Origin of the sequence: Streptomyces sp. 1331.2 (genome assembly GCF_900199205.1) — a bacterium.
GTDB lineage: Bacteria > Actinomycetota > Actinomycetes > Streptomycetales > Streptomycetaceae > Kitasatospora.
The window spans coordinates 3893764-3948614 of the sequence record NZ_OBMJ01000001.1 but is presented as its reverse complement, the minus strand read 5'-3'; the positions used below and the strand labels follow the sequence as shown (position 1 = coordinate 3948614).

Annotated in this window: 60 protein-coding genes, 2 tRNA genes, 1 other RNA gene and 2 pseudogenes (2 of these 65 only partly in view); 39 read left to right on the top strand and 26 right to left on the bottom strand. The window is 71.8% G+C overall.

Annotated features, from left to right (window positions below; genetic code table 11):
- On the top strand, positions 1-65 hold the 3' portion of the coding sequence (locus CRP52_RS16820; RefSeq protein WP_030060009.1) for a Crp/Fnr family transcriptional regulator. It extends 610 nt beyond the left edge of the window; the window shows 65 of its 675 coding nt (coding positions 611-675); its start codon lies off the left edge, out of view; the stop codon is at positions 63-65.
- A gap of 154 nt (positions 66-219) precedes the next feature.
- On the opposite strand, the gene CRP52_RS16815 is transcribed toward CRP52_RS16820, so the two are convergent.
- The 5 genes from CRP52_RS16815 to CRP52_RS16800 form a co-directional block, all read right to left on the bottom strand.
- Positions 220-1053, bottom strand: a complete 834-nt coding sequence (locus tag CRP52_RS16815) for an MBL fold metallo-hydrolase (RefSeq protein ID WP_097237143.1) — start codon at positions 1051-1053, stop codon at positions 220-222.
- A 170-nt stretch (positions 1054-1223) separates the two neighbouring features.
- Positions 1224-1397, bottom strand: a complete 174-nt coding sequence (locus tag CRP52_RS38295; RefSeq protein WP_179852821.1) for a hypothetical protein — start codon at positions 1395-1397, stop codon at positions 1224-1226.
- An 88-nt stretch (positions 1398-1485) separates the two neighbouring features.
- Positions 1486-2352, bottom strand: a complete 867-nt coding sequence (locus CRP52_RS16810; protein ID WP_097237142.1) for an NUDIX hydrolase — start codon at positions 2350-2352, stop codon at positions 1486-1488.
- A 63-nt stretch (positions 2353-2415) separates the two neighbouring features.
- Positions 2416-2883 carry a RidA family protein gene (locus tag CRP52_RS16805; RefSeq protein ID WP_097237141.1) on the bottom strand — a complete coding sequence of 156 codons (468 nt, stop codon included), beginning with the start codon at positions 2881-2883 and terminating at the stop codon, positions 2416-2418.
- Positions 2880-3038, bottom strand: coding sequence for a DUF4177 domain-containing protein (locus CRP52_RS16800; RefSeq protein WP_094743074.1), 159 nt, complete (start codon positions 3036-3038; stop codon positions 2880-2882). The genes CRP52_RS16805 and CRP52_RS16800 overlap by 4 nt, the downstream gene beginning before the upstream one ends.
- Before the next feature lie 212 nt (positions 3039-3250).
- Between CRP52_RS16800 and CRP52_RS16795 the strand changes: the two genes are divergently transcribed.
- The gene (locus CRP52_RS16795; protein ID WP_097237140.1) at positions 3251-4324 is read left to right on the top strand and encodes an ArsA-related P-loop ATPase; all 1074 of its coding nucleotides are present in this window, start codon (positions 3251-3253) and stop codon (positions 4322-4324) included.
- Positions 4321-5505, top strand: coding sequence for an ArsA family ATPase (locus CRP52_RS16790; protein WP_097237139.1), 1185 nt, complete (start codon positions 4321-4323; stop codon positions 5503-5505). Before CRP52_RS16795 ends, CRP52_RS16790 begins: the two co-directional genes overlap by 4 nt.
- 97 nt (positions 5506-5602) lie before the next feature.
- Here CRP52_RS16790 and CRP52_RS16785 read toward each other — a convergent pair whose 3' ends face one another.
- Positions 5603-5926 carry a WhiB family transcriptional regulator gene (locus CRP52_RS16785; protein ID WP_033333275.1) on the bottom strand — a complete coding sequence of 108 codons (324 nt, stop codon included), beginning with the start codon at positions 5924-5926 and terminating at the stop codon, positions 5603-5605.
- 424 nt (positions 5927-6350) lie between these two features.
- On the opposite strand from CRP52_RS16785, the gene CRP52_RS16780 reads away from it, so the two are divergent.
- Entirely contained in the window at positions 6351-8684 is a 2334-nt protein-coding gene (locus CRP52_RS16780) for a transglycosylase domain-containing protein (RefSeq protein ID WP_097237138.1), read from the top strand.
- A 202-nt stretch (positions 8685-8886) separates the two neighbouring features.
- Here the strand turns inward: CRP52_RS16780 and CRP52_RS16775 are convergent, their stop codons facing one another.
- Positions 8887-9339 carry a GatB/YqeY domain-containing protein gene (locus CRP52_RS16775; RefSeq protein ID WP_097237137.1) on the bottom strand — a complete coding sequence of 151 codons (453 nt, stop codon included), beginning with the start codon at positions 9337-9339 and terminating at the stop codon, positions 8887-8889.
- Between the two features lie 196 nt (positions 9340-9535).
- Here CRP52_RS16775 and CRP52_RS16770 point away from each other — a divergent pair, with 196 nt between their 5' ends.
- The 3 genes and pseudogenes from CRP52_RS16770 to CRP52_RS16755 all read left to right on the top strand — a co-directional run bounded on the left by CRP52_RS16770 (position 9536) and on the right by CRP52_RS16755 (position 11351).
- The gene (locus tag CRP52_RS16770; RefSeq protein WP_097237136.1) at positions 9536-10234 is read left to right on the top strand and encodes a CGNR zinc finger domain-containing protein; all 699 of its coding nucleotides are present in this window, start codon (positions 9536-9538) and stop codon (positions 10232-10234) included.
- Positions 10234-10956: pseudogene (locus CRP52_RS40810) on the top strand (metallophosphoesterase); the annotation flags it as partial. The gene CRP52_RS16770 and the pseudogene CRP52_RS40810, both read left to right, overlap by 1 nt.
- A gap of 321 nt (positions 10957-11277) precedes the next feature.
- Positions 11278-11351 (top strand) — tRNA-Pro (locus CRP52_RS16755).
- 408 nt (positions 11352-11759) lie between these two features.
- On the opposite strand, the gene CRP52_RS16750 is transcribed toward CRP52_RS16755, so the two are convergent.
- Together CRP52_RS16750 and CRP52_RS16745 are read right to left on the bottom strand one after the other, a co-directional pair.
- A complete protein-coding gene (locus CRP52_RS16750) occupies positions 11760-12986 on the bottom strand; it encodes a hypothetical protein (protein WP_097237133.1) in 1227 nt (408 codons plus the stop codon).
- Positions 12983-13894, bottom strand: a complete 912-nt coding sequence (locus tag CRP52_RS16745) for a hypothetical protein (RefSeq protein WP_097237132.1) — start codon at positions 13892-13894, stop codon at positions 12983-12985. Before CRP52_RS16745 ends, CRP52_RS16750 begins: the two co-directional genes overlap by 4 nt.
- 513 nt (positions 13895-14407) lie before the next feature.
- Between CRP52_RS16745 and CRP52_RS16740 the strand changes: the two genes are divergently transcribed.
- Positions 14408-15406 (top strand): YDG/SRA domain-containing protein, encoded by a 999-nt coding sequence (locus CRP52_RS16740; RefSeq protein ID WP_218893095.1) that lies wholly within the window; start codon positions 14408-14410, stop codon positions 15404-15406.
- Between the two features lie 66 nt (positions 15407-15472).
- Here the strand turns inward: CRP52_RS16740 and CRP52_RS16735 are convergent, their stop codons facing one another.
- Positions 15473-18250: an AAA family ATPase gene (locus CRP52_RS16735; RefSeq protein ID WP_097237130.1), complete on the bottom strand. Its 2778-nt coding sequence runs from the start codon at positions 18248-18250 to the stop codon at positions 15473-15475.
- 159 nt (positions 18251-18409) lie between these two features.
- Between CRP52_RS16735 and CRP52_RS16730 the strand changes: the two genes are divergently transcribed.
- From CRP52_RS16730 to CRP52_RS16715, 4 genes are all read left to right on the top strand, one after another.
- Positions 18410-18787, top strand: a complete 378-nt coding sequence (locus CRP52_RS16730) for a nuclear transport factor 2 family protein (RefSeq protein WP_097237129.1) — start codon at positions 18410-18412, stop codon at positions 18785-18787.
- Between the two features lie 141 nt (positions 18788-18928).
- Positions 18929-20386 carry an MFS transporter gene (locus tag CRP52_RS16725; RefSeq protein ID WP_097237128.1) on the top strand — a complete coding sequence of 486 codons (1458 nt, stop codon included), beginning with the start codon at positions 18929-18931 and terminating at the stop codon, positions 20384-20386.
- Between the two features lie 203 nt (positions 20387-20589).
- Positions 20590-22515 (top strand): S9 family peptidase, encoded by a 1926-nt coding sequence (locus tag CRP52_RS16720; protein WP_097237127.1) that lies wholly within the window; start codon positions 20590-20592, stop codon positions 22513-22515.
- On the top strand, positions 22512-23240 hold the full coding sequence (locus CRP52_RS16715) for a hypothetical protein (RefSeq protein ID WP_143685765.1): 729 nt from the start codon (positions 22512-22514) through the stop codon (positions 23238-23240). Before CRP52_RS16720 ends, CRP52_RS16715 begins: the two co-directional genes overlap by 4 nt.
- Positions 23241-23286: 46 nt before the next feature.
- On the opposite strand, the gene CRP52_RS16710 is transcribed toward CRP52_RS16715, so the two are convergent.
- From CRP52_RS16710 to ffs, 10 genes are all read right to left on the bottom strand, one after another.
- On the bottom strand, positions 23287-24075 hold the full coding sequence (locus CRP52_RS16710) for an SURF1 family protein (RefSeq protein WP_097237125.1): 789 nt from the start codon (positions 24073-24075) through the stop codon (positions 23287-23289).
- A gap of 106 nt (positions 24076-24181) precedes the next feature.
- The gene (locus CRP52_RS16705; RefSeq protein WP_097237124.1) at positions 24182-25330 is read right to left on the bottom strand and encodes a hypothetical protein; all 1149 of its coding nucleotides are present in this window, start codon (positions 25328-25330) and stop codon (positions 24182-24184) included.
- Positions 25331-25412: 82 nt separating this feature from the next.
- Positions 25413-25958 carry a SigE family RNA polymerase sigma factor gene (locus CRP52_RS16700; RefSeq protein WP_257032533.1) on the bottom strand — a complete coding sequence of 182 codons (546 nt, stop codon included), beginning with the start codon at positions 25956-25958 and terminating at the stop codon, positions 25413-25415.
- A 305-nt stretch (positions 25959-26263) separates the two neighbouring features.
- Entirely contained in the window at positions 26264-27322 is a 1059-nt protein-coding gene (locus CRP52_RS16695) for an aspartate-semialdehyde dehydrogenase (RefSeq protein ID WP_097237123.1), read from the bottom strand.
- 76 nt (positions 27323-27398) lie between these two features.
- On the bottom strand, positions 27399-28679 hold the full coding sequence (locus CRP52_RS16690; RefSeq protein ID WP_097237122.1) for an aspartate kinase: 1281 nt from the start codon (positions 28677-28679) through the stop codon (positions 27399-27401).
- Positions 28680-28990: 311 nt separating this feature from the next.
- Positions 28991-29653 (bottom strand): DUF5063 domain-containing protein, encoded by a 663-nt coding sequence (locus CRP52_RS16685; RefSeq protein WP_097237121.1) that lies wholly within the window; start codon positions 29651-29653, stop codon positions 28991-28993.
- Positions 29646-30245, bottom strand: a complete 600-nt coding sequence (recR, locus tag CRP52_RS16680) for a recombination mediator RecR (protein WP_097237120.1) — start codon at positions 30243-30245, stop codon at positions 29646-29648. Before recR ends, CRP52_RS16685 begins: the two co-directional genes overlap by 8 nt.
- Before the next feature lie 183 nt (positions 30246-30428).
- Entirely contained in the window at positions 30429-30770 is a 342-nt protein-coding gene (locus tag CRP52_RS16675; protein WP_097237119.1) for a YbaB/EbfC family nucleoid-associated protein, read from the bottom strand.
- 85 nt (positions 30771-30855) lie between these two features.
- Positions 30856-33009: a DNA polymerase III subunit gamma and tau gene (locus CRP52_RS16670; protein ID WP_097237118.1), complete on the bottom strand. Its 2154-nt coding sequence runs from the start codon at positions 33007-33009 to the stop codon at positions 30856-30858.
- A 78-nt stretch (positions 33010-33087) separates the two neighbouring features.
- An RNA gene (gene ffs, locus CRP52_RS16665) (signal recognition particle sRNA small type) lies at positions 33088-33184 on the bottom strand.
- Positions 33185-33292: 108 nt separating this feature from the next.
- Between ffs and CRP52_RS16660 the strand changes: the two genes are divergently transcribed.
- Both CRP52_RS16660 and CRP52_RS16655 read left to right on the top strand, forming a co-directional pair.
- Positions 33293-33380: transfer RNA gene (locus CRP52_RS16660), tRNA-Ser, on the top strand.
- A gap of 101 nt (positions 33381-33481) precedes the next feature.
- Positions 33482-34753, top strand: a complete 1272-nt coding sequence (locus tag CRP52_RS16655; RefSeq protein ID WP_097237117.1) for a tyrosine-type recombinase/integrase — start codon at positions 33482-33484, stop codon at positions 34751-34753.
- 59 nt (positions 34754-34812) lie between these two features.
- On the opposite strand, the gene CRP52_RS16650 is transcribed toward CRP52_RS16655, so the two are convergent.
- Together CRP52_RS16650 and CRP52_RS16645 are read right to left on the bottom strand one after the other, a co-directional pair.
- Positions 34813-35064 (bottom strand): hypothetical protein, encoded by a 252-nt coding sequence (locus CRP52_RS16650; protein WP_097237116.1) that lies wholly within the window; start codon positions 35062-35064, stop codon positions 34813-34815.
- A 138-nt stretch (positions 35065-35202) separates the two neighbouring features.
- A complete protein-coding gene (locus CRP52_RS16645; protein WP_097237115.1) occupies positions 35203-35619 on the bottom strand; it encodes a hypothetical protein in 417 nt (138 codons plus the stop codon).
- A 286-nt stretch (positions 35620-35905) separates the two neighbouring features.
- Here CRP52_RS16645 and CRP52_RS16640 point away from each other — a divergent pair, with 286 nt between their 5' ends.
- From CRP52_RS16640 to CRP52_RS16605, 10 genes are all read left to right on the top strand, one after another.
- Positions 35906-36124 carry a DNA-binding protein gene (locus CRP52_RS16640; RefSeq protein WP_097237114.1) on the top strand — a complete coding sequence of 73 codons (219 nt, stop codon included), beginning with the start codon at positions 35906-35908 and terminating at the stop codon, positions 36122-36124.
- Positions 36121-36285, top strand: a complete 165-nt coding sequence (locus CRP52_RS38290; RefSeq protein WP_179852820.1) for a hypothetical protein — start codon at positions 36121-36123, stop codon at positions 36283-36285. Before CRP52_RS16640 ends, CRP52_RS38290 begins: the two co-directional genes overlap by 4 nt.
- Positions 36282-36752 (top strand): hypothetical protein, encoded by a 471-nt coding sequence (locus CRP52_RS16635; RefSeq protein ID WP_097237113.1) that lies wholly within the window; start codon positions 36282-36284, stop codon positions 36750-36752. The genes CRP52_RS38290 and CRP52_RS16635 overlap by 4 nt, the downstream gene beginning before the upstream one ends.
- Positions 36749-36943 carry a hypothetical protein gene (locus CRP52_RS16630; protein ID WP_097237112.1) on the top strand — a complete coding sequence of 65 codons (195 nt, stop codon included), beginning with the start codon at positions 36749-36751 and terminating at the stop codon, positions 36941-36943. The genes CRP52_RS16635 and CRP52_RS16630 overlap by 4 nt, the downstream gene beginning before the upstream one ends.
- A complete protein-coding gene (locus tag CRP52_RS16625; RefSeq protein ID WP_097237111.1) occupies positions 36940-37131 on the top strand; it encodes a hypothetical protein in 192 nt (63 codons plus the stop codon). Before CRP52_RS16630 ends, CRP52_RS16625 begins: the two co-directional genes overlap by 4 nt.
- Before the next feature lie 148 nt (positions 37132-37279).
- The gene (locus tag CRP52_RS16620) at positions 37280-38104 is read left to right on the top strand and encodes a helix-turn-helix domain-containing protein (RefSeq protein WP_143685764.1); all 825 of its coding nucleotides are present in this window, start codon (positions 37280-37282) and stop codon (positions 38102-38104) included.
- A complete protein-coding gene (locus tag CRP52_RS16615) occupies positions 38101-38781 on the top strand; it encodes a zinc finger domain-containing protein (protein WP_097237109.1) in 681 nt (226 codons plus the stop codon). The genes CRP52_RS16620 and CRP52_RS16615 overlap by 4 nt, the downstream gene beginning before the upstream one ends.
- 166 nt (positions 38782-38947) lie before the next feature.
- Positions 38948-39124, top strand: coding sequence for a hypothetical protein (locus CRP52_RS38285; RefSeq protein WP_179852819.1), 177 nt, complete (start codon positions 38948-38950; stop codon positions 39122-39124).
- 3 nt (positions 39125-39127) lie between these two features.
- Complete coding sequence (locus CRP52_RS16610; RefSeq protein ID WP_097237108.1) at positions 39128-39457, top strand: hypothetical protein; 330 nt, start codon at positions 39128-39130, stop codon at positions 39455-39457.
- 87 nt (positions 39458-39544) lie between these two features.
- Positions 39545-40399 carry a hypothetical protein gene (locus tag CRP52_RS16605; RefSeq protein ID WP_179852818.1) on the top strand — a complete coding sequence of 285 codons (855 nt, stop codon included), beginning with the start codon at positions 39545-39547 and terminating at the stop codon, positions 40397-40399.
- Here CRP52_RS16605 and CRP52_RS37400 read toward each other — a convergent pair.
- A complete protein-coding gene (locus CRP52_RS37400; protein WP_107474900.1) occupies positions 40388-41413 on the bottom strand; it encodes a TIR domain-containing protein in 1026 nt (341 codons plus the stop codon). The genes CRP52_RS16605 and CRP52_RS37400 overlap by 12 nt on opposite strands.
- A gap of 406 nt (positions 41414-41819) precedes the next feature.
- Positions 41820-42032 carry a hypothetical protein gene (locus CRP52_RS16595; RefSeq protein ID WP_097237106.1) on the bottom strand — a complete coding sequence of 71 codons (213 nt, stop codon included), beginning with the start codon at positions 42030-42032 and terminating at the stop codon, positions 41820-41822.
- Positions 42033-42476: 444 nt separating this feature from the next.
- Between CRP52_RS16595 and CRP52_RS39595 the strand changes: the two are divergent.
- From CRP52_RS39595 to CRP52_RS16575, 6 genes and pseudogenes are all read left to right on the top strand, one after another.
- Positions 42477-42572, top strand: a pseudogene (locus CRP52_RS39595) (helix-turn-helix domain-containing protein); the annotation flags it as partial.
- Positions 42573-42621: 49 nt separating this feature from the next.
- A complete protein-coding gene (locus CRP52_RS39590) occupies positions 42622-42795 on the top strand; it encodes a hypothetical protein (RefSeq protein ID WP_257033171.1) in 174 nt (57 codons plus the stop codon).
- A 164-nt stretch (positions 42796-42959) separates the two neighbouring features.
- Positions 42960-43529: a hypothetical protein gene (locus CRP52_RS16590; protein ID WP_097237105.1), complete on the top strand. Its 570-nt coding sequence runs from the start codon at positions 42960-42962 to the stop codon at positions 43527-43529.
- A 683-nt stretch (positions 43530-44212) separates the two neighbouring features.
- The gene (locus tag CRP52_RS16585; protein WP_097237104.1) at positions 44213-44731 is read left to right on the top strand and encodes a helix-turn-helix domain-containing protein; all 519 of its coding nucleotides are present in this window, start codon (positions 44213-44215) and stop codon (positions 44729-44731) included.
- 3 nt (positions 44732-44734) lie between these two features.
- Complete coding sequence (locus tag CRP52_RS16580; RefSeq protein ID WP_097237103.1) at positions 44735-45988, top strand: PBSX family phage terminase large subunit; 1254 nt, start codon at positions 44735-44737, stop codon at positions 45986-45988.
- A gap of 202 nt (positions 45989-46190) precedes the next feature.
- A complete protein-coding gene (locus CRP52_RS16575) occupies positions 46191-47441 on the top strand; it encodes a phage capsid protein (protein WP_257032532.1) in 1251 nt (416 codons plus the stop codon).
- On the opposite strand, the gene CRP52_RS16570 is transcribed toward CRP52_RS16575, so the two are convergent.
- Positions 47434-48438: a hypothetical protein gene (locus CRP52_RS16570; RefSeq protein WP_143685763.1), complete on the bottom strand. Its 1005-nt coding sequence runs from the start codon at positions 48436-48438 to the stop codon at positions 47434-47436. The two genes, CRP52_RS16575 and CRP52_RS16570, sit on opposite strands and share 8 nt — an antisense overlap.
- A gap of 75 nt (positions 48439-48513) precedes the next feature.
- Here CRP52_RS16570 and CRP52_RS16565 point away from each other — a divergent pair, with 75 nt between their 5' ends.
- Positions 48514-50727: a phage minor capsid protein gene (locus tag CRP52_RS16565; protein WP_097237100.1), complete on the top strand. Its 2214-nt coding sequence runs from the start codon at positions 48514-48516 to the stop codon at positions 50725-50727.
- Positions 50728-50764: 37 nt separating this feature from the next.
- Entirely contained in the window at positions 50765-50923 is a 159-nt protein-coding gene (locus CRP52_RS16560) for an Rmf/CrpP fold protein (RefSeq protein WP_257032531.1), read from the top strand.
- A gap of 41 nt (positions 50924-50964) precedes the next feature.
- Here the strand turns inward: CRP52_RS16560 and CRP52_RS37650 are convergent, their stop codons facing one another.
- Complete coding sequence (locus CRP52_RS37650; protein ID WP_143685762.1) at positions 50965-51408, bottom strand: hypothetical protein; 444 nt, start codon at positions 51406-51408, stop codon at positions 50965-50967.
- 137 nt (positions 51409-51545) lie between these two features.
- Between CRP52_RS37650 and CRP52_RS16555 the strand changes: the two genes are divergently transcribed.
- The 7 genes in view from CRP52_RS16555 to CRP52_RS16525 are tightly spaced (at most 15 nt apart) and all read left to right on the top strand, a layout consistent with a single transcriptional unit that may run on beyond the window.
- A complete protein-coding gene (locus tag CRP52_RS16555; RefSeq protein WP_097237098.1) occupies positions 51546-52256 on the top strand; it encodes a hypothetical protein in 711 nt (236 codons plus the stop codon).
- Between the two features lie 15 nt (positions 52257-52271).
- A complete protein-coding gene (locus CRP52_RS16550; RefSeq protein ID WP_097237097.1) occupies positions 52272-53282 on the top strand; it encodes a major capsid protein in 1011 nt (336 codons plus the stop codon).
- Positions 53282-53533, top strand: coding sequence for a hypothetical protein (locus CRP52_RS16545; RefSeq protein ID WP_097237096.1), 252 nt, complete (start codon positions 53282-53284; stop codon positions 53531-53533). Before CRP52_RS16550 ends, CRP52_RS16545 begins: the two co-directional genes overlap by 1 nt.
- 5 nt (positions 53534-53538) lie before the next feature.
- On the top strand, positions 53539-53934 hold the full coding sequence (locus CRP52_RS16540; RefSeq protein WP_257032530.1) for a hypothetical protein: 396 nt from the start codon (positions 53539-53541) through the stop codon (positions 53932-53934).
- Positions 53928-54251 carry a hypothetical protein gene (locus CRP52_RS16535; protein ID WP_257032529.1) on the top strand — a complete coding sequence of 108 codons (324 nt, stop codon included), beginning with the start codon at positions 53928-53930 and terminating at the stop codon, positions 54249-54251. Before CRP52_RS16540 ends, CRP52_RS16535 begins: the two co-directional genes overlap by 7 nt.
- Positions 54248-54604: a minor capsid protein gene (locus CRP52_RS16530; RefSeq protein WP_097237095.1), complete on the top strand. Its 357-nt coding sequence runs from the start codon at positions 54248-54250 to the stop codon at positions 54602-54604. Before CRP52_RS16535 ends, CRP52_RS16530 begins: the two co-directional genes overlap by 4 nt.
- Positions 54597-54851: the 5' portion of a minor capsid protein gene (locus CRP52_RS16525; protein WP_097237094.1), read on the top strand. The gene runs 162 nt beyond the window's last position; only the first 255 of its 417 coding nucleotides appear in the window; its start codon is at positions 54597-54599; its stop codon lies off the right edge, out of view. The genes CRP52_RS16530 and CRP52_RS16525 overlap by 8 nt, the downstream gene beginning before the upstream one ends.

The following is a 54851-nucleotide window of genomic DNA, read 5'->3' as shown; positions in this document are numbered from 1 at the left end:
TGAAGCTGGAGGCGCGCGCGGTGGTCCTGCTGGACGTCGAGCGGCTGTCGCGCCGCTCGCGCTGACGCTGCGAGTGCACCGAGCGCACCAAGCGCTCCGAGCACCGCGAAGGGCCCGTCCGGACGGACGGGCCCTTCGGCGTTCGCGAGCCGTTCGCGGGTGGTGCGCAGGGAAGGCAGGCGTGGGCGGGCCGCCGGGCCCCGGCAGGCACGGGCCGGGTCAGTCGAGGCCCGGAATCAGCCCGTGCTCCTCCAGGTAGTCCAGCTGGGCCCGCACGGACAACTCGGCGGCCGGCCAGAGCGCCCGGTCCACGTCGGCGTAGACCCGCGCGACCACCTCGGGGGCCGTCCGGCAGCCCGTCTCGACCGCGGTCTCCACCTGGGCGAGCCGGTTGGCCCGGTGGGCCAGGTAGTAGTCGACGGCGCCGAGCGCGTCCGCCAGCACCGGGCCGTGGCCGGGCAGCACGGTCCGCACGCCGTGCTGGGCGGCCATCGTGTGCAGCCGGCGCAGCGAGTCCAGGTAGTCGCCCAGCCGGCCGTCGGGGTGCGCGACCATCGTGGTGCCGCGGCCGAGCACGGTGTCGCCGGTGAGGATCGCGCCGTCCTCCGGCAGGTGGAAGGTCAGCGAGTCCGAGGTGTGGCCGGGGGTGGCCACCACCCGCAGGTCCAGGCCGCCGACGTCCAGCCGCTGGCCGCCCACCAGGCCCTCGGAGCCCAGCCGGTGCGCCGGGTCCAGGGCCCGCACCTCGGTGCGGGTCAGCTCGGCGAACCGGGCCGCGCCCTCGGAGTGGTCGGCGTGGCCGTGGGTGAGCAGGGTCAGCGCGATCCGCTTGCCCCGCTCCTCCGCGAAGTCGATCACCCGGCGCAGGTGGCCCTCGTGCAGCGGGCCCGGATCGATCACCACGGCGAGGTCCGAGCCGGGCTCGGAGAGCAGCCAGGTGTTGGTGCCGTCCAGCGTCATGGGCGACGGATTCGGCGCCAGCACGCACAGCGCCCGAGGAGTGGCCTCGCCGCCGACGACGACGGCGGGGTCACCCGGCAGAAGGCCGCTCATGCGCCCACCTCGCTGCGCTCGGCAGCCGCTTCGCGCAACGCGCACCTCTCGATGATTCGCTCGCTCCGCTCGCTCATGCACCCACCTCGCTGCGCTCGGCAGCCGCTTCGCGCAACGCGCACCTCACGATGATTCGCTCGCTCATGTGCAGACCTCGGTGGTTCGCTCGATCACCGGCTGCTCTCTCCATCTCGGTGCAGGGCCCGCAGCGGCAGCGCCCGGACGAGGGCGCGCTGTGCCACCTCGACGAACGGGACCGGGCTGTCGCAGGCCGGGGTACGGGGGATCAGGCGTCGGGCGGGCATCTCGGGTGCCGTCCGGCGAGCCACGTCGTTGTGGGTCATCGGGCGTCGGTCCTTTCTCTGCGCGATGTGCGGTGATCCGCGGTGATCTACGGCGATCTGCGGTTCTGCGGTGGTGCGGGCGGACGGTTCAGGAGTCCTCGGGGAACTCCCCGTCGATGGTCAGCTCGTCGTACCCGGGCCAGCGGACCGTCATGCGGTCCCCCCGGACCTCGGCCCGGCCCAGGACCGGCGTCAGCGGGCGGTCGGCGGCCGCGGCCAGCGCCTCGGCGGCGGTCCGGACCTGCGACAGCTCGCGTAGCACCGTGACGGTCGGCGGCAGCATGCCGAACCGGCCCTCCTGGTACCCGCGGACCGCCTCGGCCGGGCTCAGCCAGGCGACCCGGTCGGCCTCGCCGACCTCCAGGGCGGCGCGCTGGCCGGAGGGCAGGGCGGCCACGAAGAACCAGGTGTCGTACCGGCGCTCCTCGAACTCCGGGGTCACCCAGCGGGCCCAGCCGCCCAGCAGGTCGCTGCGCAGCACCAGGCCGTGGTCGCGCAGGAACTCGGCGAAGGACAACTCGTGCGCCTCCAGCGCGGCCCGCTCGGCGGACCAGTCGCGGGGCGCGGCGACGCTGTCCGCGTCCGGGCCGGCGAGCAGCACGCCGGCCTCCTCGAAGGTCTCGCGGACGGCCGCGCAGACCACCGCCCGGGCCGTCCGGGCGTCCACCCCGAGCCGGCGCGCCCACTCCTCGGGCGACGGCCCGGCCCAGCCCGGCTCGAGCTCGGCGTCCCGCGGGTCCACGCCGCCGCCCGGGTAGGCGTACATGCCGGCCGCGAAGGCCATCGAGGTGCGTCGGCGCAGCAGGTAGGCCTCCGGCCCGGCGGCGGCGTCGCGCAGCAGCACGACGGTCGCGGCGGGCCTGGGCACCGGCGGGGTCAGCACGCCGGAGTCGACCGCCCGGATCCGGGCGGGCCAACCGGGCGGCATCGGGAGCGTCGTGGCTCGATGGTCCATGCCCGGATGCTAAGCGCACGGAGGCGGGGTTGGACAGGCCCAACCCCGCCTCGACGATCACACTCAGCCGGTCGTGACCCGCACCTGCAGCTCGACCTCGACCGGGGCGTCCAGCGGCAGCACCGCGACGCCGACGGCGCTGCGGGCGTGCACGCCCGCGACACCCAGCACCTTGCCCAGCAGCTCGCTGGCGCCGTTGACGACGGCCGGCTGACCGGTGAAGTCGGGGGCGGAGGCGACGAAGCCGACGACCTTGACGACCCGCTCGATCCGGTCCAGGTCGCCGATCACCGACTTCACGGCGGCCAGGGCGTTCAGCGCGCAGATCTGCGCGAGCTCCTTGGCCTCCTCCGGGGACACCTCGGCGCCGACCTTGCCGGTGCTGACCAGCTTGCCCTCGACCACCGGGAGCTGGCCGGAGGTGAACACGAACTCACCGGACCGCACGGCCGGCACGTACGCGGCGACCGGGGCGGCCACCTCGGGCAGGGTCAGGCCCAGCTCGGCGAGCTTCGCCTCCACGGCGCTCATGCGTTCTTCTCCCGCTTGAAGTAGGCCACCAGCTGCTCCGGGTTCGGGCCGGGCACGACCTGGACGAGCTCCCAGCCGTCCTCGCCGAAGTTGTCCAGGATCTGCTTGGTGGCGTGCACCAGCAGGGGCGCCGTCATGTATTCCCACTTGGTCATGGCCAGACTCTAGACGAGCCGCCGAGGCGATCGGCTCCCCCGGGCGGGCGGCGTGTGAGGTGGGGCACAAAGAGGGCATGATCAGGCCTGGCAACCCAGGTGCTCCGGGCATCCGGTGCGGTCCCTGGTTACCCTCGCGAGAGGGCACCCTGGTGAGGGGCACCCTCGGCAGGAGGGGACGCCCGTAGGACGGAGACGGACGGAGACGGAGCGTGGCACGCACCCCCGGCCAGGCGGACCGGCGCGACCCCGACTGGGAGGGCGTCCGGCTGCACGTGGTCAGCGGCAAGGGCGGCACCGGGAAGACCACGCTGGCCGCGGCGCTGGCCCTGGCGCTCGCCGCGGACGGCGGGCGGGTGCTGCTGATCGAGGTCGAGGGGCGGCAGGGCATCGCCGAGCTCTTCGGGATCGCCGCCCTCCCGTACGAGGAACGCCGGATCGCCTCGGCCTCCCGCGCCCAGCTGGGGCTGCCCGCCGGGGAGGCCGGCGCCGGCGAGGTGTTCGCGCTGGCGATCGACACCGAGCAGGCGCTGCTGGAGTACCTGGAGATGTTCTACAAGCTCGGCCGGGCCGGCAAGGCGCTGCAGAAGGTCGGCTTCGTGGACTTCGCCACCACCGTCGCGCCCGGCGTCCGGGACGTCCTGCTCACCGGCAAGGCCTGCGAGGCGACCCGGCGCAAGGACCCGGACGGCCGGCGGCGCTACGACGCGGTGGTGATGGACGCACCGCCGACCGGACGGCTGACCCGGTTCCTGAACGTCAACGCCGAAGTCGCCGGGCTGGCCAGGATCGGCCCGATACACACCCAGGCGCAGGCCGTGATGCGGGTGCTGAAGTCCCCGGAGACCGCGGTGCACCTGGTCACCCTGCTGGAGGAGATGCCGGTGCAGGAGACGGTCGACGGCATCGGGGAGCTGCGCGAGGCCAGGCTCCCGGTGGGCGGGGTGATCGTCAACATGGTCCGGCCCCCGCTGCTGGACGCGGCGGCGGTGGCCGCGGTGGACGGCGACCACCGCGAGGACGTCGCCCTGGCGCTCGGGGAGGCCGGGCTCGGCGGCCGCTCGCGCAAGCCGGAGACGGTCCGGGCGGCGGTGGAGCCGCTGCTCGACCCGCTGCTGGAACAGGCCAGGGAACACGCCGAGCGGGTCGAGCTGGAGCGCGCGCAGCGCACCGACCTGCAGCAGCTGCGCATCCCGACGTACGAACTTCCGCTGCTGGGTGAGGGCGTGGACCTCGGCGCGCTGTACCGGCTGGCGGGCGAACTGAAGCGGCAGGGGGCGGCATGAGCACCGGCGGCACGGGCACCGGCGGGGTGCGGAGCACCGGGAAGCGGCTCGCGGTGGACGAGCTGATCGACGACCCGAAGACCAGGATCGTCGTCTGCTGCGGCTCGGGCGGCGTCGGCAAGACGACCACCGCCGCGGCGATCGGCCTGCGGGCCGCCGAACGCGGCCGCAAGGTCGTCGTGCTGACCATCGATCCGGCCCGCCGGCTCGCCCAGTCGATGGGCCTGACCGAGCTGGACAACACCCCCCGGGTGGTCAAGGGGGTGACCGGCGAGGGGGAGCTCCAGGCCATGATGCTGGACATGAAGCGGACCTTCGACGAGGTCGTGCTGGCCCACGCCGAGCCCGAACGGGCCAGGGCGATCATGGAGAACCCCTTCTACCAGTCCCTGTCGGCCGGCTTCGCGGGCACGCAGGAGTACATGGCGATGGAGAAGCTGGGGCAGCTGCGCGCCGCCGAGGAGTGGGACCTGATCGTCGTGGACACCCCGCCGTCCCGCTCGGCACTGGACTTCCTGGACGCCCCCAACCGGCTCGGGTCCTTCCTGGACGGCCGGGTGATCCGGATCCTGACCGCCCCGGCCAAGGTCGGCGGGCGCAGCGCGATGCGGTTCCTGAACGCCGGGATGGGCCTGCTCACCGGCACCCTGGGCAAGATCTTCGGCGCCCAGCTGCTCACCGACGTGCAGACCTTCGTCAGCGCGATGGACTCGATGTTCGGCGGCTTCCGCGAGCGCGCCGACCGCACGTACCAGCTGCTCAAGGCGCCGGGCACGGCGTTCCTGGTGGTGGCCGCGCCGGAGCGGGACGCGCTGCGCGAGGCGGCGTACTTCGTCGACCGGCTGGCCGCGGACCGGATGCCGCTGGCCGGGCTGGTGCTCAACCGGGTGCACGGCACGGGCGCCCCGCAGCTCACCGCGGAGCGGGCGCTGGCGGCGGCCGAGGCCCTGGAGGAGAACGGCTCGGAGCACTCCTCGCCGGAGGCGGAGCTGCTCGCGGCCGGGCTGCTGAGGCTGCACGCCGAGCGGATGCAGATCATGGGGCGGGAGCGCCGCACCCGCGACCGCTTCGTCTCGGTCTACCCGGACGTGCCGATCGTGGAGGTCCCGGCGCTGCCGGGCGACGTGCACGACCTGGAGGGGCTGCGGGCCATCGGGGACCGGCTCAGCGGGGCGTCGTAGCGCGGTGCTGCACCGGGCGGCGCCGCTCCTGGCCGACCAGGGCTCGGCCTGCGGCGCTGCGGCCGGGGCTCGGCGCGGTGGCGGTGCCGGGCCGGGCTCAGCCCGCCTGGGCGTAGTCCGTCAGTATCACGCCGGTCGCGAGGGACTCCTCGTACTCGGTGCGGGCCGTCTCCAGCAGCCTCCGCCACGACATGACCGTCGGGCGGCGGCGCAGCAGCGCCCGGCGCTCGCGCTCCGTCATCCCGCCCCAGACCCCGAACTCCACCCGGTTGTCCAGGGCGTCCGCGAGGCACTCCGTCCGCACGGGGCAGCCGCTGCAGACCGCCTTCGCGCGGTTCTGTGCCGCCCCCTGGACGAACAGTTCGTCCGGATCACTCGTGCGGCAGGCGGCCTGCGCACTCCAGTCGTCAACCCAGCCCATCCCGGCGCCGTCCTCTCCCGTATTCGAGGCTCCCCCACGGCGGCAACGGCATATTCACCGTTGCCAGTTGAGGACGTTACGGAAGAACGACAGCTTGCAACAGCCCCTTCAGGCTCAATCTCGAATGACCCAATCGGACTATGGGTATCGGTCAGCTCACTCGTTGGAGTGATCGCAGGTCGCACGACTTGCCGACTGTGGCGGCCGTACTCTCGCCACAGGTGTCATCACTCAGCGCAACGGTTCACACGGGTACAGCAGGCCACAGCTGCCTCAAAACCCGGCCATGCCTGGGCGATTCGGGCAAGTCTCTCCACCCACAAGAGTGAATGATGTTGACGCAGCGAAGCTGTCGCAAGCTTGTGACAAGCCTAGGCGAACACCTGCCCCGATGTGCGGGATTCCGGGACGTAGGGTTCTCCTCATGGCACCGAAGCGCCCCCAGGCACCCCAGCCCCCAGGCAACACCGGAGCTCCGCGCGGCAGGACCGGCGGATCACCGTTGGACCACGTCGGCAACGGCGTGAAGTTCCTGGGCGTCAGCGTGCTCTCCGGAGTCCTGCTGGCCGGCCTCGCCCTGCCCGCCGTGGGCGCCATCGGGCTGACCGCCAAGGACACGGCGGAGAGCTTCGACAACATCCCCGACGACTTCAAGACGCCGCCGCTCACCCAGGCCACCCAGATCTTCGACGCCAAGGGCGGCCTGATCGCCAAGGTCTACGAGCGCGACCGCACCGTTCTCACCGCCGACCAGATGTCGCCGTTCATGCGGCAGGCCCAGGTGGACATCGAGGACGCCCGCTTCTACGAGCACGGCGCCGTCGACCTCAAGGGCATCCTCCGCGCGGTCAGCAAGAACGCCGAGAGCGGCACCACCTCGCAGGGCGCCTCGACGCTGACCCAGCAGTACGTGAAGAACGTCAACGTGGAGAAGGCCGGCGACGACCAGGCGGCCGTCCTGGAGGCCCAGCGCAAGACCCTGGGCCGCAAGATCCAGGAGCTCAAGGTCGCCATCAAGCTGGAGGAGGACCTGAGCAAGGACCAGATCCTCACCAACTACCTCAACATCACCTTCTACGGCCACCAGGCCTACGGGGTCGAGGCCGCCTCCCAGCGCTACTTCAGCAAGAGCAACAAGGACCTGACCATCGCCGAGTCAGCCACCCTGGCCGGCCTGGTGCAGAACCCGTCGCAGTACGACCCGGTGCGCTACCCCGAGAACACGGTCAAGCGCCGCAACGTCGTGATCGACAAGATGCTCGAAAACAAGCACATCACCGCCGACCAGGCCAAGGAGGCCAAGGCCGCCCCGCTGGGCCTGAAGTACAAGGACCCGCAGAACGGCTGCATCACCGCCCAGGCCGGCATGGGCTTCTTCTGCGACTACGTCCGCCACGTGATCAAGCAGGACCCGGCCTTCGGCAAGAGCGCCGAGGAGCGCAAGAAGCTCTGGGACACCGGCGGCCTGAACATCTACACCACCCTGGACCCGGACAAGCAGGCCGCGGCCCAGAACGCGGTGACCAAGCTGGTGTACGTCACCGACCCGGTGTCGGCCGCCGCGACCATGATGGAGCCGGGCACCGGCAAGATCCTCGCGATGGCCCAGACCCGCCCGTACGGCCTGGACACCAACAAGAACCAGACCGTCGTCAACCTCAACGTCGACGCGGCGATGGGCGGCGGCAACGGCTTCCAGCCCGGATCGACCTTCAAGCCGATCGTGGCCGCCGCCGCCCTGGAGTCCGGGATCCCGCCGACCCAGCAGTACAAGTCGGAGAACCGCATCGAGTGGCCGACGGTGAAGACCTGCGAGGGCACCTGGAAGAACATGGAGAAGGGCAAGGCCCGGACCGTGCCCAACGAGTCCGAGAACGAGAAGGGCCCGTACGACCTCAAGACGGCGATGGCCATGTCGGTCAACACCTACTTCGTCGAGATGGAGGCCGACATGGGCCTCTGCCCGGTGAAGCAGATGGCCAACAAGCTCGGCATCACCGCCAAGGCGAGCGGCAAGCCGCTCGAAGAGGTCCCCTCGATGGGTCTCGGCGTGCAGGAGATGTCCCCGCTGACCATGGCGAACGTCTACGCGACCTTCGCCGCGCGCGGCAAGTACTGCACCCCGATCGCCATCAACAAGATCACCACGGTGGACGGCAAGGACGTGCCGGTCCCGCAGTCGGCGTGCAGCCAGGCCTTCTCCGAGCAGACCGCCGACGCACTGAACACCGTGCTGAGCGGTGTGACCGAGAAGGGCACCGGTAAGGACCTCGGTCTGGAGGACGGCCGCCCGATCGCCGGCAAGACCGGTACCTCGGACGAGAAGCGCGCCGCCTGGTTCAGCGGCTACACCCCGCAGCTGGCCACCTCGGTCTGGCTCGGCGGCCCGGCCGGCGGTGTGCCGATGAAGAACATCAAGATCGGCCCGACGCCCTTCACCGAGGTCTTCGGCGCCACCGGCCCCGGCCCGATCTGGCGCATGGCGATGAACCAGGCCCTGAAGGGCGCCCCGGTGCAGCAGCTGCCCACGGCGAGCATCCCGGACATGCCCAAGCCCGACCCCAACCCGGCCACCCCGCCGGCCGACCCGAACGCCCAGCCCCAGCAGCCGGCCGGCAACCCGCCGCCGCCGGTCGCGAACCCCGGCGGTGGCAACAATGCCGGCGGGATGATCGGCGGCGGGTTCACCTTCCCGCCGGGCGTCATCGGCGGCGGCAACGGGAACAACGGCGGGAAGCACGGCGGCGGCAACGGCTGACCGCCCGCCCGGGCCCTCGGGTCTACCGAGCCCTCGGGTCCACCGGGCCCTCGGAACAGAGCGAAGGGGCGTCCTCCGGTTCGGAGGACGCCCCTTCGGCGTCTTGCTGCGTGACGGCCAGTCAGCCATGGGTGGCCCCCGCCCCCGCAGGGCCTCCGGGGGGCGCCCGGGACCGCCCGGGGACGCCCGGGGCCGCCCGGGGTCAGGACAGCGCGGCCTTCACGGCGGCGGCGACCCGACCGCCCTCGGCCAGCCCCTCCACCTGGGGCTTCACCAGCTTCATCACGGCGCCCATCGCCTGCGGACCGGTCGCCCCGGTCTCCGCCACGGCGGCGGCCACGATTCCGGCCAGCTCCTCGTCGGACAGCTGCTTGGGGAGGTAGGCCGCGAGCAGCTCGCCCTCCGCCCGCTCCCGGGCCGCCTGGTCGGTGCGGCCGGCACCGTCGAAGGCCTCGGCGGCCTCCCGGCGCTTCTTCGCCTCGCGGCCGATCACCTTCAGCACCTCGGCGTCGGACAGCTCGCGCTTCTGCTTGCCCGCCACCTCCTCGCTGGTGACGGCGGCCAGCGTGAGCCGCACGGTGGACGCGCGCAGCTCGTCCCGGTCCCTGATCGCAGCCGTGAGGTCTTCCTGCAGCTGCTCCTTGAGCGTTGTCATTTCCTCTTCTTATCCTTCGGCTGTAGGAGTCTCAACCAGGTTTCCACCGGGCATCCACTGCGGTTTGCACAGGTGACCGAGTATGCCCCGTCAGGGGCGGCCGACCGGCGCGTGACGACGCGCCCGCCAACGGGCGCTGCCCGCGGGCGACCCGGTCACCGTAACCCGTATACCCGGTTACACCTATCCTGCTCCCATGACCGACGGAGACCATCGGAACGCCACCCCGCCAGGGCTGCTCCTCACCACCCCCACGGGCACCGGCTTCCACTTCGACCCCGGCGCCCTCTGCCTCGAACTGCTCACCACCGGCGGCCCCGGCCCGTACGCCCGCTACGAGGTCCTGCACCGGCCCGCCGACCTCACCGCCTGGCTCCCGCAGTCCCGGCTGCGACTGCCCGCCGACACCATCCGGGTGACCGCCGAAGAACTGGCCGCCGCCCGCACCCTGCGCGACGCGCTCTGGCGCCTCGCCGCCGCCCGCGCCCACGGCGAAACCGGCGCCGCCGAGGACTACGCCACCCTCAACCAGGCCGCCGAGCACCCCCCGCTCGTCCCCCGGATCGCCCCGGACGGCACCGCCGCCGCCCCGGCGCCCGCCGACGGCTCCCAGCTGGTCTCCACCCTCGCCCGGGACGCCATCGCCCTGCTCACCGGCCCGTACGCGGACCGGATCCGCGAGTGCGGCGCGCACAACTGCCAACTGGTCTTCGTCGACACCTCCCGGCCCGGCCGGCGGCGCTGGTGCTCGATGGAACGCTGCGGCAACCGCCACAAGGTCCGCGCCCTGCGCGCCCGCCGCGAAACCGAGGAACCCCCGCACCCCCTCCAGCCCTCCCCCGCCCCCTCCTCCGGGCGTTCACCGGCTGATCCACCGTCTGAGAGCATGGGCTGATGCGACCGCTGTACTCCGTTCCCCTCGGCATCGCCGCCGCCGGCGCCGCCTGCCTCGCCTACTCCGCCGGGTACGAGGTCCGGGCCTTCCGCCTCCGCCGGGTCGAGGTCCCCGTCCTCCCGCACGGCGCCCGGCCCCTCCGGATCCTGCAGGTGTCCGACATCCACATGGTGAGCGGGCAGGGCAAGAAGCAGCGCTGGCTGAAGAGCCTGGCCGGCCTGCGCCCCGACCTCGTGGTCAACACCGGCGACAACCTCTCCGACCCGCTCGGCGTCCCGGCCGCCCTCGACGCGCTCGGACCGCTCATGGAGTTCCCGGGCGTCTACGTCTTCGGCTCCAACGACTACTACGGCCCGGCCCGCAAGAACCCGGCCCGCTACCTCCAGGCCATGCGCAGCGGCGTCCACGGCATGAACAACCCGGACGGCTCCGCCCGCCGCGGCATCACCGGCGCCGTCCACAACCCCTGGGAGAAGCTCCGCGACGGCTTCGACGCGGCCGGCTGGCTCAACCTCACCAACACCCGCGGCCGCCTCACCCTGAACGGCCTCGACCTGGAGCTCACCGGCCTCGACGACCCGCACATCCGCCGCGACCGCTACAGCGAGGTCGCCGGCGGCCCCTCCCCCGACGCCGACCTCTCCCTCGCCGTCGTCCACGCGCCCTACCTGCGCGTCCTCGACGCCTTCACCGCCGACCGCTACCCGCTGATCCTCGCCGGCCACACCCACGGCGGCCAGCTCTGCATCCCCTTCTACGGCGCCCTGGTCACCAACTGCGACATCGACACCCGCCGGGTCAAGGGCCTCTCCACCCACACCGCCGGCGGCCACCGCTCCCACCTCCACGTCTCCGCCGGCTGCGGCACCAACCGCTACACCCCCGTCCGCTTCGCCTGCCCCCCGAAGCCACCCTCCTCACCCTCACCCCGGCCCCCCGCTGACCCCCACCGGACGCCCGCCCGAAACCGGATTTCGTGTCTCGGCGAGCGTCCGGTAGAGTTCTACTCGTTGCGACGGAGACAGAGCAACAAACCGCAGGACCGGGGTGTGGCGCAGCTTGGTAGCGCGCTTCGTTCGGGACGAAGAGGCCGTGGGTTCAAATCCCGCCACCCCGACCCAGTGCAGAGGGCCCATCGGAGAGATCCGATGGGCCCTCTGACGTTGTGTGCCCCGCCGCCCCGGCGCCTCATCACCCGGCCGTCGTGCCGTCAGCCCCGCGGGCCCGCTGCCCGGGCCTCATCGACCGCGGGTCCGCCACCCCACCACCCGGTGCCCCGCCGCCCCGGCGCCTCATCACCCGGCCGTCGTGCCGTCAGCCCCGCGGGCCCGCTGCCCGGGCCTCATCGACCGCGGGTCCGCCACCCCACCACCCGGTGCCCCGCCGGGTGCGTCTCGCGACGGCACGGGGGTTCAGGGGATTCGATCGGGCAGGAGGCCGGGTCCTCGGATCGGCTGTACGCGGCAAGGCGTCGGCCAGCAGGTGCCGGCCGACGCCTTGATCAGAATGCTGTGCTCTACGCCGCCTAGTACGAGTCGTCCTCGTCGCTGTCGGGGTCGTCGCTGTCGATGAAGCCGGCCTGGGTGTCCGGCTCGTTCTTCACCAGCGTGATGTACGCCTCGTGCGCGGCGTCCTTCGCCTTCTTCCACTCGTCGTGGCTGCCGAAGGGGTGGGGTGGCGGTGAGACCGTGGAGGCCTGGAGCTCGGCGGCGGCTTCCCTCGCGATCTCCAGCGCGAAGGCGAGGCGCTCGCGGTTCGCGCGGTCCCGGTCCTCCGGGCGTTCGGGGCGGTTCCGGGCGTGGCGGGTCTCCTGCTGCTTGAGGAAGCCTGCCATCGCCTTACCGGGGTTGGCGATCTCGAAGAGTCGGCCCTCGTTGAGCCGCTGGGGCTTGAGCGTCTCGACGGTCTCCCCCGTGATGATGACCGTCCCGTCCTCCTTGATGTCCGGGATGTTGTACTCATGCGTGGGCAGCTCGGGGTTCCAACAGGCCCAGGCCATGGCGAGCGTCCGCAGACCGTGCTGGTGGCCCGCCAGGTCGCTGAGGATCACCGGCGGGACGCCGCGGTAGGGGGTGGTGCCCTCGTAGAACTTGGACTCTCGGTCCCGGGTGAGGTACCCGTCCATGATCAGGGCGTAGCCGCCGCCGATCATCAGCGTGGTCTTGGCCGCAACGTTGCCGGCCAGCGCCATCTCCAAGAGCTCGGCGGGCGCCTTGTAGACCGGCGTCCAGTGGGCGCCGGCCACGGCGTCGGTGAGGTAGCCGCCGTCCCCGAAGGCATTGCGGGCGGTCTGCAGGGAAGAGGGCTTGTGACTGCCCTTCTCCCTGCGGCTCTTGGCCTGGCGAACGTCGCGGTCGACGACGACACCGAGCATGAAGCTGAACTGCTTGGTGGTGACGGCGCGGCGGGCCATGATGTTGCGGATCTCGGCCTTTGCCGCGCGGAACGCAGCACCGCTGGTGAGGCAGTGCGTGGTGTAGATCGCACGCCAGACCGGGGAGGCGTCGGGGCTACCGATCAGCCCGGGGAGGGCGGTGAGCGGGGTGGCCCCCGTGATGATGTCGGACTGCACCCGGGTCAGCACGCCGCGGGCGACGAGGGCATCGATGACCTGGTTGGCGATGTTGTGCCACATCGCGTCCTGGGTCCAGGGATTCTTCTCCAGGTGCTCGCCGGCGACGAGGTTCTCCACCATCGTCACGAAGGAGAAGGTGGACGCCGGGGCGCTCCCGGTCAGGGGCTGGGTGATCACTGGCCGACCTCCAGGGTGTTGCCGTTGTGGGCGCCGACGACCAGGCGGATAGGCACGGTCGCTGCCTGGCCGACCCGGACGACCTGGTCGGTCAGCCCGCGCTGGTGGGCGGTGTTGTAGGTGACGACCTCGTCGCGGACGGTCCGGCGAAGGCTGTTCGGGTCGCGGAGGAGGTCCTCCACCACGGCGTCCGCCGTGCCTTCGTTGGACCGGCCGGTGCGGGTTTTCGCGGCGGACGAGAGCCGCGAGATGCCGTCCACGACGACCGGCAGAACCCGGGAGGGCGAACCGTCGGTGAAGGTGACCCGGACCAGGATGACCAGGAGCGGCTCGGACACGCCGCGCTGCATGATCGAGTCGGAGTAGTCGGACTTCGGCGTGTTCAGGGTGCTGACGACGGTTTCGCGGACCAGCTCGGCGAGCTCCTTCGGGGTGGAGAACTCGCAGCGGGCCTGGGCGAGGGGGTGGCCGTCCTCGTTGTGGGCGTCGAGCAGCCGGGGGGCGGGCACCGACAGGGACATGGCCGCGATCCGCGGCTGGTAGAGCGGGAAGAGCATCCGGGTCCAGGCCCGGCACTCGATGACGTCCAGCGTGCCGCCCGGGACCGCCACCTGGCTGAGGAGGGAGACACCGTTCGACTGCTCGGTGACCAGCAGGGCGGCCCGCTCGGGTTCGACCTGCAGTGCCGCAGCGGCCTTGCGTGCGTCCTCGTCGAGGTTCGTGCGGGCGTTCTTCTCCAGCCGAATCGCGACCTTGCGCAGTGCCGCGGTGGCCGGCACCTCCGGCAGCGGATGGGGCCGACGGGTGATGCTCAGCGCCTCCAGGTCGTGCTCCACCTGGGCAGGGAGCTCGATGGGGGGCTGGGAGTCCTGCGGCTCACGGAAGAGCAGGTTGTGGTGCTCGGTCACTGGGATTGCCCATCGTGACACCGCCGTGCAGCCGAGTTGCTGCGACGGCTTCAGCGACGCGACGCCGAAAAGGAGAAGCAGAGTCGTCCGCCCACGGAGGGATCCGTCGCCGACGGCGTGCTCCGTGGCGCCTGCCACGTCTCTCGACAGCAGAACCTTCACCGTTGGTTGACGCGGGCCCCTTGCCCGTCTCGACCGTTCGGATCGCAGTGCCCTGCGGGGCCACCCGGATTCGGAGGTCCAGGTGTCGTGCTGTCGCGCCGACGCGGATCGACGCAGGAAGAGGTCTACTCGCACATGTGTTTGTGTGTCAACTGCCGCCAGCGCCATGGCGACGTACCGTCAGTTTCTCGTCAGCCAGCATCTGGAGGCCCGGGCCGCCGGTCCGCTCGGGCGGTCGCGAGGCGTAGACGTGACCCCCGATCACCTGATTCCCTCGGGTCCTCATGGCGGAACCGAACCGACCCTGTGCCCGTTGCGCGGTACGGAGGTCGCCCCCTGGACAACGGTTCCTTGACGCTGAGAGGCCCGGATTTGCTCGAAGTCACCCCTTCCACCGCACTCACCGCCTTCGACGGCTTCGACGGCTTCGACGGCTTCGGAGCCGTGCCGGGAATAGAGGTCGGGCGCATCTTCATCAATCGACAGGCCCTCGCCCAGGCCAAAGTCCACCGACAGACACAAGCAGGAATCTGCGGTACGGCAGAACTCGGCGCCGAGTCCATCGTCATCTCAGGGGGTTATGAGGACGACGAGGACCACGGCGACGTCATCGTCTACACCGGCCAGGGTGGACGGGATCCGAACACGCAGCGACAGGTGCGAAACCAAGAACTCACGCGCGGTAACGCAGCCCTCGTAACCAGCCAGACGACGGGGACGCCGGTACGGGTGGTCCGTGCGGTGAAGCAAATCCCAAAGCGATCCGCCAATCCGAACTACCGCTACGACGGGCTCTTCCATGTCGTGGACTCCTGGCACGACATCGGCCGGTCTGGCTTCCGAATTTGGCGCTATCGGCTGGTGCAGCTCGATTCCACCAAGGCGGTCATTCCCGAGCCGACCCTCGTGGAACCCGTTGGCCGGCCACGCCCTACGCGTACCGAAGCAATGGTCCAGCGGATCGTCCGAAGCACCAAGGTGGCGAACTACGTGAAGCAGGCACATGACTTCACCTGCCAGGTGTGCGGCGAGAGACTTCGCACACCGACTGGTGGATATGCCGAAGCAGCTCACATCCGCGGATTGGGCCAGCCGCACAATGGTCCCGATGTCGCTGGCAACGTGCTGTGCCTCTGCCCCAATCACCACACCCTGTTCGACTTCGGCATGTTGACCATCACGGACGATCTGACCATTACGGACCACGCTGCGGGTACAGAACTCGGAAAACTGCGCGAGGCCCCCAACCACCAGGTGGATCTGACTCATCTGGCCTACCACCGGGAGCACTATTCCGAAGGATGGAAGCACTCCACGGACCGATCACCTGACGTCGACTCCCAGACGTGAACTGACTGGGCCCTGCCGAACTCCATTCGGCAGGGCCCCGTTCGAGAGTGGGATGTCTGAGGGATTTCAGAGGACGGTGGTGAGTTCGGTGCGGGAGGTGATGTTGAGCTTCGGGTAGGCCTTGTAGAGGTGGTGGGCGACGGTTCGGGGGCTGAGGAAGAGCTGGGCGGCGATGTCTCGGTTGGTGAGGCCCTGGGCGGCGAGGCGGGCGATCTGGAGTTCCTGGGGGGTGAGGGGGGACTGCGGGGCGGTGCCGGTGGGGGTGGGGGCCGGGGTGCCGGTGGCGGAGAGCTCGGTGCGGGCGCGGGCGGCCCAGGGGTGGGCGGCGAGGCGGTCGAAGGTTTCCAGGGCGGCGCGCAGGTGGGGGCGGGCGTCGGTGCGGCGGCGGGTGCGGCGCAGCCATTCGCCGTAGAGGAGGGCGGTGCGGGCCTGTTCGAAGGGGCGGTGGGCCGTTTCGTGCAGGTCGAGGGCGGCGCGGTAGGCGGGTTCGGCGAGTTCGTCGGGGCCGAGCAGGGCCTGGCAGCGCAGCCGGAGGGCTTCGGCCCACGGGCGGTCGGCGGCGGCCGTCCAGCGGGCGAAGCGCTCGTACGGTTCGGCGGCGCGGTCGGGGGTGCCGAGGCGGACGGCGGCCTCGACCAGGTCGGGGACGGCCCGGGTGGCGCTGACGTGGTGCCGGTGCGGGCCGGTGGTGAGGGTGTGGAGGCGGTCGGCGGCGTCGCCGGCGCGACCGTGGCCGAGGTCGAGCAGGGCGAGCGACCACTGGACCCAGGGGAGGCCGGCCGCGGGGGCGGCGGTCTGCGGGCCGGTGGTGGCGAGGGCGGTGGCGGCGAGTTCGGTGCACTGCTCGCTGCGGCCGTCGAGCGCGGCGAGGTGGGCGAGCAGCGCGGCGAGTTGGCTGACCCACTGGTGCTGGCCGGTGTCCCGGGCGAGGGTGAGGGCTTCGGTGGCGGTGACTTCGGCGTCGCGGTGGCGGCCGTGGAAGAGTTCGGCTTCGGCGAGGAAGAACTGCAGCGTCGGCATCACCCCGAGGGTGCCCTTGGCGCGGGCTTCGGCGACCAGTTCGGCTCCGAGTTCGGCGGTCTCCTCGTCGCGGCCGAGGATCAGGGCGGCTCCGCACAGTTGGACCAGGTCGACGGGGCTCTCGGCGCCGGCCCGGCGGGCGGCTTCGGCGGTCTCCCGGGCGGTGGGCAGCGGCTCCGCGGGCCGGCCGAGGGCCGGGAGGACGGCGGCGGGCAGGTGGCGGGCGAGCGGGGCGAGCGGGTGGCCGTCGGCGAGCGGGAGGGCGGCGAGGCGGTCGAGGACGGCGACGACCGGTTCCTCGCCCGCGTACCAGGCGGTGTGGAAGGCCTGGAACAGCATCCGGGCGGCGTACACCGGGTCGATGCCGGTGCCGGCCGCGTCGAGCAGCAGCCGGTAGGCGGTCGGGTGGGAGCCGCGCCAGAAGTGCGCGGTGGCCCGGACCTGGTCGAGCAGGGCGTGCGCCAGGGTGTCCTCGGTACGGGCGGCGGCCTCGTCGGCGAGCGCTTCGGCCCGTACCAACTCGCCTTCCTCGGTGGCCGCTTCGGCGGCCAGGACGAGCCGGCGGGTGGCGGTGTCGCGGTCCGGGGTGAGCCGGGCGGCGCGCTCGTACGCGGCGGCGCCACCGCGGCCGCCCCGGCGTTCGGCCCGGACGGCGGCGCGCTCCAGCGCGTCGGCGAGGTCGGCGTCGGGGGCGGTGGCGGCCAGGGCGAGGTGCCAGGTGCGGCGGTCGCCGTCGGGCAGGGCGTCGGCGACGGCCCGGTGGACGGCCGACTTCTGGTGGTGCGGCGCGCGTTGGACGATCGCCGAGCGCAGCAGCGGGTGCCGGAAGGCGATCCGGCGATCGCCGGTGACCGTCACCAGCCCCGACTCCTCGGCGGGAGCGAGGTGTTCGGCGGTGACGCCGAGCGCGGCCGCGGCGGGCAGGACGACGTCGAGTTCGCCGCTCTCCTCGGCGGCGGCGACGAGGAGCAGGGTCTGGGTCGCCGCGGGCAGGCCGGTGACCTGGCCGTGGAAGGCGATCAGCAGTCGGCTGGTGAGCGGGAGGCCGCCCGGCGCGGGGGCCTGCGGCCCTGCGGCGACCGGGAGTTCGGTGAGCGCCAGCGGGTTGCCGGCGGCCTCGGCGAGCAGCCGGTCGCGGACGGCGGCGGGCAGCTCGGAGCCGGCCCGCCGGGTCAGCAGCCGGGTGGCGTCGGCCTGGTCCAGGGCGGTCACTTCCAGCTCGGGGAGGCCGAGCCGGCGCTCCACCGACACGCCGACGCCCCCGGCGCCGGCACCGGCACCAGCATGGCTGCGGGCAGCGAGCAGCAGCGCCACCCCCTCGGCCTGGAGCCGACGGGCGGCGAGCAGCAGCGCGTCCAGTGAGGCCCGGTCCAGCCACTGCACATCGTCCAGGACGCACAACAGCGGCTGCTCGGTGGCGAGTTCGGCGAGCAGACCGAGCGTGGCGAGCCCGACCAGCAGCCGGTCGGCCGGCCCGCTGCTCCCGGCCCCGCCGTCGGCCGACCCGCCACCGACGCCACCCTCGGCCAGCCCGAACGCCGCCTCCAGGGCCCGCCGTTGCGGACCCGGCAGGGCGTCCAGCCGGTCCAGGCCGGGCGCGAGCAGCAGGCTCAGCCCGGCGTACGGCAGCTCGGCCTCGTACTCGACGCCCGCCGCCCGGACCACCCGGAACGCCTCCCCCGCCCGCGCGACCGCGTCGTCCAGCAACGCGGTCTTGCCGATCCCGGCCTCGCCGCGGAGCAGCAGGACACCGCTGCGCCCCGCCCGCGCCGCGTCCAACAGCCCGTCCACGGCGGCCTGTTCGCCTTCCCTCCCGTACAGCATGGCCCCGACCCTACCGAGCCGAGCCTCCGGCAGCTCCGCCGGGACCTACGTACTCCCATGCCCATACGTGACGGATTCGCCGCCGCCCGCCCGTCCCTACCTTGGTGAGCACCGGACCGAACGACCGGCCGACCACCCACCGGACCACGGGAGATGACGATGACCGAGATCACCACCGCCGCCCTCCAGCAGCTCGCCGAGCGCTACCTCGCGGTGTGGAACGAGACCGACCTGGCGGCCCGCCGCAAGCTGATCGACGAGGTGTGGTCCGAGGACGGCCGCTACACCGACCCGCTGGCGGCGGTCGCCGGCCGGGACGCGATCGACGCGTTGATCGGTGCGGCCCAGGCGCAGTTCCCGGGGCTGGAGTTCACCCTCGGGCCGGTGGACGCGCACCACGACATCGCCCGCTTCACCTGGAACCTCGGCCCGGCCGGCGCGGAGCCGGTGGTGATCGGCTTCGACGTGCTGACGGCCACCCCGGACGGCCGGATCGGCGCGGTGTACGGCTTCCTCGACCGCGTGCCGGGCGCCTGAGGCCCACGGCCGCAGGAAACCAGCGCCCAACCCGAGGGGCGAGCCCTCCCCGGCCCGCCCCTCCCCGGCAGGCCCGCCCCTCCCCGGCAGGCCCGTCCATCCCCGACAGGCATGCCCCGACCCCCGTGAGGAGAGCCCGAGATGACCACCTCCCTGCGTACTCGGCGACCCGCCCCCAGCCCACCCCCACCCGCCGCGCCGCAGGCCCCCAAAGGGCTGCTGCCGGTCGTTCTGACCGCCACCTTCATGACGACCCTCGACATCTTCGTCGTCAACGTCGCCCTCCCCTCCCTCCAGGCCGACCTCGGCGCCGGCCCCGCCGTCGTCCAGTGGGTGATGGCCGGGTTCAGCCTGGCCCTCGCGGCCGGCCTGGTGACCGCCGGCCGCCTCGGCGACCGGTACGGCCGCCGGCGGATGTTCGGGCTCGGCCTGGCCCTCTTCACCCTCGCCTCGGCCGGCTGCGGCCTCGCCCCGACCGCCGCCACGCTGGTCGGTGCCCGGGTGCTGCAGGGCCTGGCGGCGGCGCTGATGGGCCCGCAGGTGCTGACGATCCTGCGGACCGCGTTCGCCGGCGCGGAGCAGACGCGGGCCTTCGCCCGGTACGGGCTGACCATGGGCGTCGGCGGGGTGTTCGGCCAGCTGATCGGCGGCTTGCTGATCCGCGCGGACCTGTTCGGCCTCGGCTGGCGCAGCTGCTTCCTGATCAACCTGCCGATCGGCCTGGCCGCCCTCGTCATGGTCCGCCGCTGCCTGCCGGAGTCCCGCGCCCCGCAGCGGCCCGGCCTGGACCCGGTCGGCGTGGTGCTGGCGACCGCCTCGCTGACCGCCCTGCTGCTGCCGCTGATCCAGGGCCCGCAGCTGGGCTGGCCGGTGTGGACCCACCTCTGCCTGGGCGCCTCGGTCGCCCTGCTCGCCGCCTTCGCCGTGCACCAGCACCACGCGACGACCACCGCCCACACCCTCACGGCCTCCACCCCGCTGGTCGACACCCGCCTCTTCCGCAGCCGCGCCTTCAGCGCCGGCGTGCTCGCCCAACTCGCCTTCTGGCTCGGCCAGGGCTCCTTCTTCCTGGTGCTCGCCCTGCACCTGCAGTTCGGCCGCGGGCTGGACGCGCTCGGCGCCGGCCTGGTCTTCACCGCGATCGGCGTCGGCTACCTGATCACCTCCAACGCCACCCACCGGGTCACCGCCCGCCTGGGCGACCGCGGCACGATCACGGTCGGCGGCCTGCTGATGACCGCCGGGCTGGCCCTGCTCGCCCTCTCCGCGTACGCCGCCTCCGGCGCCCACAGCGCCGCGGACGGCAGTGTCTGGTGGCTGGCGCCCGGCCTGTTCGTGGACGGCCTCGGCATGGGCCTGGTGATCGCCCCGGTCACCTCCGTCGTCCTGGAGGGCGTCGACCCGGGCCTGACCGGCTCCGCCGCCGGGGTGGTGGCGACCGTGCAGCAGGTGGGCGGGGCGCTCGGGATCGCGCTGATCGGCCTGGTCTACTACGGCGCCGACGACGCGACCGCCGCCTTCGGCCACAGCGTCCTGGCCCTGGCGGCGCTGGAACTGCTGCTGGTGGCCCTGGTCCGACTGCTGCCGCGCAGGGGCTGACCCCTCACTGACCCCTCGCTGACCCCTCGCTGACCCGTCGTTGACCAGCCACTGACGCGCCGCTGACCAGACCCTGACCAGACCCTGACCGGCCGCTGACCGGCCGCTGACCAGACACCGACCTGCCACTGACCCCCCGCGCCCCCTCCGGGAACACCCCCGCCCCGTTCCATTCCCTCCCCCCGATCGGGTTGGATGGTCGGATGAGCGAGGAGAAGAGCGCCGTACCGGCGTGGGAGCAGCGGTTCAGGGCGGCCAGGGTGTCGCTGCCCGACTGGGCGGAGGACGCCCCCGACCGGGCGCTGTACGTGTCCAACGCGACCGGCACCTACGAGGTCTACGCCTGGGACCGCGCCACCGGCACCCACCGCCGGGTCACCGACCGCCCGAACGGCACCACCGACGCCGAGCTGTCCCCCGACGGCGCCTGGATCTGGTGGTTCGACGACAACGACGGCGACGAGTTCGGCGTCTGGCGCCGCCAGCCGTTCGAGGGCGGCCCGGACGAGGAGGCCGTGCCCGGCCTCGCCCCCTCCTACTCGGCCGGCCTGGCCCTCGGCCGGGACGGCTCCGTGGTCGTCGGCCGCTCCACCGACGAGGACGGCACCACCCTCCACCTGCGCCGCCCCGGCTCCACCGAGCCGGTCGAGATCTACCGGCACGCGGAGTACGGCGGCATCGGCGACCTCAGCCACGACGGCACGCTGCTCGCGATCGACCACACCGAGCACGGCGACGCGATGCACTCCGCGATCCGGGTCGTCCGCATCAAGGCCGACAGCACCGCGGACAGCACCGACAACACCGGCCCGACCACCGTGGAGACCGTCGCCGAACTGGACGAGGTCACCGGCCGGGACGAGCCGCGCGGCGTCGCCTGCCTCGGCTTCGCCCCGGTCGAGGGCGACACCCGGCTGCTGGTCGCCCACCAGCGCACCGGCCGCTGGGAGCCGATGATCTGGGACGTCGCCACCGGCGCCGAGACCGCGCTGCCGCTGCGCGACGAGCAGGGCCGCGAACTGCCCGGCGACGTCTCCGCGCAGTGGCGCCCCGGCGCCGAGGAACTGCTGGTGGAGCACGAGTACGAGGCGCGCAGCGAGCTGTTCTCGTACGCGCTCGCGGACGGCCGGCTCACCCGCCTGGACACCCCGCGCGGCACCGTCGGCGGCGCCACCGCCCGTCCGGACGGCACCGTCGAGTACCTGTGGTCCTCGGCGGCCGAGCCGTCCGCCGTCCGCTCCACCGCGGGGACGGTCGTGCTGCGGGCGCCCGGCGCGGTGCCGCCCGCATCGGTCCCGGTCGAGGACGTCTGGGTGGACGGGCCGGGCGGGCGGGTGCACGCCCTCGTGCAGCGGCCCGCCGGCACCAAGCCGGAGGACGGCCCGGTCCCGACCGTCTTCGAGATCCACGGCGGCCCGACCCACCACGACAGCGACTCCTTCGCCGCCGGCCCGGCCGCCTGGCTGGACCACGGCTTCGCGGTGGTCCGGGTCAACTACCGCGGTTCGACCGGCTACGGCCAGGCCTGGACCGACGCCCTGCACGAGCGGGTCGGCCTGATCGAGCTGGAGGACATCGCGGCGGTCCGGGAGTGGGCGGTGGCCAGCGGCCTCGCCGACCCGCGCCGGCTGGTGCTCACCGGCGGAAGCTGGGGCGGTTACCTGACCCTGCTGGGCCTCGGCGTCCAGCCCGACGCCTGGGCGCTCGGCGTCGCCGCCGTACCGGTCGCGGACTACCCCACCGCGTACGCCGACGAGATGGAGGCGCTCAAGTCGCTGGACCGCACGCTCTTCGGCGGCACCCCGGAGGAGGTCCCGGAGCGCTTCGCCGCCTCCTCGCCGCTGACCTACGTCGAGCAGGTGCGGGTGCCGGTGTACATCAGCGCCGGGGTCAACGACCCGCGCTGCCCGATCCGGCAGATCGAGAACTACGTCGAGCGCCTGGAGCAGCTCGGCAAGCCGCACGAGGTGTACCGGTACGACGCCGGGCACGGGTCGCTGGTGGTGGAGGAGCGGATCAAGCAGCTGCGCCTGGAGATCGACTTCGTCCGACGGCACCTGGACGCGGCTGCGGGCATGTGGTCGGCGGACAACGCCACCGTGCGCAACGAAGGCGGGGAGTCCGCGTGAGACGGGTGCTGATACTCGCGGGGGCGGTGGTGGCCGGGGCCCTGGTGCTCACCGGCTGCTCCGGATCGCACAGCGACAACGCCTCCTGCCCGCCCCCGGTCGGCCCGCCGGCGCCGACTCCCCCGGCCGCCCAGCCGACCGTTCCCACCGTGCCCGGAACGCCCACCACCCCGGCCGCCCCCGGCGCCCCCGGCACCCCCGGCATCCCCGCCACGCCGCTCGCCACCGCGCCCCGGACGAGCACCGGCGGGGCAGGGGTCTCCGTCGTGCCGGCGGCGTACGAGCCGGGCGACGGGGCGGGGGACGGCACGATCCTCGCCAAGGGCTCGAAGGGATCGAGCGGCTCGTCGGGCTCCAAGGGATCATCCGGCTCGTCCGGTTCAAGCGGCTCCTCGGGTTCCTCGGGTTCGTCGGGCTCGAAGGGGTCCGGCTCCAAGGGCTCGAAGACCGGCCGCACCGTGCACCACCACATCGACCACTACGACTCGGACACCAGCACCGGCGGCGGCCACAGCCACTGCGCCGGCAACCCGACGTCGGTGCCCCTCGGCTCGACCACACCGGCCCAGCCGCCGTCCCAGCCGCCCGTCCCCCAGCCGGCCCAGCCACCGGTCGCGACACCGACCCCGCCGCCGCTGCCCGCACCGCAGAAGCCGACGGCCGTCCCCGCCGCCCCCGGCGCACCGGCCGTCCCGGGCGCACCGGCCGCCCCGACCAAGCGCTGAGCGGCCGGTCCGCCGGTCACCGCTCCACCGGTCACCGCTCCACCGGTCAGTCCAGGACCGGGTCCAGTCCCAGGGCCCGGTCCTGCTCCGCCTCCGCCTCACGGCGCAGCAGGCGGTACCACATGAAGACGACGAAGCCCCCGAAGACGAACCACTCCAGCGTGTAGCCCAGGTTCTGGAACGCCCGCAGGGTGAGTCCGTCGCCGCCCTGCGGCTGCACCGTCGGCACCGGGGTCAGTCCGGCGGGCGCCTCGTCGGCGGCCACCCAGCCGTCGTACCAGCCGTCGTACTCCAGGACGTTCAGCAGCGAGGCCCGGTTGATCATGCCGAGCTGCCCGGCCGGCAGGCCGCCGGCCACCGCACCGTTGGCGCCCACGGCCTCGTTGGCCTGCAGCCGCCCGGTCACCGTCACCTGCCCGCCCGGCGCCGCAGCAGCCCCAGCCCCCACCTCCGGCGCCCCGGCCGTCCAGCCGCGCACCACGGCGACGGCGTGCCCGTCGGCGGTGCGCAGCGGGGTGAGCACGTAGTACCCCTGCTTGCCGTCCAACACCCGGTTCGGCACGAGGAGTTGGTGTTCGGTGTCGTAGCTGCCGATGACCGTGACCGGCTTGCCGACGGTCTCCGTGGTCACCTGCGGAGTCGTCGGGTTGAGCAGCGCGTCGATAGGGCGGGGATCACCCGAAGCAGTGATCGCGTTCTTGGTCTCCTGGTGCGTGGACACCCGGTCCTCGAAGCGGCCGAGCTGCCAGGAGCCCAGCCACACGCACACCGCCACGGCCGCCACGGCCAAAGCGGTGCCGCCCAGCCAGCGCGGAGTCAGGAGGAACCGGTACACACCCCCCACGGTAACCACTCCTCACACCCGGCCCGCCCCCAGGGGCAGGTGCCGGACGCCCTTCACGCCGCCGATGGCGCCCCTCACCCGCCGCCGAGCGCGTCCCTCACCCCGCCGAGGGCGTGCCCGACGGCCGGGGGGCCGCTCCGCCGACTGCCTGGACGCCACCCCGGTAGAGGGTGCCGCTGCAGGTCAGCGGCAGGGTCGCGGTGGCGGCGGCGGGGCTGCCGGGGGCGGGGGTATGGGCGATGGTGGCGGTGGGCGGCTGGCCGGTGGGGTTGGTGGTCGTAGTGGCGGTGGGGCTGGGGGCTCCGGTGGGGCCCGCCGAGGGGGACGAGCTGGCCTGCGGGTTGTTGCTGGGGGCGCCGCTGGCGCCGGAGGCCCGCGCGCCCGAGGCGGCCGAGGCGGCGGGGGCCTGGGAGTTCGCGGACACCTGGTTGGTGCCGGTGGGCCCGGTGGTGGCGCCGCCGGAGCCGGCGCAGCCCTGGTCGGGGATCCAGACGAACGACACCCGGTACCCGGTGTGGGGCGCGAGCACCGGCGGCTCGGCGTCCATCGCGGTCAGGCCGCCGGCCGGGTCGCCGGGGCTGTGGTCGGCGGTGCGGATGCGGCTGCGGTCGGCGCCGGTGACGCCGGTGACGGCCACCGCGCCGGGGCCGCCGACGCGGCAGCTGTGCCCGGAGACGTTGTAGACGGTGAACGAGCCGTTGATCCGCCCGGCGGCGTCGGGCGTGCCGACCTGTGCGGTGCCCTCGCCGAGGTCGGTCCGGGTGCAGAGCGGCACGATGCCGCCATCGCCGACGCCGGAGGTCCCGGTGGGCGTGGTGGTGCCGTCGGCGCGCGTGGCCTCGGCACCGGGGGTGTGCGAGGTGGCGGCCGTACCGGTCGTCGGTGGGGCGTCACCGGCGCCGGTCGTTCCGCCGTGCGAGGCCGTACCGGTGCCGCTGTGTCCGGCGGCGGTGCCGCTGGGGGCGGTGGCGGCCGGGCTCTTGGCGTCGGCCGAGCCGGGCCCGCCGGAGAGCCCGAGGTGCTCCCCCTCGTGGATCACCGGCAGGAGGATCGCGACGGCGAGGGCGAGGGCGGCGGCACCGGTCCAGGCGCCCCGCCGGGCGGCCCGCCGCCGGGGCACGGCCTGCCGGATCCGGGGCAGTCCACCGGCCGCGGGTTGGATCCCGCCGACGGCGTGGTGCATCAGCTCCCGCACCGCCCGTTCCTCGGACGACAGCCCGGACAGGCCCGAGAGCTCCGACGACAAGTCTCCTGTCGAGCCGTTCGAACCCCCCGACCCCCCCGAACCGCCCGGACCACTCACCGGCCGCCGGCCGCCGCCCGCCGCCTCAGCCATGTCCGGCCTCCATCTGGGCGCGCAGTGCGGCGAGTCCGCGCGAGCCGTAGGCCTTCACCGAGCCGAGCGAGATGCCGAGGGTGTCGGCGACCTGCGCCTCCGTCATGTCCACGAAGTAACGCAGCACCAGAACCTCCCGCTGACGGCGTTGCAGACCACGCAGCGCGGCCTTCAACTGGTCGCGCTCCAGGGCATCGTAGGCACCTTCTTCTGCACTGGCCATGTCAGGCATGGGCTTCGGCAGCAGTCGCAGCCCGAGGATCCGGCGTCGCAGCGTGGAGCGGGACAGGTTGACGACCGTCTGCCGCAGGTAGGCGAGGGTCTTCTCGGGCTCGCGCACCCGGCGCCGGGCGGCGTGCACCCGGATGAACGCCTCCTGGACGACGTCCTCGCAGGTGGAGAGGTCGTCGAGGAGCAGCGCGGCGAGCCGCAGCAGCGAGCGGTAGTGCGCCTGGTAGGTCTCGGTGAGCAGGTCCTCGCTGGTACCCGCGTCGGTACCGGCACCGGAGTCCGCCGCACCCCGTGCGGCTGCCGTCATCTGGTCGTCTTCCGGCCTACTCGAAGGCCACGGGGCGTGCGACGGGAAGGACACCACAGCCCTCGCCGGGATGCCCGCCCTTGCCCCCACCATCACGTTCGCCACGCCCGTTGGACACTCGATCCCCTGTCATGGTTGCCCGGCCCGGGGGCCATTCTTCCGCATCGGCGGAAGAGGCCTCCAGGGGATTCCCCCGGGATTCCGGACAGATTGTGTCGAGGAGCGGACACAGGTATGGACACAGGTGTGGACACAAGCGGGCACATCGGAAGCCCCGCCGGGGTCCTCCCGGTGCATGACGGGCCCTACTCCACCGTCAGCTGACCGGCCGCCACCGACTCCGCGATCTGCAGCAGGTTGAGCGCCGCTCCCTTGCGCAGGTTGTCCCCGCACAGGAACAGGTCCAGCGCCTCCGGCTCGTCCAGGGCCCGGCGCACCCGCCCGACCCAGACCGGGTCCGTACCGACCACGTCGTTCGGCGTGGGGAACTCGCCGGCGGCCGGGTCGTCGTAGAGGACCACGCCGGGCGCGTCCCGCAGGATGTCCTGCGCGTGCTCCTGGGTGACCTCGCGTTCGAAGCGCGCGTGCACGGCCAGCGCGTGGGTGCGGACGACCGGGATGTGGACGCAGGTCGCGGAGACCTTCAGGCCGGGCAGGCCGAGGATCTTGCGGGACTCGTCGCGGATGGCCATCTCCTCGGCGGCCCAGCCGCCCTCGCGCAGTCCTCCGGTCCAGGGCACCGCGTTGAGCGCGAGCGGGGCGGCGAACGGCCCCTGATCCGCGATCACCGCGCGCAGGTCGCCGGCCTGCCGGCCGACCTCGGTGCCCGCCACCAGGGCGGTCTGCGCGCGCAGCGCCGCCTCGCCGGCGCGGCCCTCGCCGCCGGCGGCCTGGTAGGAGGCGACGACGAGCTGTTCCAGCCCGTACTCGGCGTGCAGCGCGCCGACCGCCGCGATCATCGCGAGGGTGGTGCTGGCCGGGCTGGCGACGATGCCGCGCGGACGGATCCGCAGCGCGGCCGCGTTGACCTCCGGGACGACCAGCGGCACGTCCCCGGCGGTGCGGAAGGCGGCCGAGTCGTCGACCACCACGACGCCCTTGGCCGCCGCGATCGGCGCCCACTGGGCGGAGACCTCGTCGGGGACGGCGAACACGGCGACGTCGGTCCCCGCGAAGGCCTCCTCGGTCAGCGGGACGACCTCGACGGTCTCCCCGCGCACGACCGCCTTGCGGCCGGTCGAGCGCGGAGAGGCGACGAGTCGGATCTCGCCCCAGACGTCCTGGCGGAGGGAGAGCAGAGCGAGCAGCACCTCGCCGACGGCGCCGGTGGCGCCGACGACGGCGAGGTTCGGCCGCCGGGTCATCGCCCGGCGACCCGAGCGGCCCCGGCTGCCCGGTTGCCCGGAGTGAGCCGGTCCCGCTCCCGGGTCACCGCCCGGGTCATCGCCCGGTGCCCCCGTAGACGACGGCCTCGTCCGACTCGCTGTCCAGCCCGAAGGCGCTGTGCACGGCGCGGACGGCCTCCGGCACGTCCTCGGCGCGGGTGACGACCGAGATGCGGATCTCCGAGGTGGAGATCAGCTCGATGTTGACGCCCGCGGCGGACAGCGCCTCGAAGAAGGTCGCGGTGACGCCCGGGTTGGAGCGCATGCCGGCGCCGACCAGCGAGATCTTGCCGATCGCGTCGTCGTAGCGCAGCGACTCGTAGCCGATGCCCTCCTTGACCCGGCCGAGCGCGTCGATGGCCTTCTGGCCCTCGGTCTTCGGCAGCGTGAAGGAGATGTCGGTCAGGCCCGTCGACGCGGCGGAGACGTTCTGCACCACCATGTCGATGTTGACCTCGGCGTCCGCGATGGCGCGGAAGATGCGGGCCGCCTCGCCCGGCTTGTCGGGCACGCCGACGACGGTGACCTTGGCCTCGGAGGTGTCGTGGGCGACTCCGGAGATGATGGCCTGCTCCATCTCGCCCCCTTCGGGCTTGTTCGGGTTGTCGTTGCTGACGATCGTCCCGGGGAGACCCGAGAAGGACGAGCGTACGTGAATCGGGATGTTGTAGCGCCGGGCGTACTCCACACAGCGGTCGAGCAGCACCTTGGAACCCGAGGACGCCAGCTCCAGCATGTCCTCGTAGGCGATCCAGTCGATCTTGCGGGCCTTCTTCACCACGCGCGGGTCGGCGGTGAACACGCCGTCCACGTCGGTGTAGATCTCGCAGACCTCGGCGTCGAGCGCGGCGGCGAGGGCGACGGCGGTGGTGTCCGAGCCGCCCCGGCCCAGCGTGGTGATGTCCTTGCTGGTCTGGGACACGCCCTGGAAGCCGGCCACGATCGCGATGTTGCCCTCGTCCAGGGCGGTGCGGATGCGGCCCGGCGTCACGTCGATGATGCGCGCCTTGTTGTGGACGGAGTCGGTGATGACGCCGGCCTGGCTGCCCGTGAAGGACTGGGCCTCGTGGCCCAGGGATTTGATCGCCATGGCCAGCAGTGCCATGGAGATGCGCTCTCCAGCGGTCAGCAGCATGTCGAACTCACGACCGGCAGGCAGTGGTGACACCTGCTCGGCGAGTTCGATGAGCTCGTCCGTCGTGTCGCCCATCGCGGACACCACGACGACGACCTCATGGCCGGCCTTCTTGGCGTCAACGATTCGGCGGGCTACGCGCTTGATGCCCTCGGCATCCGCAACGGATGAGCCGCCGTACTTCTGCACGACAAGGCCCACGTGCGCTCCTCGACTCGTGTCGTTTCCGGGGGCGCCACGCCCCCGTTCCCCCCGGGGGACGGGGGTGTGCGGTCCGCGCCAGTCTACCGAGCAGGGGTGCCCTGACCGGCGCTTTCCATATGATGAGACGCCCGTTTCAGCAGGTGATCGGCGGGACGGGCGGCCCGACCGGCAGGTCTGCGGGCGATTCGGTACGGCCCCGGAGAATCGGCGGATCCGGTGGCGGTGATCCGACCGGATTTCCTTTCCGGACGAACCGGTGAGGCATTCGTCACAGCCTGGTGGACCCACCGAACCGCGGGAAAGCGGTGCTACCGCCCCAGCCCCAGCTCGGCCGCCATCAGGTCGCCGGCCTGCTTCTCCAGCTGCTCGTCGGTGAGCCCGTCGTCGTCGGTGTCCGCGCCGTCCGGCACCGCCCCGATCGGGCTGTCCAGCCGGACGTGGGCGATCAGCGACTGCAGCGCCCGCAGCACCGCCGTGCAGGTGGTGCCCCAGTTGGAGAGGTACGAGAACTGCCACCACCACAGCGCCTCGCTGACCCGGCCCTCGCGGTAGTGCGTCAGCCCGTGCTGGAGCTCGCTGACCACGCCGGCCAGGTCGTCCGAGATCCGGAAGGCGTTGGGCTTCTCCGGCGGGCCGTACGGGTCGAAGACCTCGTGGTAGACGTCGATCGGCGCGAGCAGCTCGGCCAGCCGCTCACGCAGCTGCTCGCCGTCCGGCTCGGGGCCGGCGTCGGGCTCGAAGCGGTCCTCCGGGACGACGTCCTCGATGGCACCCAGCCGGCCGCCGGCCAGCAGCACCTGCGAGACCTCCAGGAGCAGCAGCGAGACCGCGCTGCCCGGTTCGTCGCCCTTGGCGACCTCGGTGACGGCGAGCACGAAGCTCTCCACCGAGTCGGCGATCTGCACGGCGAAGTCGTCCGGCTCCGAGCCGTGCCCGTGGGTGTGCTGCTGGTTGATCGTCCGGTCAGACATCGAGCAGTCGTCTCCCTTCGAAGGCGCGGCCGAGGGTGACCTCGTCCGCGTACTCCAGATCCCCGCCGACGGGCAGGCCGCTCGCCAGACGGGTCACCTTCAGGCCCATCGGCTTGCAGAGCCGGGCCAGGTAGGTGGCGGTCGCCTCCCCCTCCAGATTGGGGTCGGTGGCCAGGATCAGCTCGGTGACCGTGCCGTCCGCGAGACGTGCGAGCAGCTCACGGATGCGCAGGTCGTCCGGGCCGACGCCCTCGATGGGGCTGATCGCGCCGCCCAGCACGTGGTAACGGCCGCGGAACTCACGGGTGCGCTCGATGGCGACGACGTCCTTGGGCTCCTCGACCACGCAGATGACGGCGAGGTCGCGGCGCGGGTCCAGACAGACCCGGCACTGCTCCGCCTCGGCGACGTTGCCGCAGACCACGCAGAAGCGGACCTTGTCCTTGACCTCCAGCAGCGCGTGCGCGAGCCGGCGCACGTCGACCGGATCGGACTGCAGCACGTGGAAGGCGATCCGCTGGGCGCTCTTGGGCCCGACGCCGGGCAGCCTGCCCAGTTCGTCGATCAGGTCCTGAACCACGCCCTCGTACAACGTCGCGCCTTCCTTCGGATGGTCGGAGGTACTCCGGTGCCATCATCCAACGAATCGGGCGTCGGACACAGCGCCCGACGCCCGACCCCCACATAAATCACACGGGTCCGTCGTCCGGAACCACGGACCCCGGACCCCGGACCCGCGGAGCGGTGTCCGCTCAGGTCTCTCGGGTCTCTCGGGTCAGAACGGCAGGCCGGGGATGCCGCCGCCGCCCAGGCCCTGGGTCAGCGGGCCCATGCGCTCGGCCTGCATCTTCTGCGCGCTCTGGTTCGCGTCCCGGACCGCCGCCAGGACCAGGTCGGCCAGGGTCTCGGTGTCCTCCGGGTCGACCGCGGCCGGGGCGATGGTCAGCGCCACCAGTTCACCGGCGCCGGTCACGGTCGCCTCGACCAGACCGCCGCCCGCCGAACCGGACACCTTCGTCTCGGCCAGCTCCTGCTGGGCCTTCGCGAGATCCTGCTGCATCTTCTGCGCCTGCTTCAGCAGCTGCTGCATGTTGGGCTGGCCACCACCGGGGAACACGGCTCTCTCCTTGCTGTCATGCGCTGTCGTCGCGGTGAGTCCTTCGTCACCTTCGTCACCGCCGAGCCTACGTGCTGCGTCCCGCTCAGGTGCCCCGGTGGTGGATCTCCTCCAGCACCGTCGCACCCAGCTCGCGGATGATCAGCTCCTGACCGGAGAACGCCTCCTCGTTGAGGTCCGGGTCGTCCTCCTCCGGGACGTCGTCCTCGGGCGCCACCGACTGCACCGGACGGGCCGGCGGAGCCGCGACCGGTGGCGCGGCAGGCACCGGCGCGGACTGTACGGGCGGGGCCTGCACCGGCGACGGCACCACCGAAGGCGCGGGCGCCGGCACGGGCGCGGCCGCCGGAGCGGCAGCCGGACGGGCCGGGGCTCCCCAGCCGCCACCGGCCGGACCGCCACCGCCCTGGGCACCACCGGACGGCCCACCGCCCGGGGCGGCCCCGACGCCGCCGGACGGGTCGACGATGCACTCGATGCGCCAGTCCACGCCCAGTGCGTCGGACAGCGCGGCGCGCAGCACGTCGTCGCTGTTGCTGCCGACGAAGCTGTCCCGGGCGCCGGCGTTGATGAACGAGACCTGCAGCACGCTGCCGTCGAACCCGGCCACCTGGCCGTTCTGGCTGAGCAGGATCCAGGTGAAGCGGCGGCGGTTCTTCACCGCCTCCAGGATCTGCGGCCACAGCTGCCGGACCTGCGCGGCACCCTGCTGCGCGGCCGCCGACGGCTGCCCGCCGGGACCCGCCGCCACCGGGGCCACCGGGGCGGGCGCGGGGGCCGCCGGCTGCTGCTGCGGGGCGGCAGGCGCCGCAGGTGCGGGGGCCGCGGGGGCCACCGGAGCCGCCGGGGCTGGGGCACTCCCGGCGGGCGGGAAGCTACGCGGGATCGGCCAGGCACCCGGCGCAGGCCCGGCGGGTGCGGCAGCCGGCGCCGCCACCACGGGCGCGGGCTGCACGGGCGCCGCAGCCGGGGCCTCCGCCACGGGCGCGGCCACCGGTGCCGCCACCGGCACCGCAGCCGGAGCCCCCGTCGGCGCTGCCCCCATCTGCGCAGCGCCCATCGGCGCGGCGAACCCGCCGGCTGTCGCGCGCCGCTCCAGCTTGTCCAGCCGGGCCTGCAGCGACAGCTCGTCGCTGTACGCACCGGGCAGCATCACCCGGGCGCAGATCAGCTCCAGCTGCAGCCGGGGCGCCGCATTGCCGCGCATCTCGGTCAGCCCGGTGTTGACGATGTCCGCGGCCCGGCTCAGCTCGGCCGCGCCGAACGCGTCCGCCTGGGCCTGCATCACCGCGACCCGGTCCGCCGGGGCGTCGATCAGCCCCTTCTCCCCGGCGTCCGGCACGGTGGCCAGGATCACCAGGTCGCGCAGCCGCTCCAGCAGGTCGGTGACGAAGCGGCGCGGGTCGTGCCCGCCCTCGACCACCCGGTCGATCACCTGGAACACCGTCGCCCCGTCCTGCGCGGCGAAGGCGTCCACCACCTCGTCCAGCAGCGCGGAGTCGGTGTACCCGAGCAGCGCCGTCGCCATCTGGTACGTGACGCCGCCCTCGCCGGCCCCGGCCAGCAGCTGGTCCATGACCGACATCGAGTCACGCACCGAGCCCGCCCCGGCCCGGACGACCAGCGGGAACACCGTGTCCTCGACCTGGATGCCCTCCCGGCCGCAGACCTCCGCCAGGTAGTCGCGCAGCGTGCCGGGCGGGACCAGCCGGAACGGGTAGTGGTGCGTCCGGGACCGGATCGTCCCGATCACCTTCTCCGGCTCGGTGGTCGCGAAGATGAACTTGAGGTGCTCCGGCGGCTCCTCGACCACCTTGAGCAGCGCGTTGAAGCCCGCCGAGGTCACCATGTGTGCCTCGTCCAGGATGAAGATCTTGTACCGGCTGTGCACCGGGGCGAAGAAGGCCCGCTCGCGCAGCTCGCGCGCGTCGTCCACACCACCGTGCGAGGCGGCGTCGATCTCGATCACGTCGATCGACCCGGGCCCGCCGGTCGCGAGGTCACGGCAGGACTGGCACTCCCCGCACGGCGTCGGCGTCGGCCCCTGCTCGCAGTTCAGACAGCGGGCCAGGATGCGCGCGCTCGTCGTCTTGCCACAGCCGCGTGGGCCGCTGAACAGGTACGCGTGGTTGACCCTGTTGTTGCGCAGGGCCTGCTGGAGCGGAGCGGTCACGTGCTCCTGCCCGATGACCTCCGCGAAGGTCTCGGGGCGGTAGCGGCGGTACAGGGCTAGGGACACACCCCCGACGATATCGGGACGGACCGACAAACGCGTCGTCCCGCACTCCCCGCCCCCACCCCACCCGGCCCCGGGGAACGCAAAGACCCCCCGTGCACCCGCCAGAGCCCTCCTACCCTTGCTGCCTTCCGGCCCTGGGGGGGTTCAGAGAGATGACGCCACACGAGGGGCTGCCCCCCACACTACCGGATCCCGGCCCCGACGATCCACAGGCCACCCCCACCCTCCAACCTGCGGGATAGGTGGTCGCGACCACCCCGAAACATGTACTAAGCTCTCCCACGGAGGATTCGCCTAGAGGCCTAGGGCGCACGCTTGGAAAGCGTGTTGGGAGCAATCCCTCACGAGTTCGAATCTCGTATCCTCCGCCAGCACCACCAAGGGGCTGACCTGTGAAAACGGGTCAGCCCCTTGTGTTTGCCCAGGTGAAATTGCAGCACCGTGTCAGCACGGATCGGGATACGGTCGCCACATGGCATCCATTCGCGTTCGCGAACGCAAAGACGGTGGCACCACGTACACAGTTACCTGGCGTGACGGCGGCGCCCGGACAGGCAAGCAGGAGTCCGAGAAGTTCGACGACCTCAAGAGCTCCGAACGCTTCCGTGACCTCGTGAAGGGGCACGGCGAGCAGTGGCCGCCCGGGTGGGTCAAGGGCCGCGGGTTCGTCGAGGAGCAGCCGGCCGAGCCCGAGACCGCCCCCGACACGATGTTCGAGGCGTACGCGCTCAACTTCGTCGAGCTGCTGACCGGCGTTCAGGGCGGCACTAAGGCGAAGTACCGGCAGATGATCGAGTGCAACATGGTCCCGTGGTTCCGGGACTTCTCGGTCGCCGACGGGCCGGAGTCCATCACCGGCGACGCCATCAAACTGTGGGTCAACGATCTGGAGGCGGGCCGGTGGGGGCCGTATCCGCCCGAGGGCGCGCGCAAGCGCCGCAAGTACCGGGCCAAGACAGTCCGGGACAACCATGGCTTGCTGTCGAGCATCCTGCAGGCGGCCGTGCTGGGCGAGAAGCGCGCGACCAATCCCTGCGTGGGCACCCGGCTGCCGCGCCCGGACGACACCGACAGCGACGAAATGTGCTTCCTGGAGCACTGGGAGTACGCCCTCGTCCACAAGCACCTGAAGGCCGACGCTGCCGACATCGTCGAACTCGCGGTCGGGACCGGAATGCGGTGGGGCGAGCTGACCGCCCTGCAGAAGCGGGACATAGTTCGCCGCAACGGCCGCCCCGCGGTGCGGATTCAGCGGACATGGAAGCTCGATGAGCACGGCAAGCGGTACATGGGGCCACCGAAGACCAAGAGGTCGCGGCGCACCATCGTGCTGACGCCCCGGCTCAGCGCAATTGTCCAGCGTGCGGCCCGGGGCAAGGCCACGGAAGACCTGCTGTTTCCGGCGCCCGAGGGGGGCGCGTGGCTGCCGGCGACGTTCCGCCGCCAGCGGTGGTTGCCCGCCATCGCGAAAGCCCAGGACGAGGGGCTGACCAAGACCCCGCGCGCTCACGACCTCCGGCACACTCACGCCTCATGGATGATCGCCGCCCGGATTCCCCTTCCGGCGATCCAGGCGCGGTTGGGCCACGAGTCGATTCAGACGACCGTCGACCGGTACGGGCATCTGCTCGACATTCTCGACGACGAGGTGATCGCCGCCGTCGACCATGCGTTCACCCTGACTCAGGCCGGCGCCCCGGCTGACGTCCTGCTGGCCCGCGAGGAGGTCGCCGCGGCGGCCTGATCCCTGGCAGCACAGTGCCCCCGGACCCGCGATCGGTCCGGGGGCACTCGTCCGCCGACTTACCTAGCAGGCAGTGCGAGGGACTCACCCTTGATCAGGCACTCGATCTGACCGGCCAGCACATCCGCGGCCCGGTTGGCGTCGACTTCAGCGCCGGCCATCCATGCCTGAACGTCCGCCGTGTGCCGCGCCAGGTGATCAGCCGACACGACGCGCGGATCTCCCACGAGCACGAGCCTGCCGCAAAGCACCACCAGCATGACCGGAACGCCCTCGTCGAGTTCCGCCAGCTCGTGGGTGACACTGTCCACGCAACCCCCTCTTTCGAGCAGCACAAGGTCGGCCCCCGTTGCTGCACCCACCTGCCCAAAAGCTTGTTCGACCCTACGCCCGAGTAGCGGTTGGGGCGAGGATGATCCGATCTTGTGAGAGGCGTGTATAGGGACTAACTAGGACGCATCCGACGAAGAGCCGTTCGCCCCTGCGGTCAGCGCCTCGATCACGGCCCGCGCGCGGGACAGGTCCTCCGGTGCCATGCCCTCCAGGTGACCGAGGATGACCCGCACGTCTTCCGGGAGTCCCGACAGCTCGGTACTGGTGTACTGCAGCCACTGCTCGGCCGCCGCCCGCTGGACCTCTGACAGCGGAAGCTTGAGCCCAGCGGCCAGGGCCCGAAGGACCCGCGCTTCCGGTGCGCGGGCCACGTTGCCCTTCACCAGCTTGTGCAGCCAGGTGGCGCCGACACCCTCGCCGCTCTGCGGATCAATCGCGATGGCTGCAAGGGTTTGATAGGACATGCCAGGCCGGTCTAGCGCGGCGCGCACCATCTGCGTAAGGGCATCACTGCCCGCTGAGCTCTCGGACATCCCCGGTTCCCTTCGCACGCTTCCTTCGGCGCCATGCGCGGCGCCAAAGTACTGACGGTGGGGCCTAGACAACGCCCTGCCGCGTTCGCGAACGAGGCTAACAGCCAGAAACCCGCAATCCCATATCGGTGCGAGCCAATATTGCGCGAACACGCCAACCCAAGCTCGACGCGGGCCCGGGTGCCCTGTCGCCAGCGGACGCAGAAATCATTCGCGTTCGCGAATGCGCAGATGTAGCGTCACGAAGCAGAACGGAAGCGACATGAACTGACGCGAAGGAGCGCGCATGACCCTCCTACACGACTACGCCGGCGCCGCAGAAGCTCTATCCCTGCCCGAGACGTGGCTGCGCCGGAACATCAACCGGATTCCCCACGAGAAGTACGGCAAGTACGTCCGATTCGGCCCTGAACACCTCGAAGCAATCCGGGCCATGCACCAGGTGTTGCCGGCGGCCCGCCCCGCCTGCGGCCCGACCAACCTCGTTCCGCGGGGTGCTCGATGAACAAGCCCCGCGCAGGGCATCTGCGGATCATTGCCGATCCCGCGCTCATCGACGCCGTACTCGCCATCCTCCGGGCGGACCCGTCCGTTTCGATCGCGCGATTCTCCAGGACCTACCCGGAGACCGACGGCCGTCTGCGCCTGTATGTGAGGCTCAGGTGATCCGCGCGACGCTACACCCGGACGGCTACACGGTCCGGCTCGACGTCACCGATGGGGCCGAGCGGCTGCTCGACCTGGTCGCGCTCGCATTCGCTGCCGACGAGCAGCTCGTCGGCGATCGATTGCGCAAGCTCGCCACCGCGGCAGCCCACCACCGGGCCCGGGCGCTCGACCCCCATGGGAGCGACTACGGCCTCGACTGGGCCGGCGCCGCGCTCGATGCCTCCCGCGCCCGGGCTCGTGCTGGGGTGCGCTCCGCTCTGCTGCGTTGGACGGCCAGCCGCCGGCGCGCGGCCGTGATGCGCCGCCGGCGGGCCGAGCTCGTCGACCTGCTTCCGACTGGCGACGGCCTGCTCGCCGCCGATCTCTCCTACCGGGCCGCGGTCGAGCTTGGCGAGCAACTGCAGCAGATTGCCGCGCGCACGGTCGCCGGCCGCCGCCTTATCGAACTGGAGTGCGAGACGTGAGCGTGCACGCCCTGCAGCCGCCGCGCCCGCTGTTCCTGGCCGCTGCCGTGGCCGCCGACGACGTCGAGGACGTGCGGCAGATCTGGCGAGCGGCGCAGGCCGTTGGAGAGCCGCGTTGGTATCTCGACCTGATCGCGTGCGTCGGGCGACGCCGCGCCGGTATCGGCGAGTCGTCGAGGGCGGTCGCGTGAGCAGCCGGACCGCCGTCGAGGACGTCGTCGAGACGCCGCTGCAGCTCGCCATCGATGGGAGCACGCACCCGTACCCGACGCACGCCGTACCGCGCCCGCGGCGGCGCCGACCGCGGGCGCGGCCGGTCGTCGAGGACCGGCCTACTCCGGGGCCCGGCCAGGTCGACGGGCTCGGCGTCGCCTCGTGAGCCCGCTGTGTGCGGCCGGCCGCATCCCGTGCCGCCGGCCTGCCCGCCCGTACCCATGCGGGCCGCGCTGCAGCTCGCACTCGCCGGCCGCGGTCGCCTGCCGCCTCGATCCCCCAACCATCCCCAACGCTCCAAGGGAGAAAGCACGTTGAGTCACGCCGCCCGCGATTGGGTGTGGGAGAACTCCACCGCCCGTGGCACCGCCCGACTGGTGCTGCTCTCGCTTGCCGAGCATGCCGGCCCGAACTGCACGGCCTACGGCTCGACCCGTTCTCTGTCCATCCGCACCCGGGCCTCGCAGCGGGCCGTCGTCGCCGCTGTCGACACGGTGATCGAGTCCGGCGAGCTGCAGCTCGTCGAGGGCCGGCGCGGCCCCCGGGGTGAGCGCGTCTACCGGCTGCCGCTCGCCGTCGGGTGGGTACCCGGTGCCGACTCGGACAACGGTGCAGAAACTGCACCCCCGTCGAGCGAGGGGTGCGAAATCTGCACCAGTGGGGGTGCGGATTCTGCAGGACAGGGGTGCAGTTCCTGCACCGGTGGGGGTGCGGATTCTGCACCCCAGAACCAGAGGGAACAGGAAGTAACGGGAGGGAACCAGAAGAGGCGGGCGCGGGCGCGCACGGGCTCTGCCGCCGTCGGTTCCTCCGTCACCTGCGCTCTGCCTCCCGACTGGCAGCCCGACGACGAACTGATCGGGTGGGCCGCGGTCTCCGGCCACCTGCAGCGGCTCGGCCTCGACGGCATCGACGCCGCCACTGCGAAGTGGCTTGCTCACCGCGCGACTGCGCCGGAGCGCACGGCCGGTCAGTGGCGCGCGGACTGGCAGCAGTGGATCGCCCGGGAGCGGCCGGCCCGCGGTCCGTTGCGGTCGATCCCTGGGGGCGCCTCCCGTCCCTCACCACCGGCTAACCGGAATGCCGAGCTGCTGCAGGCCGCGCTCGCCGAGATGAACGCCCGAGGGGGTACCCGATGAAACCGGACGAGGTCGCCGCACTGCTCGCCTACGTCGCCGAGCTCGACCCCCGGACCGCGAACGGCACGGCCGATGAGGCGGTCGCGCAGCTGTCCCGGTGGTGCGAGCTACTGCAGGACGTACCGGCCACCGCGCCGGACGGATGGGACGCCGCCACCGTGGTGCGCCAGCACGTGGCCGAGTCCCCGTTCCCGATTCTGGCCGTCGACGTCACCCGGCCGTGGGCCGCTCACCGGCGGGCACTGCTCGGCCGGCACACCGACCCGCGCCCCGCCGTCGACCCCGACGACGTCACCGCCTACAAGGACGCCATCCGGGCGCAGCGGCGGGCGGTCGCCACCGGACAGGCCGCGCCGAGCAGCTCGCGTGAACTGACCGGCGGGCCGCACCCGAGCATCGCCGGCCGGATCAGGCGAGCACTGCCAGCCGGGGCCGCCGCCGCGCTGGCGCCGCATCGTCCGGTGCGGGCCGCGCGGGAGGCCGCCGCGGCGGCCGGCCGGCCGGATGCGCTGGCCGTCGCCTGCTCGTGGTGCCGGGCGCCGATCGGGGAACCGTGCCGGCGCCGCACGGCCGCCAAGGGGGATCGGGCCGGCACGTGGCATCGCCGGGCCACCGTCCACCCGTCCCGCCTCGACCAGGCCGCCGAGCAGGTCGCCCGACAGGAGAGCGCCGCATGACGCCCCGCCACCGCAACCGCAAGGCCCGAACTGTCGCTCGCGGTACGGGAATTCGGTGATTTCCCCGCCGCGACCGGTCGATGCGCCCCCCATGCGCGCGGGTGTCCGCGCCCACCCTTCCGAAAGGTCACAGCCCGTGTCCGTCCCTCCCCGTCGTCTCGCATCCGTGACCCGTGCCGAGCGTGTGCTCGACGTCCCCGTATCCCTGCCGGACGTTGCCGAGCTACTCGACGTGGTCCGCTCCGAGCTGCGTGCCGTAGGCCGTGCCGCGGCCGACGCCGAGCTGCGGCTCGACGAGCGCGGGCTGCTCGCCGTCTCCTACCTGGTCGCCCCCCCGGGGTGAGCAGTGAGCGCCCCGACGGTCGGCGCGCGGTCGGACGTCGAGCAGCTGCTGCACTTGGTCGCCCGGGCCGAGCGTGGCGCGCTGCTGCCGGCCGAGGCCGAGCTGCTGCGCACGGGGATCGCCGACCTGTCGCAGTACCGGGAGTGGTGCGGCGAGTGGTCCCGCCGGCAGATGCGGCTGCGGCGCATCGCGCATCAGCGGCTGCGCGCCCTGCAGCGGTCCCTCGCCCGGGCGCAGCGCGGCCAGCTCGCCGAGGTCGAGCTCGCCCGCCTGCAGGCGGCACTCGCCGCCGGCACGCGGCCCGCGGCCGGCACCCCGGGGCCGGCCCCCTAGACCGGCCCGGGCGCCCCCGTACCACCACAGAGGGGCACCCGGGCCCACCAACTGACCTACCCCGCACCATGATTGGGAGAGCACACCGTGTACTACACCGCCAACATTCGCCGAGCGGCCGAGCAGCTGCGCACCGTCCGTGAGGAGTGGGGCGCGCTGCTGGTCGCGATCGAGACGCCGCCGGCCGACGCATGGCCGCCGGTCAAGCTCTCGGCCCATCTCGCCCGCCAGCAGGCCGGCGACGAGCAACTGCTCGACGTCGTCGACCGCGTGCCGCTCACCCTGCGCCAGCACCCGGCGCCGGCCAACCTCGACGCGCTCGACGCCGCGACCAGGGTCGAGGGGCTGCTGTTCGATCTCGCCGACACACTCGCCGCCGCGGTGCAGCGCCCGATCGGACGGCGCCTCGTGTCTGCCCCCGGCCGGCCGCCGCGGTGGGGGGTCGAGGAGGTCGACGCCGGCGACCCGCGTCGGTGGACCTACCGCAGCCCCACCGACCCCGGCAGCCGCCGGCATGGCCTGCACTGGGCCGCGCTGTTCGTCGAGGGCCGGCTGCTCGACGAAGACGCCACGCCTGAGCCGCGCGGCGACCGAATCCGCGAGCCGGCGCTGTTCGGCCTGCTGCCCGAGCACCTGCGGCACGAGGCCGTGCGCGTCGCTGGCCAGGCCGAGCGGCTCGTGCTGCGGGCCCTGCGCATCGACCCACGCGAGCAGGTGATCGAGGGCCGGCCGTGCCCGTGGTGCGCTGGCGAGCTCACCCTGCACACCCACCCGCAGGACACGCCGAGGGTCACCTGCGCCACCGGCCCCAGGTGCCCGGCGCCCGTCCCCCTTGACGACCGCTGTCGGCGCGCCTGGGGTGTCGATGAGATGTTCGCCCTTGTTGTGACTCTCAACGAGTCCCACGCTCCTAAGATCGGACTCCGAGATTCACGCAGCTGAGAAATCCCCGTCACCGAGCCCGAAATCGTCAAAGTGGCCTGCAAGGCTAGCAACCTCATGCATCAGACGTCGCATATCCCTAACGCCTTGCACCGGCAGCCTACTGGACACCTCCAGCGCACCCATAAAGTCACGATGCGCCCGCCGCGCGCCTTCGAGATCCCGCCTCCCCTCAGCGCGATAGATTTCCGCAGCAATCTCGTAGAGCCAAGGCATGACATCTCGGAACGGACTCGCAAGGACCAGGAAAGCGACACCAGGGCGCCGAGTAGTACCAGCCGAAAGGCTTGCAATTTCAGACAGAATCGCGGGGTCTAGAACTTCGCTACGCAAAGGCCCTAGATCGTTCCGGGTAGCAATATCCTCGATCCGATCCGGAAGCTCCTGGAACATTACCTTGATTTCCTCAAATATCCTCGCATTCGAGGATCCCTCCTCGATATGACCATCACTATCATCCGCCGCCTCGCCGATCGATTCTAGGATCTCCCTGACGCGCTTCCTGAAGACTTCCACCTGCGCCTTCACCAGACCACGATCGGGATCTGCGTCAGGAAGGCGACCTATCAGCTGGATCACCAACTTAGTGATGGCATCTGCATCACCGCCACAGTTTTGAAACTGAGCAAATGGGCCAGTACTTGCATTGCCCAGATTCATTCCGAGCGCGAGCCCGTGGACGGGAATATCTAGCTTCCCTTTGGCGACTCCAGCCTCATAGAGAATCCACGGGCGATTTAGACTTCGGGCGGTCAGCAGGCAGACAACATCACAGGAAGCTGCAATCTTCTTTAAGATCTCAGGGTACCAATCAGTGCCATATTCAAGACCTTGCGAACCCTTATTGTCGGACGATCTGAACGATTTCAGCAAGCCGGTGGACACATTCGAGAGAAGCTTACTGAAGGCTTCGGCGAGTTCAGCATCTCGGGAATCATGACTGACGAAGATCAGTGGCCCTTTAGGGATTTTACCATCCCTGCCTATCGCGATCTCAGCCACTTCGGCGGTCATCGTCGCCTCCTCATTCAGAAAAAAGCGAAATCAGCGCTTCGCCCCCTTGGGCGGGCACAGCAAATCGAATCTTCTCCCTACCACCGTTGCACCATTGAGGTGGGCACGCACCTCTGGCGCAGCTCATCCACCCAGCATCCACACCAAGCAGCGAAGCCTCTGCTTCTCCTCGAAGAGGCACCCAACGAGCAGGCCGACACCCCGCGCGCCGGCCGGCGCCCGTGTGGGTCGACGATGTCAAGGCCGGCGAGACAGCGGCCGCAACGTGGGAGCGCGGCCGGAGTTAAGCGCCCAAACAGGCTTGCGCCGTTACCTTTCCGTGATCTAAAGTTGGAGGCGCTTTCGGTATGCCCGGAAGATTCTCAGACCTACGGCCCGCCACCTCCCCCAGCGACGGGCCGTTGCACTACCTGCGACCACCTGCTCGCCGCACTGGTACCGCGATGGCGGCAAACCCGCTGCCGAGCAGGGTCATCGCCGCCGCGTCCAACTGTGGGTGCCGGATCAGGATCACGACCATGACGCCCGCCGCCAAGGCAGACCGGGTCAGCTCGATCACGTCGGCTGGATCCCAACCCACACCATGCAGGCCGCCCGCCCGCCCCTTCTCGCTGCTCACTCCAGAGCTCCCCTTTCAGGGCCGGTGTCCCGGCCGATCCGTGGGCGGCGCCGCTCCACCAACGAGTCTGACACCCCTTCAACCCCCCTCCGGCCGCCTCAAATCGGCGGAATCCCACCTTCAAAGGTGCCGACTGATCGCGAGCCGTGGTCGACCCCTCGTTGACTGAGTTCCCATCGATGATTCGAAGGTAAAATCGAGAAAATTCCGTGATTCGCAAGAGGTAGCGGCAAACTCGTGAACGGTATCATTAATGCCGATCGCCAATAGCCTTCGATTCAGCATGCAAGCCTCCACGTGCTCGTCCTCGCCATGTGAGTTCGCACCATCGCCGATGCAGATGTGGCCTTACTCGCCACAGAGCCCGGCTTCGTTGTAGCCGAGCGGTAGATGCTCGTCACGAATCCGTCTGCCAACGCACGACTGGACAGGGGGTGATCGCCTATGCGGGAACCCCTCACCGACAGCGACCGCGAGCAGGTTCGCCGCCTTCACGCCGACGGCCTGTCCCGCAAGGCGATCGCTGCCGCGATCGGCCGGAGCGGCTCGACCGCCGGCGGCGCCCCGGTGCGCCGCCGGATCGGCCAGAGTGGGACCCGACACAACGCACCGGCCGGCCGAGAAGCAGCTCGCCCGGATCATCTTCGAGGAACGCGACAGCGCCGGCCGAAGCGCCGCCCAGATCGCGCGGGATCTGTTCCTCACCGAGGGGCGCGTGCACCAGATCATCCCGGCATACCGAGCCGCCCATCAGGCTGAGTGATCGGCGGGCCCGCCGACGCCGCTACGACGCCGGGGCCCGCACGACCCTTACAGGCCGTGCACCCGCTGCACAGAGAGCACCTGTCAGGGGCGCCACCTACCCTACGGCCGTAGGGCCCGGCGCCCGGCAGCACCATCGCACCCGAGCGCAGGAGGTACCCCGACATGACACAGCAACCCACGGCCGTCACCTACACCAAGCGGCCCGCAGGCGCCCCGATGTCGCGGACCATGCAGGCGCAGAAGGCTCCCGCGGCGACGTTCGCCGAGCAGCTCATGACGTTGGTCAAGGACCACGAGGCCGACCGGGCGCTCGCCATGCTGCGCAGCGCGCGAGAGCTTGCAGCGGCCGGCCGACCGGTCGAGGGTCCGCTCGTGCAGGTCATTTTCGAGGCGTACCTCGACGCCGAGCTGTCCATCGAGGCAATTGCGGCCGAGCTCGACATCGCCGAGCAGCGCGTGCAGGCCATCGTCGACGGACACGCCTGCTACGCCTACCGGGTCGACCTGCAGACCGCCGACGGATGGGAGGTCGACGACTACGCCGAGTTTGCGCCCGCCGAGATCGTCGACGCCGACCCGGTGCTCAACGCCGAGAAGTTCGCGCAGACCGTCGCCGACGAGGTACTCGCTGGCCACGACCCGGACGTGATCCGCGTTCGGGTGTTGGTCTGGGCCGGCCGCCCCGGGCGCGACGAGGACGCCGCCGCGGTAGTCGAGCGCTTCCGCGCCTAACCCCTTGCGCCGTTATCAATCCGTGACCTACAGTTGGAGGTGCTTCCGGCGTGCCCGGAACACTCCAGACCTACGGCCCGTCACACTGCCTCGTGGCAGGCCGATTTACACAGGCCGACCACTGAGGGTTCGCCGCGGTTTGCTGCAGGCGCCAGCGAGATCCCCCAAGGGGTCGAGTCACCCCCAGCAGTATTCATAACCGCAACCGCCGAGGCCGCCGAATTTGGCACCGCTACAGCCCCCAGAGCACGGGTCCAGCAGCCGGTCCATCGCGGCCGGCCTGGGCATGACGGGTCGCACGTTCGAGGATTTCGGCGGCTTTGCAGCCTCTGCCGCTTCCCTAAAGGTTAGCGGAGGCGTCGAGACCCCCGGGGCTCCGTCAAGCTCCAAAGGCTCCACGGGGAAAGCCCGACGCGAGGCCGCGAGCCGGCTCGACAGGTACTGAACAAACATCTCCCCAGCCACCAGGGGATAGCCATCCCGCCGCAGCTGGTGATACCGGTCCCAGTCGAAGTCTTCGAAGAGCGAACGACCACCCTTGCTAATACCATCCATAGCCTTGTCCTTTTTGTGCCTAAATGCGCCCTTCCCGATGGATCGGGGCATGAAACGCGTTTCGGCTACCCCTGCGCACGCAGCACAGCAGTCAGGCACCGGCTTCCTGCTCGATAGGAGGTGGACAGATGCGCGAGCCAATCACAGAGAACGACCGTGAGCGGGTGCGCCGCCTGCACGCCGACGGCCTGTCCCGCAACGCCATCGCCGCTCAGATCGGGCGCAGCAGCTCAACCGTGTCCAAGATCGCGGCCGAGCTCGGACTCGCGTTCACCGGCGGCGCCCGGGTAGCGCCGGCGACCGCAGCGCGTCAGGAGGATCTCGCCGCGCTGCGCCGTGACCTGACGGCCCGCCTGTACCGGCGGGCCGCAGCCAACTTGGATCGGATCGAGGCCGGCGCGTACGTGCGCGTCGAACTGCTGCCGACCGGCGACACGGTCGACGTCGTCTCGGACGACCCACCGGCCGCGGACGAGCGCCACCACTCGCAGGCCATCGGCGGATATCTGACCAGCGCGGCACGGCTCGCCGAGATCGACGCCGGCACGTCCGGGCACGAGGTGCGGTCGATGCTCACCGACCTTGCCCGCGGCCTGCGCGACGCCTTCGCGTCCGACGAGGACGAGGGGGCCGCGGACGGGGGGTGAGGCGTGCTCTCCACCCTCCCCCTGTCCGGCAAGCAGCTGCGCAGCATCGCCCGCGCGCAGGCCCGCATCAACATCTGGCACGGCGCCGTGCGCAGCGGAAAGACTGTCGCAAGCCTGCTCGCCTTCCTGCTGGCCGTTGCTGAGGCGCCGCCGTCCGGCCTGATCATCGTCTGCGGCAGGTCGCTGCAGACGATCGAGCGCAACGTGCTCGAACCCCTGACCGATGCCGCCCTGTTCGGTCCGGTCGCGGCTCAGATCCGGCACACCCGCGGCGCCACCACGGCGACCGTGCTCGGCCGCACCGTCCACCTGATCGGCGCGGCGGACGCCCGGGCCGAGGGCCGCCTGCGAGGTCTGACAGCCGCGTTGGCGTACGTGGACGAGGCAACGCTGCTGCCCGAACCGTTCTGGGTGCAGCTTCTCGCCCGACTCAGCGTCCCCGGGGCACGCCTGCTGGCGACCACGAACCCCGACTCGCCGGCCCACTGGCTCAAGGTCGGTTACCTCGACCGCGCCGCCGAACTTGATCTGCGTTCCTGGCACTTCAAGCTCGCCGACAACCCGAGCTTGTCGCCGGCCTACGTCGCGTCCCTGTCGGCCGAGTACGTCGGGCTGTGGCGCCGGCGGATGATCGACGGCGCGTGGGTCGTGGCCGAGGGCTCGATCTACGACATGTTCGAAGAGCAGCTGCACGTCGTCGACGAGCTGCCGACCATGTCGCGCTACTGGGTGGGCATCGACTACGGCACCACGAACCCGCTGTCGGCGATCCTGCTCGGGCTGGGCGACGACGGCCTGCTCTACGCCTGCGCTGAGTGGCGCTACGACTCCCGCGCCCGGCGCCGGCAGATGACCGATGCGCAGTACTCGGCCGCCCTGCAGGGGTGGCTCGGCGGGCTCGGCGTCGAACCGGAGTGGACGTTCCTTGACCCGTCGGCCGCGTCGATGATGGCGCAGCTGTGGGAGGACGGGCACCCCGGGGTGACCCGGGCCAAGAACGAAGTACTCGACGGCATCCGGTCGGTTGCGACCGCGTTCGGCGCCGGCCTGCTGCGCGTCCACCGCTCGTGTACCGGCCTGCTCGGCGAGCTGCCCGACTACGTGTGGGATGCCGCCGCCGCGGCGGCCGGCGAAGACCGCCCGCTCAAACGCGGGGATCACTCGGTCGACGCGCTGCGGTACGCCGTCCACTCCACCGCGCACGAGTGGCGCCACCTACTACCGCGACCGGGGGTGACGACCGATGCCGCTGCCTGACAACGGGGCACCGTGGCCTCCCCGGCAGTGGGCGCCCGCGCTCGCCGAGATGGCCGTCGATGATGCGTGGTACTCCGGCGACCCGAAGCGGCTCGCCACCGTCTACCGCAACCAGGCGCAGCGCGCCGACGGGCGGCGCCGGCTGTGGGGACGCGACCGGACGCCGGCCCCGGGCCGGCAAGAGAACCGTCTGCACATCCCCATGCCGGCCGACGTCGCCCGCAAGTCCGCAAGCCTGCTGTTCAGCGAGTCACCGCGGCTGACCGTGTCCGACACCGCCCTGCAGGGGCGCCTCGACGACCTGCTCGACGAGCACGCCGACCGCGTACTGCTGGAGGCCGCAGAGGTTTCCGCCGCACTCGGCGGGGTGTACCTGGTCGCCGCGTGGGATGCCGAGCTCGGCCCCCGCCCGCTTCTCACCTCCGTGCACGCCGATGCCGCGCTGCCCGAGTTCCGATACGGCCGCATGGTCGCCGTGACGTTCTGGGAGGAGCTGGAGCGCACCGGCGCGACCGTGCTGCGCCGGCTGGAGCGGCACGAGCGCGGCCGGATCGAGCACGGCCTGTACCTGGGCACCCCCGACAACTTGGGCCGTGCCGTGCCGCTCACCGAGCACCCGACCACGGCCACCGTGGTCGACTCGCTCGGCCCGTCCGGCGCCGTCGAGACCGGCATCCCCCAGTTGACCGCGGCCTACTGGCCGAACATCGGCCCGAACCGCGTGCACCGGGGCTCGCCGCTCGGCCGCTCCGACCTGCAGGGCCCGGCCCGCGACCTGTGCGACGCCCTCGACGAGACGTGGTCGAGCTGGATGCGCGACATCCGGCTCGCCCGCGCCCGACTCATCGTCCCCGCCGGATACCTGCGCGACCGCGGGCCCGGACTCGGAGCAGCGTTCGACGAGGATCGGGAGGTCTGGGCAACGCTCGACATCCCGCCGACCGAGACCGGCGCCGGCATCACCATGAATCAGTTCGCGATCAGGGTCGACGAGCACAAGGCCACCTCTGACGCGCTGGTGCGGCAGATCGTCGAGGCCGCCGGCTACAGCCCGTCTACGTTCGGACTCGACGGCGGGCCGGCCGCAACCGCGACCGAGGTCGAGGCCCGCGCACACGACAGCATGGTGACTCGCAAAACCAAAGTCCGTTACGCCTCACCCGCGTTGGCAGATATAACCGAGGCACTCCTGCAACTCGACCGCGCGCTCGGCTTCTCCACCCTCACCCCAGAGCGGCCGGCGGTCGCTTTCGGGCCGGCCGTGGCCGAAGACCCAACGTCGACAGCTCAGACCCTGTCCCTGTTGGCGCAGGCGCAGGCGATCAGCACCGAGACCAAAGTCCGCACCGTGCACCCGGATTGGGACGCCGATGCCGTCGCGGCCGAGGTCCAACGCATCCACGCCGAGACCGGACAGGGCATGCCCGACCCGGTCCCGGCGTTCGTCAGCTGAGGGACGGCGGCACACCGATGAACGTGTCCCCGTCCTGGTACGCGATGCCGATCCCGTGATCGGCGAGCAGTTCCTGCAGGTCCTCATCGGGCAGAGAAGGCAGGAGCACTACGCGCCGCGGCATCTCGGGGTGCCCGTCAGTCTTCACGTACCGGCCGTAGTCGAGCAGCTGGCCGAGCGCCATGCGAACCGCCTCACGGGTGTTGGTGCCCTTGAGCTCGTACAGCACGTGGTCGGTCTGGTCGTACAGGTCCGTGAGCAGGATCGACGTCCGACCCTTGATCTTGATCTGGAAGCGGCCGACTGTGTGCTGCTGCGCGGTGAGGTACGTCTCGAACGCGTCGCTGAGGTCCGCCTCACGGCGCTGCGCCTCGACTTCCGGCACGGCGGACCGCTTGGCCTTCTTCTTCGTGTTCTTCTCCGGCTCGATGAGCTTGCACACGGTGATGGCCGCGGCTACGAGCTTCCCGCCGGTGACCGTCGCCGCCGGGATCTCGTCTTCGGCGACGCGCTGCACGGTGCCGACCGGGCGCAGCCGGAAGACGATCGCACGGCGCGGCTGCTTGTCCTCGTCGAGGGATTCACGGACGACGTAGGGCTTTGCCGTGTCGAGGGTGAACTCGCCGACGTACCGGTGCCGCTTGGTACCGGTGCCCGGCACGGTGTCCACCGCCACGAACAGGTGCAGGCAACGTCCGGCCGCAACGTGGTCCCGGACAGCAGCGTTGTTGCCGCCGTACTTGCCGGTGAAGGTCTGGTGTCCCTTCTTACCCGCGCCCGTGTATTCGAAGATCGGCCCGAACTCGTCCTCTTCGGCGAGCCATCCGTCGTGGTACCCGAAGGTAACCCCGACCTCGTGATCGGAGAACAGAGTGATGTTCTTCGGCTCGACAGAGGGCACGATCCCGCCACTGTTCCGGCTACCTCCGTAGACGGCGCAGATCTCCGGGCGAGTACCGATCTGTCCGAGCTTGAACTCGGCAGGCGCATTCGTCATGGCCCGACCGTATCGGGCCGCGCTGACAACGCCGTTGGCCGTCGGGGGGGTGATCGCGTGCCGGTGTCCCCGTGGATGGCCGAGGATCTCGCCGACCGGGTGCGCTACCTGTACGCCGATGCCGAGCAGCGTCTGCTCGGCATCGTGGCGCGACAGCTCGCCGACGGATTGGAGGCCCCCGGCTGGGCGGTGCAGAAGCTCGCCGACGTTCAGCCGCTACGCCGTGCGGCGCAGGGGGTCGTCGACGCGCTCGGCACCGCCATGACGACCGAGATACACGACCTGGTCGCCGAAGCCTTCAACCGCGGTGCCCGAACCGGGCTGGCCGAGCTCGGCGCCCTGGCCGACGTCGACGCCGGCCGCATCGCCGAGTCGACGCCGGCCGGCCGCACCGTCGACCGGCTCGCCGCCGAGACGATCGAGCTCGTAACCGCCACCCATCGCGGCATCCTGCGCGGCGTCGAGGACGGATACCGACAGGTCGTCTCCGAGGTCGCCGCTACTCCCCTGCTCGGCATCGACACCCGCCGGCGGGCCGCCGCCCGCGCCATGGAGCGATTCGCCGACCGCGGGCTCAAAAGCTTTGTGGACCGGTCCGGCCGGACATGGCAGATGACGAGCTATGCCGAGATGGCCGTGCGGACCGCCGTCGGCCGCGCCGCGGTCGCCGGCCAAACCGACCGGCTGCAAGCCGTTGGCGTCGACCTGGTGATCGTCTCCAACGCTCCCCGTGAGTGCCCGCTGTGCCGCAAGTGGGAGGGCAAGTTGCTGACTCTGTCCGGCCCGGACGGGCGGCACGAGGTCGAGGTCGAGCACGCCACCGACGACGGCCGCATGCTGCGTGTGTGGGTCGCCGGCAGCGTCGAGGAAGCGCGCAAGGCTGGATTTCAGCACCCCAACTGTCGGCATTCGCTCAGTGCCTACACCCCAGGCGAGACGTCGATCGTGCCGCCGATGCGCTCGGACGGCACCGGCTACGAGGCCGGCCAGAGGCAGCGCGCCATCGAGCGCCAGATCCGCAAGTACAAGAACCGCGCCGCTGGCGCCATGACGCCCGAGGCCCGGCAGGTAGCCGAGCAGCGGGTGCGCGACTGGCAGGGCCGGATGCGCGAGCATCTCGCCGCCCACCCCGACCTGAAACGGCTCCGGTACCGGGAGCAGCCCGGGGCCGGCAACCTGCCCGAGCCCCGCCGGCCGGTGCCGCCGGATGCGGTCGAGGCCGCGAAGGTGCGGGCCGGCGACCACCGGACACCGGCCGAGATGAGCGACGAGCAGCTCGGCGCCGCCATGCGACACGGCACCCTCGACAAGCGCGACCGCGCCCGCATCGAGGCCGAAGCCACCCGGCGGGACGAGCAGGCGCTGCTCGACCGCATCCGGCCCGGCGGCCGGCTCGCCGAGAACCTCGTCGAGTTCGGCGACGACGAGCTCGCCCGCGCGCTGCCACTGCTCGACGACCGCGGGGTGCTCCGCATCGCGGCCGAGCTCGACCGGCGCTACATCGACGCCGCGCTGCCCGGCGCCCGCCGCGACCTGATCGCCATGTCCGAGCGACAGCTCGCCGAACGGGCCCGGCACGCGAGTGGCGACGAGCTCGCCCAGCTCGCCGCGGAAGCCGACCGCCGGCAGCTGCTCGCCGACGTGTTCCCCGGCGGCCGGCTGCGCGACGACCTGTCCCCGGTGGCCGACGACGTGCTCGGGTGGGCGATGCGCTACACCGACCCCGACGGGGCAGCGCGCATCGCCGACGAGCTCGACCGCCGATACCCCACCACGCCGCCCGCCCGGGCGGCCGGACACAGCGTCGAGGCGCAGCTCGCCAACCGGGCCACCCTCGACGCCGCGCTGCGCCCGGGCTCTCTGATGGATGACTGGTCGTGGCTCGACCAGGCGCCCGACGAACACCCGTGGGACCGGCTCCCAGCGGCCGAGCGTTGGCTCGCCGAACAGGAGTGGAGGGAGGCCGGCAACCGGCAGGCGTTCAGCCGCGAGCAGGTGCGGCAGATGTACGACGAGTTCGTGTATCAGCAGTGGCTCGACGCCGAGGAACACTGCCGCGGCTACCTGCTCACCAAAAAGGCGCAGCGCGACGGCGTCGACCCGCTCTCGCTGTTCTCGGGGCCCTCGCACGTCGCCTACGCCCGGGCCAGCGAGGAACTGAAAAGGTACTGGGCCGAGGTGAGTCCGCGGACCACGCTCGCCGAGTACACGGAGCAGCTCACCGGCGTGCGGTCGGCCGCCGCCGACACCGCGCGCAAGACCGGCGCCGACGTCCGCAATCGCTTCTGACACCAGGGGGTGAGCCATGGGCTTTCGAGTCGATGCCGTGCGTGCAGTGACCGCCGGCCGCGACGCCGCCCGGGCCGGCCAACCGGTCACCGTGTGCCCGCACCCACGCGAGTCCCTGCTGCGGCTGGCGTGGGTCCGCGGCTATGCCGCCGTCCGCTCCTTTGTCGACAGCGGCAGCGGCACGGTGCACAAGTGAGTCGCCGCCCTGCACTTGGCCGCCAACCTGCCAAGCATTCGCTACCTCTGTGCGGCGCGCTGACTCATTAGCTTCTGCTTTGCCTCGAATGGCGTCATTTCCGCATCCTCATTCAGCTCCCCGCCAATGCCACTCACCTTCTCGCGTTCGAGCCGATCCGGATTTTCGTAAATGTTCGTCAAGGTCGGCCGCAGGGAAGGGTAGGAGACAATTTGAGCGTCAACCACTCGATCGAGCAGCACAGCCCTGGTGGAGCTATTTCGATTTTCGATGTGCGCATTGAGGGCATGCGAAAGCTCGCTATATACGGAACGCTTATGATTCTGCCACTCACTGAACCGCGCGCTAGTGACATCAAAAGTCTGGGCCCCGGCAATTTGCCTAGCCTGCCTCATCGCAATCAGAGCACAGAGGACTGCAGAGACCAACGCAAGGCCCGCCGAAATAGCCGCGACAGCAATTGTCGCCTTATCCGAAGCGGCCATCCCCAACCCCTTCCCAAAGTGCCGAAAGTTAACACAGAACCCCACCCGACATTACATGCAAGCTCGATTCGTCTCACAACAACACGCCGGGCGGATCGACCACGACAGCTCGGCGCCTAAATTCAGGGGAACCGTTTATGAATTCATACGACCTGCCTATTCATCCATTCACGGGCCTGCAGGCGCTCGGCCGGCGGCGCGACGGCCGTCCCATCTGGCCCGTCCTGGGCGGCTCTGGTGAGGGCCCACACCCCGGCGACCCCACCCCAGCCACCCTGCCCACCGGCGACCCCGCCGCCCCGCCGGCGCAGCCCCCGACCGACCCGACCACCGCCCCGCCGGCCCCGGCCGGCCCGACCGCCGAGCAGCTCGCCGACGCGCAGCGCCAGGCCACCGAGGCGGCCGAGCAGCGCGACCAGCTGCAGGCCGCCCTCGACGCGATCAACAAGGCGATCAACCCGGACGCCGGCGCCACCGAGCCCGATCCGGCGCAGCTCGCCGCGCAGGTGGCCGACCGTGACCGGCAGCTCGCCGACCTGGGCGAGCAGCTGCGCGCCGCGCGGGTCGAGCTCGCCGCGCACAAGGCGGCCGAGAGCGCCGGCGCCCGACCCGACCGGCTGCTCAACTCCCGGGCGTTCGTCGCCGCGCTCGCGCAGCTCGATCCGGGCGACGCGCAGTTCGACACGGCGCTGCAGGCCGCGATCACGGCCGCTGTCGAGAGCGACCCCGAGCTCTACCGCGCCACCACCGCGCCGGTCCGGTCCGGCGGCGAGTTCCGCGGCGCGCCCACCACCCGCCCACAGCCGGCGTCGCTGCTCGAAGCGATCTCGGCCCGGCTCACCAAGTAAGGAGGCACCCGCCTTATGGCTATCACCCTGGCCGACGCGCGGCTCAACGCGCAGGACGACGTCGACATGCAGGTGATCGACGAGTTCCGAAAGTCCTCGTGGCTGCTCGACAACCTCACCTTCGACAACGTCGTGAACCCCGCTGGTGGCGGCGCGACCCTCACCTATGGATACACGCGGCTCGTGGCAGAGCGCGGCGCGCAGTTCCGCCCGATCGGCACCGAGTACCCCAAGCAGCAGGCCAAGCGGCAGCGGTACACGGTCGACCTGTCGCCGCTCGGCGGTAGCTTCGAGATCGACCGCACGCTCGCCAACCTGGGCCCCGCCGCTACGGCGGAAGTCGCGTTCCAGATGGACCAGACGATCAAGAGCGCGAACGCGTTCTTCTCCGACCAGGTGATCAACGGCAAGCGGATCGCGACCCCGGGCGCTGAGGCTGGTTTCGATGGCCTCGACCGCGCGCTCGCTGGAAGCTCCACCGAGATGGGCGCCGGCGCGTCCCTGGACTGGACCGGCGCGACGCTCGGCACCGATCAGGGCAAGATTCACGCCGCGCTCGACGTCCTCGACGAGTTCCTCGGGCTGCTCGACGGCACCCCGTCGGGCCTGCTCGGCAACAAGAAGACCATTGCCCGTGTGCGCAGTCTGGCGCGTCGGGCCGGCTACTACAGCCGCACCGAGAACGCGTTCGGGCAGACGGTCGAGAGCTACAACGGCGTCCCGTTCGTTGACCTGGGCGCGGTCGCCGGCAGCTCCAACCCCGTGATCCCGATCGAGAGTAGGGACGTTGACGGCGCCGGCCCTGGCGCCGCGATCACGGGCCTTACCGATCTGTACGCGGTCCGGCTGGGCCTCGACGGTTTCCACGGCGTGAGCACCACCGGCAACGCGATCGTGCGGCAGTGGCTGCCCGACTTCTCAACGAGTGGCGCGGTCAAGACTGGTGAGGTCGAGCTCGGCCCCGTCGCGGTCGCGCTCAAGGCGACCAAGGCCGCCGCGGTTCTGCGAAACATCAAGGTGCAGTGATGTACGCGATCACGTCCCCCGACGGGGACCACGACGAGACGATCGCCGGACTGCACTTCACCGCCGGCCGCGCCACCGCCGACGAGCTGTCCGCCGGCGCGCTGCTGTACTTCCGGCGCCACGGCTACACCGTCGAGCAGCTGGACGACGACCCCGGCGACCAGGACGAGCAGGACACCGGCACGGGGCCGGCGGGCGACAGCTCGCCGGCCCCTTCCGCGTCCAAGGGGCGCACCACCCGTGCCAAGTAGAGGGGGTGACCGTGGGCACCTACGCCACCCCGGAGCAGCTCGCCGCCTGGCTCGGCCGGCCGGCGCCGGCGGACGCCGAACGGCTGCTCGCCCGCGCGTCCGAGGACGTCGACGCCGTGCTGCTCACCGCCTGCTATCCGGTCGACTCCACCGGCGCCCCCACCGACCCCCTGCACGCGGCTGCGCTCGCCGACGCCGCGTGTGCGCAGGTCGAGTATCAGCTCGCCGCGGGTGAGGACGGCACCGGCGCGTCGGCCCGCTGGTCGAGCGTGAGCGCCGGCTCGATCAGCCTGTCGGCGAGCAGCCCCGGCCCGGCCGGCGGCGCCGTCGACTTGGCGCCGCGGGCCCGCCGCGCGCTGCAGCAGGCCGGACTCACCGGGCACGGGGTGCACCCGTGGTGAGGCGCGTACCGGGGTGGCTGCTGCGCCACCGGATCACCGTCGAGCCCTACCTCGGGGATTCGGCGTACGGGCCCGTCTACGGCCCGCCCGTGCCAGACGTGCCCGCGCTTGTCTCCGACACGGTGCGGCTCGTCCGGGCCCCGGACGGCCGGCAGGTCGTCAGCTCGGCGCAGGTCCTGCTCGACCCCGACAGCGTCGTGCCGGCCGGCTCCCGGATCACCCTGCCATCCGGCCGCATCACGACCCCCATCACCGTCGCCACCGTCGACGCCCCGGGCCTACCCGTCCCGGCCCATGTGGAGGTGAGTTGCGAATGAGCCCCCAACGCTCCCGCGTCACGTGGACCGGCGACGCCGTCCTGCGGGCCGAACGCGCCGGCGCCGCCCGGGGGCTGCTCGCCGCCGCCGAGCACGTGCTGCAACGGTCCCGCGAGCTCGTGCCCATCGAAGAGGGCACCCTCGAACGCTCCGGCGTCGCGTCCGTCGACGAGGAGCAGCTCACCGCCGCAGTGTCCTACGACACCCCGTATGCGGCCAGGGTGCATGAGGACATGAACGCCCGGCACGACGCCGGCCGCACGGCGAAGTACCTCGAACGCCCTCTCGTCGAAGAGGCCGGGACGGTCGAGCAGATCATCGCCGCGGCAGTACGGCGGGCGCTGCGTGGCTGACCTGCTCGACGGCATCGCCCGATACCTGCAGGCCGCCGGCCTGCTCACCTACGACCCCACCGGCACCACGGGCGACACGTTCATCGAGACCCTGCCGCCGGCGCCCGACCGAGCGGTGCAGCTCTCCCTGTACGGCGCCGGCGAACCCGACGCTGCTAACCCTTGGGACGAGCGCGCTCTGCAGGTCCGGGTGCGCGGCACCGCCGACCCCCGCATCTCCCGCGCCCGCGCAGAGGCGATCTACGCC

What these genes read in the sequence shown, in the direction of transcription:
- CRP52_RS16815 (WP_097237143.1), bottom strand. Translation starts at nt 1,053, where the DNA reads ATGAGCGGCCTTCTGCCGGGTGACCCCGCCGTCGTCGTCGGCGGCGAG.
- CRP52_RS38295 (WP_179852821.1), bottom strand. Translation starts at nt 1,397, where the DNA reads ATGACCCACAACGACGTGGCTCGCCGGACGGCACCCGAGATGCCCGCC.
- CRP52_RS16810 (WP_097237142.1), bottom strand. Translation starts at nt 2,352, where the DNA reads ATGGACCATCGAGCCACGACGCTCCCGATGCCGCCCGGTTGGCCCGCC.
- CRP52_RS16805 (WP_097237141.1), bottom strand. Translation starts at nt 2,883, where the DNA reads ATGAGCGCCGTGGAGGCGAAGCTCGCCGAGCTGGGCCTGACCCTGCCC.
- CRP52_RS16800 (WP_094743074.1), bottom strand. Translation starts at nt 3,038, where the DNA reads ATGACCAAGTGGGAATACATGACGGCGCCCCTGCTGGTGCACGCCACC.
- CRP52_RS16790 (WP_097237139.1), top strand. Translation starts at nt 4,321, where the DNA reads ATGAGCACCGGCGGCACGGGCACCGGCGGGGTGCGGAGCACCGGGAAG.
- CRP52_RS16785 (WP_033333275.1), bottom strand. Translation starts at nt 5,926, where the DNA reads ATGGGCTGGGTTGACGACTGGAGTGCGCAGGCCGCCTGCCGCACGAGT.
- CRP52_RS16780 (WP_097237138.1), top strand. Translation starts at nt 6,351, where the DNA reads ATGGCACCGAAGCGCCCCCAGGCACCCCAGCCCCCAGGCAACACCGGA.
- CRP52_RS16775 (WP_097237137.1), bottom strand. Translation starts at nt 9,339, where the DNA reads ATGACAACGCTCAAGGAGCAGCTGCAGGAAGACCTCACGGCTGCGATC.
- CRP52_RS16770 (WP_097237136.1), top strand. Translation starts at nt 9,536, where the DNA reads ATGACCGACGGAGACCATCGGAACGCCACCCCGCCAGGGCTGCTCCTC.
- CRP52_RS16735 (WP_097237130.1), bottom strand. Translation starts at nt 18,250, where the DNA reads ATGCTGTACGGGAGGGAAGGCGAACAGGCCGCCGTGGACGGGCTGTTG.
- CRP52_RS16730 (WP_097237129.1), top strand. Translation starts at nt 18,410, where the DNA reads ATGACCGAGATCACCACCGCCGCCCTCCAGCAGCTCGCCGAGCGCTAC.
- CRP52_RS16725 (WP_097237128.1), top strand. Translation starts at nt 18,929, where the DNA reads ATGACCACCTCCCTGCGTACTCGGCGACCCGCCCCCAGCCCACCCCCA.
- CRP52_RS16720 (WP_097237127.1), top strand. Translation starts at nt 20,590, where the DNA reads ATGAGCGAGGAGAAGAGCGCCGTACCGGCGTGGGAGCAGCGGTTCAGG.
- CRP52_RS16700 (WP_257032533.1), bottom strand. Translation starts at nt 25,958, where the DNA reads ATGACGGCAGCCGCACGGGGTGCGGCGGACTCCGGTGCCGGTACCGAC.
- CRP52_RS16695 (WP_097237123.1), bottom strand. Translation starts at nt 27,322, where the DNA reads ATGACCCGGCGGCCGAACCTCGCCGTCGTCGGCGCCACCGGCGCCGTC.
- CRP52_RS16685 (WP_097237121.1), bottom strand. Translation starts at nt 29,653, where the DNA reads ATGTCTGACCGGACGATCAACCAGCAGCACACCCACGGGCACGGCTCG.
- CRP52_RS16655 (WP_097237117.1), top strand. Translation starts at nt 33,482, where the DNA reads ATGGCATCCATTCGCGTTCGCGAACGCAAAGACGGTGGCACCACGTAC.
- CRP52_RS16645 (WP_097237115.1), bottom strand. Translation starts at nt 35,619, where the DNA reads ATGTCCGAGAGCTCAGCGGGCAGTGATGCCCTTACGCAGATGGTGCGC.
- CRP52_RS16640 (WP_097237114.1), top strand. Translation starts at nt 35,906, where the DNA reads ATGACCCTCCTACACGACTACGCCGGCGCCGCAGAAGCTCTATCCCTG.
- CRP52_RS38290 (WP_179852820.1), top strand. Translation starts at nt 36,121, where the DNA reads ATGAACAAGCCCCGCGCAGGGCATCTGCGGATCATTGCCGATCCCGCG.
- CRP52_RS16615 (WP_097237109.1), top strand. Translation starts at nt 38,101, where the DNA reads ATGAAACCGGACGAGGTCGCCGCACTGCTCGCCTACGTCGCCGAGCTC.
- CRP52_RS37400 (WP_107474900.1), bottom strand. Translation starts at nt 41,413, where the DNA reads ATGACCGCCGAAGTGGCTGAGATCGCGATAGGCAGGGATGGTAAAATC.
- CRP52_RS16590 (WP_097237105.1), top strand. Translation starts at nt 42,960, where the DNA reads ATGACACAGCAACCCACGGCCGTCACCTACACCAAGCGGCCCGCAGGC.
- CRP52_RS16585 (WP_097237104.1), top strand. Translation starts at nt 44,213, where the DNA reads ATGCGCGAGCCAATCACAGAGAACGACCGTGAGCGGGTGCGCCGCCTG.
- CRP52_RS16575 (WP_257032532.1), top strand. Translation starts at nt 46,191, where the DNA reads ATGCCGGCCGACGTCGCCCGCAAGTCCGCAAGCCTGCTGTTCAGCGAG.
- CRP52_RS16570 (WP_143685763.1), bottom strand. Translation starts at nt 48,438, where the DNA reads ATGACGAATGCGCCTGCCGAGTTCAAGCTCGGACAGATCGGTACTCGC.
- CRP52_RS16565 (WP_097237100.1), top strand. Translation starts at nt 48,514, where the DNA reads ATGGCCGAGGATCTCGCCGACCGGGTGCGCTACCTGTACGCCGATGCC.
- CRP52_RS37650 (WP_143685762.1), bottom strand. Translation starts at nt 51,408, where the DNA reads ATGGCCGCTTCGGATAAGGCGACAATTGCTGTCGCGGCTATTTCGGCG.
- CRP52_RS16555 (WP_097237098.1), top strand. Translation starts at nt 51,546, where the DNA reads ATGAATTCATACGACCTGCCTATTCATCCATTCACGGGCCTGCAGGCG.
- CRP52_RS16550 (WP_097237097.1), top strand. Translation starts at nt 52,272, where the DNA reads ATGGCTATCACCCTGGCCGACGCGCGGCTCAACGCGCAGGACGACGTC.
- CRP52_RS16545 (WP_097237096.1), top strand. Translation starts at nt 53,282, where the DNA reads ATGTACGCGATCACGTCCCCCGACGGGGACCACGACGAGACGATCGCC.
- CRP52_RS16530 (WP_097237095.1), top strand. Translation starts at nt 54,248, where the DNA reads ATGAGCCCCCAACGCTCCCGCGTCACGTGGACCGGCGACGCCGTCCTG.